At 40.0% G+C, this 53,916-nt stretch carries 69 protein-coding genes, 1 tRNA gene, 1 other RNA gene and 11 pseudogenes; 8 read left to right on the forward strand and 74 right to left on the reverse strand.

Going from position 1 to position 53,916, the window contains the following annotated elements; all coding sequences use genetic code 11:
• Window positions 1-60: 60 nt before the first annotated feature.
• From HT711_RS05830 to tadA, 19 genes and pseudogenes are all read right to left on the reverse strand, one after another.
• Entirely contained in the window at window positions 61-1,683 is a 1,623-nt protein-coding gene (locus HT711_RS05830; protein WP_173234844.1) for an N-acetylmuramoyl-L-alanine amidase family protein, read from the reverse strand.
• Between the two features lie 142 nt (window positions 1,684-1,825).
• On the reverse strand, window positions 1,826-3,151 hold the full coding sequence (locus HT711_RS05835; RefSeq protein WP_173218804.1) for an N-acetylmuramoyl-L-alanine amidase family protein: 1,326 nt from the start codon (window positions 3,149-3,151) through the stop codon (window positions 1,826-1,828).
• 145 nt (window positions 3,152-3,296) lie between these two features.
• Window positions 3,297-3,596: pseudogene (locus HT711_RS11250) on the reverse strand (N-acetylmuramoyl-L-alanine amidase family protein); the annotation flags it as partial.
• A 1,135-nt stretch (window positions 3,597-4,731) separates the two neighbouring features.
• Window positions 4,732-5,196: pseudogene (locus HT711_RS05845) on the reverse strand (hypothetical protein); the annotation flags it as partial.
• A 7-nt stretch (window positions 5,197-5,203) separates the two neighbouring features.
• A pseudogene (locus tag HT711_RS05850) lies at window positions 5,204-5,551 on the reverse strand (hypothetical protein); the annotation flags it as partial.
• A 6-nt stretch (window positions 5,552-5,557) separates the two neighbouring features.
• Window positions 5,558-6,436: an Rpn family recombination-promoting nuclease/putative transposase gene (locus HT711_RS05855; protein WP_173234837.1), complete on the reverse strand. Its 879-nt coding sequence runs from the start codon at window positions 6,434-6,436 to the stop codon at window positions 5,558-5,560.
• Window positions 6,437-6,616: 180 nt separating this feature from the next.
• A pseudogene (locus HT711_RS05860) lies at window positions 6,617-6,884 on the reverse strand (IS110 family transposase); the annotation flags it as partial.
• 21 nt (window positions 6,885-6,905) lie between these two features.
• Window positions 6,906-7,904: an Abi family protein gene (locus HT711_RS05865; RefSeq protein WP_173234835.1), complete on the reverse strand. Its 999-nt coding sequence runs from the start codon at window positions 7,902-7,904 to the stop codon at window positions 6,906-6,908.
• Window positions 7,905-8,080: 176 nt separating this feature from the next.
• Window positions 8,081-8,386 (reverse strand): annotated as a pseudogene (locus tag HT711_RS05870) (hypothetical protein); the annotation flags it as partial.
• Window positions 8,387-8,405: 19 nt separating this feature from the next.
• A pseudogene (locus tag HT711_RS05875) lies at window positions 8,406-8,807 on the reverse strand (hypothetical protein); the annotation flags it as partial.
• Window positions 8,808-8,820: 13 nt separating this feature from the next.
• A complete protein-coding gene (locus tag HT711_RS05880; RefSeq protein WP_345890514.1) occupies window positions 8,821-9,783 on the reverse strand; it encodes an Rpn family recombination-promoting nuclease/putative transposase in 963 nt (320 codons plus the stop codon).
• A gap of 90 nt (window positions 9,784-9,873) precedes the next feature.
• Window positions 9,874-10,842, reverse strand: a complete 969-nt coding sequence (locus HT711_RS05885) for a ribose-phosphate diphosphokinase (RefSeq protein ID WP_033680978.1) — start codon at window positions 10,840-10,842, stop codon at window positions 9,874-9,876.
• Window positions 10,843-10,987: 145 nt separating this feature from the next.
• Entirely contained in the window at window positions 10,988-11,803 is an 816-nt protein-coding gene (locus tag HT711_RS05890) for a PrsW family glutamic-type intramembrane protease (protein ID WP_173234827.1), read from the reverse strand.
• A gap of 24 nt (window positions 11,804-11,827) precedes the next feature.
• A complete protein-coding gene (locus HT711_RS05895) occupies window positions 11,828-12,325 on the reverse strand; it encodes a carbonic anhydrase (protein WP_004237611.1) in 498 nt (165 codons plus the stop codon).
• Window positions 12,326-12,397: 72 nt separating this feature from the next.
• A complete protein-coding gene (gene radA, locus HT711_RS05900) occupies window positions 12,398-13,762 on the reverse strand; it encodes a DNA repair protein RadA (RefSeq protein ID WP_316043882.1) in 1,365 nt (454 codons plus the stop codon).
• Window positions 13,763-13,772: 10 nt separating this feature from the next.
• A complete protein-coding gene (locus HT711_RS05905) occupies window positions 13,773-14,330 on the reverse strand; it encodes a histidine phosphatase family protein (RefSeq protein ID WP_173218819.1) in 558 nt (185 codons plus the stop codon).
• Window positions 14,290-14,733 carry a dUTP diphosphatase gene (locus HT711_RS05910; RefSeq protein WP_000701983.1) on the reverse strand — a complete coding sequence of 148 codons (444 nt, stop codon included), beginning with the start codon at window positions 14,731-14,733 and terminating at the stop codon, window positions 14,290-14,292. The genes HT711_RS05905 and HT711_RS05910 overlap by 41 nt, the downstream gene beginning before the upstream one ends.
• Before the next feature lie 56 nt (window positions 14,734-14,789).
• Window positions 14,790-14,885: signal recognition particle sRNA small type (ffs, locus tag HT711_RS05915), an RNA gene on the reverse strand.
• 34 nt (window positions 14,886-14,919) lie between these two features.
• A complete protein-coding gene (tadA, locus tag HT711_RS05920; RefSeq protein WP_173218821.1) occupies window positions 14,920-15,387 on the reverse strand; it encodes a tRNA adenosine(34) deaminase TadA in 468 nt (155 codons plus the stop codon).
• Window positions 15,388-15,768: 381 nt separating this feature from the next.
• Here tadA and HT711_RS05925 point away from each other — a divergent pair, with 381 nt between their 5' ends.
• Window positions 15,769-15,957, forward strand: a complete 189-nt coding sequence (locus HT711_RS05925; RefSeq protein ID WP_173212750.1) for a hypothetical protein — start codon at window positions 15,769-15,771, stop codon at window positions 15,955-15,957.
• A 178-nt stretch (window positions 15,958-16,135) separates the two neighbouring features.
• Here the strand turns inward: HT711_RS05925 and HT711_RS05930 are convergent, their stop codons facing one another.
• The 52 genes and pseudogenes from HT711_RS05930 to HT711_RS06180 all read right to left on the reverse strand — a co-directional run bounded on the left by HT711_RS05930 (window position 16,136) and on the right by HT711_RS06180 (window position 47,217).
• The gene (locus HT711_RS05930; RefSeq protein ID WP_173249832.1) at window positions 16,136-17,092 is read right to left on the reverse strand and encodes an N-acetylmuramoyl-L-alanine amidase family protein; all 957 of its coding nucleotides are present in this window, start codon (window positions 17,090-17,092) and stop codon (window positions 16,136-16,138) included.
• A complete protein-coding gene (locus HT711_RS05935; protein WP_173249833.1) occupies window positions 17,092-17,427 on the reverse strand; it encodes a phage holin in 336 nt (111 codons plus the stop codon). The genes HT711_RS05930 and HT711_RS05935 overlap by 1 nt, the downstream gene beginning before the upstream one ends.
• 13 nt (window positions 17,428-17,440) lie before the next feature.
• Window positions 17,441-18,310 (reverse strand): collagen-like protein, encoded by an 870-nt coding sequence (locus HT711_RS05940; protein ID WP_173249834.1) that lies wholly within the window; start codon window positions 18,308-18,310, stop codon window positions 17,441-17,443.
• Between the two features lie 5 nt (window positions 18,311-18,315).
• Window positions 18,316-18,648, reverse strand: a complete 333-nt coding sequence (locus tag HT711_RS05945; RefSeq protein ID WP_173249835.1) for a hypothetical protein — start codon at window positions 18,646-18,648, stop codon at window positions 18,316-18,318.
• Window positions 18,649-18,654: 6 nt separating this feature from the next.
• A complete protein-coding gene (locus HT711_RS05950; protein ID WP_050390741.1) occupies window positions 18,655-19,131 on the reverse strand; it encodes a hypothetical protein in 477 nt (158 codons plus the stop codon).
• 13 nt (window positions 19,132-19,144) lie between these two features.
• Entirely contained in the window at window positions 19,145-19,582 is a 438-nt protein-coding gene (locus HT711_RS05955) for a hypothetical protein (protein ID WP_173249836.1), read from the reverse strand.
• Window positions 19,583-19,592: 10 nt separating this feature from the next.
• A complete protein-coding gene (locus HT711_RS05960; RefSeq protein WP_173249837.1) occupies window positions 19,593-19,745 on the reverse strand; it encodes a hypothetical protein in 153 nt (50 codons plus the stop codon).
• Window positions 19,738-20,226: a hypothetical protein gene (locus tag HT711_RS05965; RefSeq protein ID WP_345890515.1), complete on the reverse strand. Its 489-nt coding sequence runs from the start codon at window positions 20,224-20,226 to the stop codon at window positions 19,738-19,740. Before HT711_RS05965 ends, HT711_RS05960 begins: the two co-directional genes overlap by 8 nt.
• Window positions 20,227-20,325: 99 nt before the next feature.
• Window positions 20,326-20,532 (reverse strand): hypothetical protein, encoded by a 207-nt coding sequence (locus tag HT711_RS05970; protein WP_173249838.1) that lies wholly within the window; start codon window positions 20,530-20,532, stop codon window positions 20,326-20,328.
• Window positions 20,525-21,409: pseudogene (locus tag HT711_RS11255) on the reverse strand (tail fiber domain-containing protein); the annotation flags it as partial. The gene HT711_RS05970 and the pseudogene HT711_RS11255, both read right to left, overlap by 8 nt.
• A 189-nt stretch (window positions 21,410-21,598) precedes the next feature.
• Window positions 21,599-21,976: pseudogene (locus tag HT711_RS11260) on the reverse strand (gp58-like family protein); the annotation flags it as partial.
• A 3-nt stretch (window positions 21,977-21,979) separates the two neighbouring features.
• Window positions 21,980-22,381: a hypothetical protein gene (locus HT711_RS05980; RefSeq protein WP_173249840.1), complete on the reverse strand. Its 402-nt coding sequence runs from the start codon at window positions 22,379-22,381 to the stop codon at window positions 21,980-21,982.
• An 8-nt stretch (window positions 22,382-22,389) separates the two neighbouring features.
• Window positions 22,390-23,187, reverse strand: a complete 798-nt coding sequence (locus tag HT711_RS11420) for a collagen-like protein (protein WP_275690474.1) — start codon at window positions 23,185-23,187, stop codon at window positions 22,390-22,392.
• The gene (locus HT711_RS05990) at window positions 23,184-25,022 is read right to left on the reverse strand and encodes a phage tail spike protein (protein WP_173249841.1); all 1,839 of its coding nucleotides are present in this window, start codon (window positions 25,020-25,022) and stop codon (window positions 23,184-23,186) included. The genes HT711_RS11420 and HT711_RS05990 overlap by 4 nt, the downstream gene beginning before the upstream one ends.
• Window positions 25,022-25,744 carry a phage tail protein gene (locus HT711_RS05995; RefSeq protein WP_112445596.1) on the reverse strand — a complete coding sequence of 241 codons (723 nt, stop codon included), beginning with the start codon at window positions 25,742-25,744 and terminating at the stop codon, window positions 25,022-25,024. The genes HT711_RS05990 and HT711_RS05995 overlap by 1 nt, the downstream gene beginning before the upstream one ends.
• Complete coding sequence (locus tag HT711_RS06000; protein ID WP_173249842.1) at window positions 25,741-28,566, reverse strand: phage tail tape measure protein; 2,826 nt, start codon at window positions 28,564-28,566, stop codon at window positions 25,741-25,743. Before HT711_RS06000 ends, HT711_RS05995 begins: the two co-directional genes overlap by 4 nt.
• 277 nt (window positions 28,567-28,843) lie before the next feature.
• Entirely contained in the window at window positions 28,844-29,263 is a 420-nt protein-coding gene (locus HT711_RS06005; RefSeq protein WP_173249843.1) for a hypothetical protein, read from the reverse strand.
• A 10-nt stretch (window positions 29,264-29,273) separates the two neighbouring features.
• Entirely contained in the window at window positions 29,274-29,855 is a 582-nt protein-coding gene (locus HT711_RS06010) for a major tail protein (RefSeq protein ID WP_173249844.1), read from the reverse strand.
• Window positions 29,856-29,866: 11 nt separating this feature from the next.
• Entirely contained in the window at window positions 29,867-30,190 is a 324-nt protein-coding gene (locus HT711_RS06015; protein WP_173249845.1) for a hypothetical protein, read from the reverse strand.
• Window positions 30,187-30,546, reverse strand: coding sequence for an HK97 gp10 family phage protein (locus HT711_RS06020; protein WP_173249846.1), 360 nt, complete (start codon window positions 30,544-30,546; stop codon window positions 30,187-30,189). The genes HT711_RS06015 and HT711_RS06020 overlap by 4 nt, the downstream gene beginning before the upstream one ends.
• Window positions 30,543-30,845 carry a phage head closure protein gene (locus HT711_RS06025; protein ID WP_172934933.1) on the reverse strand — a complete coding sequence of 101 codons (303 nt, stop codon included), beginning with the start codon at window positions 30,843-30,845 and terminating at the stop codon, window positions 30,543-30,545. Before HT711_RS06025 ends, HT711_RS06020 begins: the two co-directional genes overlap by 4 nt.
• Before the next feature lie 3 nt (window positions 30,846-30,848).
• The gene (locus HT711_RS06030) at window positions 30,849-31,100 is read right to left on the reverse strand and encodes a hypothetical protein (RefSeq protein ID WP_173249847.1); all 252 of its coding nucleotides are present in this window, start codon (window positions 31,098-31,100) and stop codon (window positions 30,849-30,851) included.
• A 2-nt stretch (window positions 31,101-31,102) separates the two neighbouring features.
• Window positions 31,103-31,372: a hypothetical protein gene (locus HT711_RS06035; RefSeq protein WP_173249848.1), complete on the reverse strand. Its 270-nt coding sequence runs from the start codon at window positions 31,370-31,372 to the stop codon at window positions 31,103-31,105.
• 11 nt (window positions 31,373-31,383) lie between these two features.
• The gene (locus tag HT711_RS06040) at window positions 31,384-32,550 is read right to left on the reverse strand and encodes a phage major capsid protein (protein WP_173249849.1); all 1,167 of its coding nucleotides are present in this window, start codon (window positions 32,548-32,550) and stop codon (window positions 31,384-31,386) included.
• Window positions 32,547-33,122, reverse strand: coding sequence for an HK97 family phage prohead protease (locus HT711_RS06045; protein WP_173249850.1), 576 nt, complete (start codon window positions 33,120-33,122; stop codon window positions 32,547-32,549). Before HT711_RS06045 ends, HT711_RS06040 begins: the two co-directional genes overlap by 4 nt.
• Window positions 33,106-34,308 (reverse strand): phage portal protein, encoded by a 1,203-nt coding sequence (locus HT711_RS06050; RefSeq protein ID WP_173249851.1) that lies wholly within the window; start codon window positions 34,306-34,308, stop codon window positions 33,106-33,108. The genes HT711_RS06045 and HT711_RS06050 overlap by 17 nt, the downstream gene beginning before the upstream one ends.
• A 21-nt stretch (window positions 34,309-34,329) precedes the next feature.
• Window positions 34,330-36,060 carry a terminase large subunit gene (locus tag HT711_RS06055; protein WP_173249852.1) on the reverse strand — a complete coding sequence of 577 codons (1,731 nt, stop codon included), beginning with the start codon at window positions 36,058-36,060 and terminating at the stop codon, window positions 34,330-34,332.
• A complete protein-coding gene (locus HT711_RS06060; protein ID WP_049543896.1) occupies window positions 36,053-36,445 on the reverse strand; it encodes a P27 family phage terminase small subunit in 393 nt (130 codons plus the stop codon). The genes HT711_RS06055 and HT711_RS06060 overlap by 8 nt, the downstream gene beginning before the upstream one ends.
• A gap of 140 nt (window positions 36,446-36,585) precedes the next feature.
• The gene (locus HT711_RS06065) at window positions 36,586-36,912 is read right to left on the reverse strand and encodes an HNH endonuclease (protein WP_173249853.1); all 327 of its coding nucleotides are present in this window, start codon (window positions 36,910-36,912) and stop codon (window positions 36,586-36,588) included.
• 458 nt (window positions 36,913-37,370) lie between these two features.
• A complete protein-coding gene (locus HT711_RS06070; RefSeq protein WP_173249854.1) occupies window positions 37,371-37,913 on the reverse strand; it encodes a site-specific integrase in 543 nt (180 codons plus the stop codon).
• A 188-nt stretch (window positions 37,914-38,101) separates the two neighbouring features.
• Window positions 38,102-38,503 carry a transcriptional regulator gene (locus HT711_RS06075; RefSeq protein ID WP_173249855.1) on the reverse strand — a complete coding sequence of 134 codons (402 nt, stop codon included), beginning with the start codon at window positions 38,501-38,503 and terminating at the stop codon, window positions 38,102-38,104.
• A 211-nt stretch (window positions 38,504-38,714) separates the two neighbouring features.
• Window positions 38,715-39,113, reverse strand: coding sequence for a helix-turn-helix transcriptional regulator (locus HT711_RS06080; protein WP_173249856.1), 399 nt, complete (start codon window positions 39,111-39,113; stop codon window positions 38,715-38,717).
• Window positions 39,106-39,329, reverse strand: a pseudogene (locus HT711_RS06085) (DUF3310 domain-containing protein). The gene HT711_RS06080 and the pseudogene HT711_RS06085 overlap by 8 nt, the downstream one beginning before the upstream one ends.
• Entirely contained in the window at window positions 39,326-39,811 is a 486-nt protein-coding gene (locus HT711_RS06090) for a MazG-like family protein (RefSeq protein WP_173249857.1), read from the reverse strand. Before HT711_RS06090 ends, HT711_RS06085 begins: the two are co-directional and overlap by 4 nt.
• Before the next feature lie 8 nt (window positions 39,812-39,819).
• Entirely contained in the window at window positions 39,820-40,275 is a 456-nt protein-coding gene (locus tag HT711_RS06095) for a hypothetical protein (protein ID WP_173249858.1), read from the reverse strand.
• A complete protein-coding gene (locus HT711_RS06100; RefSeq protein ID WP_173249859.1) occupies window positions 40,275-40,535 on the reverse strand; it encodes a DUF1372 family protein in 261 nt (86 codons plus the stop codon). Before HT711_RS06100 ends, HT711_RS06095 begins: the two co-directional genes overlap by 1 nt.
• On the reverse strand, window positions 40,532-40,918 hold the full coding sequence (locus tag HT711_RS06105) for a hypothetical protein (RefSeq protein ID WP_173249860.1): 387 nt from the start codon (window positions 40,916-40,918) through the stop codon (window positions 40,532-40,534). Before HT711_RS06105 ends, HT711_RS06100 begins: the two co-directional genes overlap by 4 nt.
• The gene (locus tag HT711_RS06110) at window positions 40,918-41,391 is read right to left on the reverse strand and encodes a DUF1642 domain-containing protein (protein ID WP_173249861.1); all 474 of its coding nucleotides are present in this window, start codon (window positions 41,389-41,391) and stop codon (window positions 40,918-40,920) included. The genes HT711_RS06105 and HT711_RS06110 overlap by 1 nt, the downstream gene beginning before the upstream one ends.
• A 1-nt stretch (window position 41,392) precedes the next feature.
• Window positions 41,393-41,710 carry a hypothetical protein gene (locus tag HT711_RS06115; protein ID WP_173249862.1) on the reverse strand — a complete coding sequence of 106 codons (318 nt, stop codon included), beginning with the start codon at window positions 41,708-41,710 and terminating at the stop codon, window positions 41,393-41,395.
• Window positions 41,682-42,014: a hypothetical protein gene (locus HT711_RS06120; RefSeq protein WP_173249863.1), complete on the reverse strand. Its 333-nt coding sequence runs from the start codon at window positions 42,012-42,014 to the stop codon at window positions 41,682-41,684. The genes HT711_RS06115 and HT711_RS06120 overlap by 29 nt, the downstream gene beginning before the upstream one ends.
• Window positions 42,004-42,168 carry a hypothetical protein gene (locus HT711_RS06125; RefSeq protein WP_173249864.1) on the reverse strand — a complete coding sequence of 55 codons (165 nt, stop codon included), beginning with the start codon at window positions 42,166-42,168 and terminating at the stop codon, window positions 42,004-42,006. The genes HT711_RS06120 and HT711_RS06125 overlap by 11 nt, the downstream gene beginning before the upstream one ends.
• A 15-nt stretch (window positions 42,169-42,183) precedes the next feature.
• Window positions 42,184-42,579, reverse strand: a complete 396-nt coding sequence (ssb, locus tag HT711_RS06130) for a single-stranded DNA-binding protein (protein WP_173249865.1) — start codon at window positions 42,577-42,579, stop codon at window positions 42,184-42,186.
• A gap of 86 nt (window positions 42,580-42,665) precedes the next feature.
• On the reverse strand, window positions 42,666-42,893 hold the full coding sequence (locus HT711_RS06135; RefSeq protein ID WP_050231352.1) for a hypothetical protein: 228 nt from the start codon (window positions 42,891-42,893) through the stop codon (window positions 42,666-42,668).
• Window positions 42,893-43,087 (reverse strand): hypothetical protein, encoded by a 195-nt coding sequence (locus HT711_RS06140; protein WP_173249866.1) that lies wholly within the window; start codon window positions 43,085-43,087, stop codon window positions 42,893-42,895. The genes HT711_RS06135 and HT711_RS06140 overlap by 1 nt, the downstream gene beginning before the upstream one ends.
• A 14-nt stretch (window positions 43,088-43,101) precedes the next feature.
• Window positions 43,102-43,872, reverse strand: coding sequence for an ATP-binding protein (locus HT711_RS06145; protein ID WP_173249867.1), 771 nt, complete (start codon window positions 43,870-43,872; stop codon window positions 43,102-43,104).
• 139 nt (window positions 43,873-44,011) lie between these two features.
• On the reverse strand, window positions 44,012-44,821 hold the full coding sequence (locus tag HT711_RS06150) for a phage replisome organizer N-terminal domain-containing protein (protein WP_173249868.1): 810 nt from the start codon (window positions 44,819-44,821) through the stop codon (window positions 44,012-44,014).
• Window positions 44,814-45,152 carry a hypothetical protein gene (locus tag HT711_RS06155; protein ID WP_173249869.1) on the reverse strand — a complete coding sequence of 113 codons (339 nt, stop codon included), beginning with the start codon at window positions 45,150-45,152 and terminating at the stop codon, window positions 44,814-44,816. The genes HT711_RS06150 and HT711_RS06155 overlap by 8 nt, the downstream gene beginning before the upstream one ends.
• 12 nt (window positions 45,153-45,164) lie before the next feature.
• A complete protein-coding gene (locus HT711_RS06160) occupies window positions 45,165-45,488 on the reverse strand; it encodes a hypothetical protein (protein WP_173249870.1) in 324 nt (107 codons plus the stop codon).
• A gap of 87 nt (window positions 45,489-45,575) precedes the next feature.
• Window positions 45,576-45,833, reverse strand: a complete 258-nt coding sequence (locus tag HT711_RS06165) for a hypothetical protein (RefSeq protein ID WP_000370958.1) — start codon at window positions 45,831-45,833, stop codon at window positions 45,576-45,578.
• Between the two features lie 13 nt (window positions 45,834-45,846).
• Complete coding sequence (locus HT711_RS06170; protein ID WP_112445535.1) at window positions 45,847-46,563, reverse strand: ORF6C domain-containing protein; 717 nt, start codon at window positions 46,561-46,563, stop codon at window positions 45,847-45,849.
• A gap of 142 nt (window positions 46,564-46,705) precedes the next feature.
• Window positions 46,706-46,909 carry a helix-turn-helix transcriptional regulator gene (locus HT711_RS06175; RefSeq protein ID WP_112445533.1) on the reverse strand — a complete coding sequence of 68 codons (204 nt, stop codon included), beginning with the start codon at window positions 46,907-46,909 and terminating at the stop codon, window positions 46,706-46,708.
• Between the two features lie 47 nt (window positions 46,910-46,956).
• Entirely contained in the window at window positions 46,957-47,217 is a 261-nt protein-coding gene (locus tag HT711_RS06180; RefSeq protein WP_112445531.1) for a hypothetical protein, read from the reverse strand.
• 290 nt (window positions 47,218-47,507) lie between these two features.
• Between HT711_RS06180 and HT711_RS06185 the strand changes: the two genes are divergently transcribed.
• The 5 genes from HT711_RS06185 to HT711_RS06205 all read left to right on the forward strand — a co-directional run bounded on the left by HT711_RS06185 (window position 47,508) and on the right by HT711_RS06205 (window position 50,976).
• A complete protein-coding gene (locus HT711_RS06185) occupies window positions 47,508-47,873 on the forward strand; it encodes a helix-turn-helix transcriptional regulator (RefSeq protein ID WP_000484469.1) in 366 nt (121 codons plus the stop codon).
• A gap of 12 nt (window positions 47,874-47,885) precedes the next feature.
• On the forward strand, window positions 47,886-48,269 hold the full coding sequence (locus HT711_RS06190; protein WP_112445529.1) for an ImmA/IrrE family metallo-endopeptidase: 384 nt from the start codon (window positions 47,886-47,888) through the stop codon (window positions 48,267-48,269).
• Between the two features lie 35 nt (window positions 48,270-48,304).
• Entirely contained in the window at window positions 48,305-49,231 is a 927-nt protein-coding gene (locus HT711_RS06195) for an HIRAN domain-containing protein (RefSeq protein ID WP_112445609.1), read from the forward strand.
• Between the two features lie 14 nt (window positions 49,232-49,245).
• On the forward strand, window positions 49,246-49,653 hold the full coding sequence (locus tag HT711_RS06200; protein ID WP_112445527.1) for a DUF4429 domain-containing protein: 408 nt from the start codon (window positions 49,246-49,248) through the stop codon (window positions 49,651-49,653).
• Window positions 49,654-49,827: 174 nt separating this feature from the next.
• Window positions 49,828-50,976: a site-specific integrase gene (locus tag HT711_RS06205; protein WP_173249871.1), complete on the forward strand. Its 1,149-nt coding sequence runs from the start codon at window positions 49,828-49,830 to the stop codon at window positions 50,974-50,976.
• A gap of 263 nt (window positions 50,977-51,239) precedes the next feature.
• Here HT711_RS06205 and HT711_RS06210 read toward each other — a convergent pair whose 3' ends face one another.
• Complete coding sequence (locus tag HT711_RS06210) at window positions 51,240-52,526, reverse strand: adenylosuccinate synthase (RefSeq protein ID WP_001832534.1); 1,287 nt, start codon at window positions 52,524-52,526, stop codon at window positions 51,240-51,242.
• A gap of 230 nt (window positions 52,527-52,756) precedes the next feature.
• On the reverse strand, window positions 52,757-52,993 hold the full coding sequence (comW, locus tag HT711_RS06215; protein WP_000940044.1) for a sigma(X)-activator ComW: 237 nt from the start codon (window positions 52,991-52,993) through the stop codon (window positions 52,757-52,759).
• 229 nt (window positions 52,994-53,222) lie between these two features.
• Between comW and HT711_RS06220 the strand changes: the two are divergent.
• Together HT711_RS06220 and HT711_RS06225 are read left to right on the forward strand one after the other, a co-directional pair.
• Window positions 53,223-53,455 (forward strand): annotated as a pseudogene (locus HT711_RS06220) (transposase); the annotation flags it as partial.
• A gap of 130 nt (window positions 53,456-53,585) precedes the next feature.
• Window positions 53,586-53,742, forward strand: a pseudogene (locus HT711_RS06225) (ISL3 family transposase); the annotation flags it as partial.
• Window positions 53,743-53,819: 77 nt separating this feature from the next.
• On the opposite strand, the gene HT711_RS06230 reads toward HT711_RS06225, so the two are convergent.
• Window positions 53,820-53,893: transfer RNA gene (locus HT711_RS06230), tRNA-Asn, on the reverse strand.
• Window positions 53,894-53,916: the final 23 nt, after the last annotated feature.

The following is a 53,916-nucleotide window of genomic DNA, read 5'->3' on the forward strand; positions in this document are numbered from 1 at the left end:
TTAGTTTGGGAATTTACCAAAAAATAAGAGGAATTCCCCCTTATTTCTTTATTATATCCATTACACCCACTCACCATTGGCATTTACTGTGTAACCATCGATAGTTGTGTTCACAGCCAAAGCTCCTGATGAATATGAGTAATACCATTTACCACTAACTTGGTACCAACCTGTCTTCATAGCACCTGAGCCAGCAAGATAATACCATGTACCACCTTGCTTGAGCCAACCTGTTTGCATAGCACCTGAATCATTGAGGTAATACCAGTTACCATCTAAAAGCTTCCAACCAGTCTGCATAGCACCTGAACCGTCAAGATAATACCATGTACCATTGTCTTTTATCCATCTAGTACCCATTTTACCTAAACTGTCAAAATGGTACCAACTACCATTTATAAATTTCCAGCCTGTCTGCATAGCACCTGAGCCGTTAAGATAGTACCAATTACCATCAACTTGTTTCCAACCAGTTTTCATCACACCAGTTTCATCCAAGTAATACCATGACCCATCTTTGACCCAACCAGTCTTCATTCCATCTTCTTTAGAGAAATAATACCAATCCAGTCCAATTTTCTTCCATCCAACATGACGATTTCCCTCATCATCAATGAAGAATTTTTTACCATCAATTAAAACAATACCTGGTTTAAGGACACCTTCCTCATCTAAGAAATAATGTTTTCCGTCTACTGTAATATCCCCTGTTAGACGAACACCTTCTTTTAGATAGTAAGTTTTATCATCAATTTTGATAAAGCCAGTTTTCTTATCACCATTTTCAACAAAATAGTAAACCTTATCAGCAACTTTTACAAAGCCTAGCTTTTTAACACCATCTTTTTCATCTAAATAGTATTGCTTATCACCTGAAGTCAATAGACCTTTTTTCATAGCTCCATCAGCTTCAAAGTAGTAAGTCTTACTATCAATTTTTTGCCAGCCAGTAACTTTTTTGCCGTCCTTAATATAGTAGACCTTCCCATTCTCCGTTTTGAATTGACCTGCAGAATTAGACTGGTTCTGATTATTATTTTGGTTAGTATTAGTCGTTGAATTTGAGCGATAGATATGGTAAAGTGTATCACCTTTTAATTCACCAGTAACATAAGTATAGTTGGCAATATCCAGACGACTGGTATCAGAAGCTGCAGAGCCTGTACGTGGATCTTTAATATCAACTGGAACATCACTACCAGGTTTATATTCTACAAAACGAACTTTTTTTACTGGAGAATTAGAATTTGTTGTTGAGCCATTATTATTGTTTGCACCAGTACCATTTTGGTTATTATTCCCATTAGCATTACTAGTGCTACCATTGTTTTGGTTGTTATCTCTATGGTATGGATTGGTCTGAGTACCAGAATTCGTAGTACCTGTCGTAGCAGTAGGCGCATACATATGATACATAATACCATCTTCTTCTCTACTAGAAGTATAGATATAATTTGCAATTTCAGGGTGATTCTCAATAGATGCAGCTGTCACAGCAGCACCTGTAAGTGCAGCTTTGATATCTACAGGTCCACCATTTTTAAATGTTGCATAGTGGACTTCTTTAACCGTAGAAGTTGTTGTAGCCGTTGTTGCCCCTGTTTCGGCAGCTTGTGCTGGTTGAACTGAAGCCATAGCTAGCACTGAAGTAGCTAGTAAGATACCTGTTAGTGTTTTCTTCATGAGAAGAACCTCCTTTATTAAATGGTTAAATTTATATAGATTATATCTCTTTCCTATAATAAATGCAATAAAAAACATAAAAAGTGTAGAAATATTTAACAATAACAGAAAGAGAGCAGTTTGAACCACTCTCTTTGTTATTTTATACCCATTCACCGTTGGCATTTACATAGTAACCATCGACTGTAGTATTTACTGCAAGGGCACCTGAACTATAAGCATAGTACCACTTACCGCCTACTTGGAACCAACCAGTTACCATAGCACCTGAGCCTTTGAGGTAGTACCATGAATCACCTACTTTAGCCCAGCCTGTTTGCATAGCACCTGAACCGTTTAGATAGTACCAAGTGCTACCATCTTGCAACCAACCTGTTTGCATTTCGCCTGAACCGTTTAGATAGTACCAAGTGCTACCATCTTTAACCCACCATTTTTGCATGATGCCTTCAGCGTTAAAGTAATACCACTTACCGCCATCTTGTAACCAGCCAACTTGACGTTTGCCTTCTTTATTTACATAAATCCAGTTACTATCAACTTTATTCCAGCCAGCTTTTGTATTAGATTCATCTGTTAAGAAATATGTTTTACCATCAACGGTAATTTCCCCAAACTTACGTTCACCTTCTTCAGTGACATAGTAATACTTATCGCCAGCACCCTTGATAAGACCTGTCTTACGCTCACCTTCTGTAGTAATGTAATACCATTTTCCAGCACTATCTTTTACAATACCTGACTTGGTTGTACCGTCTTCAGCAAAGAAGTACCATTTATCACCTACCTTATGCGCTCCAATTGTCACAACACCATCTTTGACAAAATAAGTTTTTCCATTTTCAGAGATAATCTCTGTCTTACGAGCTCCATCTGACACAAAATAATAGGTTTTTTCTCCTACTTTAATGAAACCAGTTTTCTTAACACCTTGTCCGTCTAGATAGTAACGTTCAGATGTGTTTTCAAGAACTCCGTGAGCCATAACACCTTCACTATCAAAATAGTAAGTTTTTCCATCAACATTAGCCCAACCTTTTACAGGATTTCCTTTATAGTAAAGATAACGATTACCAGCAGACACACGCCATTTTACATCTTTATCAGAAGTTTTATAGCCTTGAGTATTTAACTCACTGACAGACGCATCGGGATCGTTTACATAATCATCAATCTTTGTCCCTTTCTCAACGAATAAGTAGTATTTTCTTCCCCCTTCAACATAGGCACGTTGAAATTCAAATCCTTCAATTGTCGAATGTTTAGAGATCGGCTGATTCCCATCTTCAAAAAATACTGTCTTACGTTCTTGTGAACGACCATTAATCACTGTGATCCACTCAGTTCTATAAACAACTTCTTCCGCACTTACTGGACGAGCTGTAATTGCAGAGTAACTGGTTAAAACTGCTGCACTTGCCATTGTCAAGCTAGCTACTGCTAGGGCTAAAGCTTTTTTATTTTTCATATGAGCATTCTCCATGTTTAAAATTTTAGGTAATAAACCTAGTTTTATTGTATCTTATTTTTTAAAAAAATTCTAAAAAAAACTGAACTTTTTATGGAAAAAATAAAAAGCAGAAGAAATCTCCTGCTTTTTTGATTAAACTAGATTATTTAACCCATTCACCGTTTCCGTTTACAGTGTATCCACCTACAGTAGTATTAACTGCAAGGGCACCAGAACCGTCAACGTAGTACCATTTACCAGCAACTTCAAACCATTGGCTAGCTTTCATAGCACCTGATGCTTCAAGGAAGTACCATTTGCCACCGTGTTGCAACCAACCAGTTTCCATAGCACCTGAACCATTTAGGTAGTACCAAGTGTTACCATCTTTAACCCACCATTTTTGCATTACGCCTTCAGCGTTAAAGAAGTACCATTTACCGTCGATTTGTTTCCAACCAGTAACTTGTTTGTTGTTGTCATAGTAGTGCCAGCCGTTTTCACCTTGAACCCACTCAGTACGAACAACATTGTAGCTGTCAGTTTTTTCAATTTCAACTGATGCATTTACATACATATCATTATTTTCGTTACGTCCAACTGCATCTGCTGTAAATAGTGAAGATTTTGTTAGGCGCTCAGGTAAAAAGTAACCTTTTGGTACTGTCAAAATACGGTAAACCGCTACTCCACCCTCGTGTAATTCAAACTCAGCATCACCTGCTTCATTTGTCTTAGCACTTACAAGAGCTGGGGCATCTTTAACAGGTTTTCCACCTTGAGCATTCAAGAAATCTTCAGTAGTTTTGTAAACTAATAGCTCAAATTCAACACCTGCAACTGGTGCACCTTGTTTATCTTTAACGTTGATACGTCCATGTGTTCCATTTGTGAATGGTACAACCTTTTGAACTTTACCATCTTTAAGATTAAATTGGCTATCATATGGATTAGATACTTTATCCTTGAATTGATTGTTAGGATTAATTACCAAATAAGTATAAGTAGAACCATCTGCATATTGAACAGATACTACTTTATCTCCATTTGCTAGAACTTGTTCAGCACGGTTAGTTTCAGTTGCTTTTTCCACTTGTGAAGGATCGTAAGTTTTTTCAACTTTTCTAACTGATGCTGCTTCTTCAGGTGTCAATTGTCTGTCAGCTGAAACAGCTTGTACAGCACCAAATGCTGCAAGAGCGACTGCGCTTGTCAATAAAACTTTTTTCATCGTTTTATCTCCTTTATTTTTCTTTAAAATATTTTTTCGTAAGACTATCTTACTACCATACAGTATATAAATATTTGCAGGATTTGTCAAGGGTTTTCATCAACTTTTTACCTATTTTTTTCAAAAAAGGGGAAAAAACGTCTTTGTGAGATGAAATACTCTTCAAATACCGTATCTCACAAGTGAAAATCTCACAAATTTCTTAAACCCTGAGTCAAACCTCACATATCTAATCCATATCGATAGTTGGATAGAACTCACTTCCATGATATTATCCTATAACCCCTTCCAAATGTCAAGCAAAAATGACAAGTATTTTAGAAATAACTCGCCATTTCATTAACTTTCTACTATTTAAAATGTGACCTCATAGCAAGGACTCAAACTCAGCGACAGTCATGCCTAATTGCTCGCTAGCAACCTCGGAAGTCAGAAGACCTTGACGGACTAGATTTACTAAACCTACTTTTAATCCCTCTTCAATGCCTTCTTCGCGCCCTTTTTCAATACCCTCTGCACGGCCACGTTCAAGTCCACGCTCTAAACCTTGTTCAATACCTTCTGCTCGACCACGCTCAAGACCACGTTCCAATCCCTGTTCAAGACCTTCCGCTCTAGCTGTTTCCAAGGCATAGTCATGAGCGAGTAAGGCTTGTTCTTCACGCCTGCGTTGTTCACTAAACATTCTCCTGTCCTCCTCGGACCAGCTCTTGTAGTCCAGCAGTTGGTCTGCCTGGCTGATGGCTCGCTCGGGTTCTTGGGTAAAGGGTTTATTCCCGAAAAACTCCAACCACGGCTTGCGAACCTCGTCTTTGCTGGTTTCTCTGTATTTTTAGGTCTTATTTATGATGGTCTTTCAATAATTCTTCAAACTCAGAGACAGTCATGCCCAATTGCTGACTGGCAACCTCTGCTGTTAAAAGATGCTGGCGAACAAGATTTGCTAACATAACAAAACCACCTTCCACCCTAGCAGTTTCCAAGGCATAGTCCTGTGCTAACAAGGCCTGTTCTTCTCGCATACGTAGTTGGCTAAACATCTTCCTGTCCTCCTCGGACCAGCTCTTGTAGTCCAGCAGTTGGTCTGCTTGGCTGATGGCTCGCTCGGGGTGCTGGGTAAAGGGTTTATTCCCGAAAAACTCCAACCACGACTTGCGAACCTTATCTTTGCTGGTTTCTCTGTATTTTAGGTCTTATTTATGATGGTCTTTCAATAGTGACTCAAACTCAGCAACTGACATACCTAATTGCTCACTCGCAACCTCAGGTGTTAGAAGACCTTGGCGGGCCATATCCAGAAAGGCAAAAAGTTTCCCTTCTTCCCTAGCTGTTTCCAAGGCATAGTCCTGTGCCAACAATGCCTGTTCTTCTCGCATACGTAGTTGACTAAACATTTTCCTGTCCTCCTCGGCCCAGCTCTTGTAGTCCAGCAGTTGGTCTGCTTGGCTGATGGCTCGCTCGGGTTGTTGGGTAAAGGGTTTGTTGCCGAAAAACTCCAACCACGGTTTGCGAACCTCGTCTTTACTGGTTTCTCTGTATTTTTTTAATTCCAAGAATGCCATCTTGACTAGATGGTTTTCTTGTCCATTGTTTGTGATGGTTAAGACCTCACCTGTCGTGTCCTCTCGCATACTGAAACTGTGGAAAGCCAAATCATCTGAGAAGTAATTGCTATCCACAATGGCAATGGCATAGACTGGTGCGATATGTTTGTAGCTCTGGTGGGTATCACCTTCACGTTGGCGAATTTTTTCAAGATTTTGATTGACCTGACTGCACAGATAAGCCCACAGACGATTGATGAAAAAATTCTGATGATGAACTTGAATCTCAATGATAACCTGTGTCCCATTGTCCAACTCAGCCAAAACATCTATACTTGTATAGAAGTCCTGCGCCGAGTACGGAATGGAAGGCAAGACATGAATATTGCTCCCCTCCAAAATGGTTACATTTTTTGCTGGCAAGTCCAGCATATCGCGGATAAATTGACAAGTGATTTCTGGATTGCTAAAGATTTTTTTAGCAACCAAGTCATTAGTTGGGCTGATGCCCGGATGACGTAATGTCATACTTTCTCTCCTTTCATTATAGCACATTTTTAAATCTAGGTTTACTAGATTTGATGCTTCTATCTATTTATTCGGAAAAGAGACGAAAAAAAATAAAAGTTATTAAAACTATTGTTTATCCTTAATTTTATCTGTACTAAAAGAGGGTTTGACACCTAATTTTTAAAATTAAAACACCCTGAATCCAGATACGGTTTGAATCAGCTTAACTTGTTCTTGATATTCTTGTTCGAGTTTCCGAATCATGGTTTCTAAGTCTTCTTTGCAGATGGCAAGAACATCATAGTGCTCCTTGATGATTCTGATTTTCTCACCTTGTTCAGGTGTTACATCGTCCGCTATAGCAATTCCAAAATCTCGCATCTTATCCTTCATTCATCTTGGTAATCAACTTCTTAATGTTTGGTTTCTCATCTGGATTGTCAAAGATTCTCTGAATAATAACTTGAGTAAAAAATCATTCCTTAGTTCAACCGATCCACAATATATCTTTCCAATTGCTTGGCAAACCAATCTTACTAGATAATATGATATTTGACTTTTCCATCAACTGTGCCTCTAAAGTCGTCAAAAAATCGTTCCAATCTTGAACAAAAGAATGTGAATGATGTTGTATAAGATTTTTCATAGCTAAAAGATAAGCAAATAAATCGTTATTATGCGTCTTTTTCTTTTTAGTCTCTGCATTCTTGTTTATTTGACGCAAATCAGCTGAAAAGAAACTTGGACTTGCTATTGTAAAATTTTGACCATATAGTCTTAAATGATGTGCTGTCCTATTTCTCATATGCCATGTAGCTGAAACCCAGCCAAATAATTTACTCTGGATTTCTTCTCCATGAATTTTAGAATTTACCATACCAGTTGATAAAAATGTAGTATCTATCCAATACTCCCGGTACTCTTTTTTCAGTGCACTTATAAAACGAGTTGTTTCCCCAAAAGTCATCTCTTGAAAAAGCACCCAAATTGGGAACTTAGAACCTTTATTTTTGATATGATGCTGTATTGACAGACTTTGATTCTCTGATAAATGTTTTTCTATAATTGAAATAAATTCGTTATATAATTCAGAGTTTTCATAAATAGTTTCATCCAAGTAACACTCACCTTTTTGATATTTTCCATTATATTGCTGACAAAGCGATTCAATAAAAGTTGATTTTATAAACTGCTCTAATCTACCAGAAAATATAAACAGAAACTGTGACAACCAGTCATTAAATTCATACAATAAAATCGCTGCTTGAAATTTTCCTTTATGAAGATTATCTGGAACCTGTTTAATAAAAGCAGAAAACGAATAGTAACTATGGCAACGTAAAAAATTTTTGGAATCTAGTTCCTCTTCAGGTGACATATCTAGCTTATCTGAAAGATAACTTACCAAATCTTCAAGAGGTAAAAATGCTTTCATTTCTCTCTTTAAATCTCTTGACAAAGAAATACTATTATCAGTTGTGTACATCATTAACCTTCTAAATTTATAAAAAAATGACTCCAGTTGCTATGAAACAGGGAGCAAAAGGAGTGCTTGTATCTACATACTATACTATTCTATAAAAAAAGTCAAGTAAACTTGATATTTTTTCAATTTGTGTCTAATTGTTCACTCGTAAATTCGGAAGGCAAAGCATGTTGTCATACTAAATCAATAAAGGCAAAGATTTATCCTTCAACTTTCCCGCGCTCCAGTCCTTGTTCGATACCTTCGGCTCTAGCAGTTTCCAAGGCATAGTCCTGTGCTAACAAGGCCTGTTCTTCTCGCATACGTAGTTGGCTAAACATCTTCCTGTCCTCCTCGGACCAGCTCTGATAGTCCAGCAGTTGGTCTGCCTGGCTGATGGCTCGCTCGGGTTGTTGGGTAAAGGGCTTGTTCCCGAAAAACTCTAACCACGGTTTGCGAATGCTATCTTTGCTGGTTTCTCTGTACTTTCTTAATTCCAAGAACGTCATTACTGTGATGGTATTACAAAAGTGCTTCAAACTCCGCTACTGACATACCCAATTGTTCACTCGCGAATTCGGAAGTTAAAACATGTTGGCGTACTAAATCTAGAAAGGTAAAGATTTTCCCACGCTCTAAACCTTGTTCAATATCTTCTGCACGACCACGTTCTAAGCCCTTTTCCTCAGCTTGTTCCAAGGCATAGTCCTGTGCTAACAAGGCTTGTTCTTCGCGCATACGTAGTTGACTAAACATTTTCCTGTCCTCCTCGGACCAGCTCTTGTAGTCCAGCAGTTGGTCTGCTTGGCTGATGGCTCGCTCGGGTTGCTGAGTAAAGGGTTTATTCCCAAAAAACTCCAACCATGGCTTGCGAACCTCGTCTTTGCTGGTTTCTCTGTATTTTCTTAATTCCAAGAACGCCATTATTGTGACGTTCTTACAATAGTGCCTCAAACTCCGCTACTGACATACCCAATTGTTCACTCGCGAATTCGGAAGTTAAAACATGTTGGCGTACTAAATCTAGAAAGGTAAAGATTTTCCCACGCTCCAGTCCCTGTTCAATACCACGCTCTAAACCTTGTTCAATACCACGCTCCAACCCCTGTTCAATACCTTCCGCCCTAGCTGTTTCCAAGGCATAGTCATGAGCGAGTAAGGCTTGTTCTTCACGCCTGCGTTGTTCACTAAACATTCTCCTGTCCTCCTCGGACCAGCTCTTATAGTCTAGCAGTTGGTCTGCCTGGCTGATAGCTCGCTCGGGTTGCTGGGTAAAGGGCTTGTTCCCGAAAAACTCCAACCACGGTTTGCGAATGCTATCTTTGCTGGTTTCTCTGTATTTTCTTAATTCCAAGAACGCCATCTTGACTAGATGATGTTCCTGTCCATTGTTTGTGATGGTTAAGACCTCACCTGTCGTGTCCTCTCGCATACTAAAACTGTGAAAAGCCAAATCATCTGAGAAGTAATTGCTGTCCACAATCGCGATAGCGTAAACAGGTGCGATGTGTTTGTAACTTTGATGAGTATTGCCTTCTTGTTGGCGAATTTTTTCAAGATTTTGATTGACCTGACTGCAAAGGTAAGCCCACAGGCGATTGATGAAAAAATTCTGATGATGCACTTGAATCTCAATGATAACTTGAGTACCATTGTCCAACTCCGCCAAAACATCTATACTAGTGTAAAAATCCTGCGCTGAGTAGGGCATGGAAGGCAAGATGTGAATGTTGCTTCCCTCCAAAATGGTCACATTTTTGGCTGGCAAGTCCAGCATATCGCGAATAAATTGACAAGTGATCTCTGGATTGCTAAAAATCTTCTTAGCAACCAAGTCATTAGTTGGGCTAATGCCCGGATGACGTAATGTCATATTCTTTCTCCTTTCATTATAGCACATTTTTAGATCTAGGTTTACTAGATTCTCTGGCTCTATCTATTTATTCGGAAAAAAGACGAAAAAACCTGAGAATTATCTCAGGCTTGGTCATTAAATTTTTTTCTCAATACCAAAAAGTGGAGAAAGTGGTCGTTTTTCATGAATACGTACGATAGCATCCCCCAAGAGATGAGCGATTGAAATCTGCTCAATCTTATCAATCAAACGCTCTTCTGGCAGATAAATGGTATCCAAAACAACCAATTTCTTAATAGCTGATTTTTGGATATTGTCCATAGCAGGACCAGAAAGAACTGGGTGCGTACAGCTTGCATAGACTTCAACAGCACCAGCTTCTGCAAGAGCATCTGCCGCATGACAAATCGTTCCAGCAGTATCAATCATATCATCAATCAAGATACAAGTCTTGCCTTCTACCTTACCGATGATGTTCATGACTTCACTGGTATTCATCTTATCAACACTACGACGTTTGTCAATGATAGCGATAGATGTTTTCAAAAATTCTGCCAACTTACGAGCACGAGTCACCCCTCCATGGTCTGGGCTGACAACCACATAGTCAGAACCAACCATGCCACGACGCTCAAAATAATCCGCAATCAGAGGAGCACCCATCAAGTGATCCACAGGAATATCAAAGAATCCTTGAATCTGCGCAGCATGCAAGTCGATGGTCAATAAACGATCCACCCCAGCTACTTCAAGCATATTTGCGACAAGTTTTGAAGTGATTGGCTCACGCGCTCTCGCCTTTCTATCCTGACGTGCATACCCATAGTAAGGCATGACAACATTGACAGATTCTGCACTCGCACGCTTCAAAGCATCTACCATAATCAAAATTTCAAGCAGATTGTCATTTACAGGCGAGCTAGTTGATTGTAGGATAAAGACGTGTTTCCCACGGATTGATTCTTCGATGTTGACCTGAATCTCTCCATCTGAAAATTGGCGGACACTTGATTTCCCCAACTCTATCCCAATCTCCTGCGCCACACGTTCTGCCAATTCTTTATTAGAAGAAAGGGCAAACAGCTTTAAATCAGAAAAAGACATGATTTCCTCCGGTATATATGTATCACTTGTGCTTTTCACAAGATTTTTCCATCTACCATTGTAGCGCTTTTTACACTATTTTTCAATCAAAAATAAAAGAAGGGCACCATATTTGTACCCTTGCATCATTCTTGTGAAAAATATTCTAGTTCATCAACTCATTATGCTTCTCAACAAAGCGATAAGCCTGATAAAAACCGTAAAGAGCAATAGCTGTAACTACTGGAATCGCTAAGGGTAACTCTGTCTCCAATTCAACAAAAGGAGAGTTAAACAAGAAATGAATTCCCAAGGCTAAACCTAGGAAAATAAGCCCTTGTTTCTTGCCAACCTTCTGTCCTTTATAGGCTCTGTAAAGCAAGTAAACACCCACTATAGCTAGACCTGAAAAAGTCCAGTGAGAGGCAATTCCTGAGATGATACGCTCTAAAATTCTCGAAATAGTAAAGTCAAATCCCTCTGGCAAATCCGTACGAATGTAGCCAATATCCTCAATCATTTGGAATCCCAAACCAGAAGCAATGCCTAGTAAAAACAAAGATTTTAATTTTCGCACAGGAACCAAAACTAAAACAAAGACAAGTGGCAATAATTTCAACGGCTCTTCTACCAAAGGAGCCACAATCGCACTTTCAAAGGCATTTAAAAATGTACTATCTGGGAAAAGAACGCCAAGCAAATCATGGATATAGGTATTCGCAAAGCTAGATAGCCAGCCTGAAAGGAACATCCCGCCCAATAAAGACAAGATCAAGGCGTTATTTGGCAATTCCCATTTTTTCCCAATACGGAAAAGGAAATAAAGAGCCGGAATCATGTAAAAGAGAGCTAGAAAGATAGAAACTCCCATTAGTCCATATTCCGCAGCTGACATCGAACCGTCCGTATAGTAGATAGTTTCATACTGCAAACCAATACATAGCAATAAAATAAAAATAAATAAAATACTGTTTTTCTTCATACACTTTCTTTCTAAATGAATTTTTTACAATTCTACAACTGTCATACTTCCTGTATCCACATCGTAAATGGCACCAGAGATAATGACATCGTCTGGTATTAGGGGTGACTCGATAAGCAATTGCATATCCTCTCGTACACTCTCCTCTATATCTTGGAAGGGCAAGAAGTCCTGGTCTGACACATCGACACCTAGTTCCTCTTTCAGATACTCCTGAAAAGGTCCATTTTCAAAGGTCTGAGCACCACAGTCTGTATGGTGCAATACCACAATCTCTCTTGTCCCCATTTGTTGCTGGGAAATAACTAGCGAACGAATCATGTCCTCAGTCACTCGACCACCTGCATTCCGCAAGATATGAGCATCCCCAAGTGCCAAGCCCAAAGCTTGCGCAACGTGCAGACGAGAGTCCATACAGGTCACAATAGCCACTCTTGTTTTGGGTTTAAGTGGCAGATTTAACTGCCCATGTAGGGCAACATAAGCCTGATTGGCTTGCATAAACTGTTCAAAATACGACACGATTCCCTCCTCGAAAATTTGATAGTCAAATATTTCTCCTATCTTATCATTTTTAAGAGGATTTGTCACGAATTATGTAAAGACCTTTTTCAAAACTTCCTGAATCGTTGTCACCCCAATAACCTGAATTTCCTTAGGCGGAGTGATTCCTGTCAAGGAATTCTTAGGTACATAAATCTTAGTAAAGCCCAGTTTAGCAGCTTCATTGATGCGTTGCTCGATACGATTCACGCGCCGAATCTCTCCAGTCAAACCTAATTCTCCTACAAAACATTCCTGAGGATTAGTTGGCTTGTCCTTATAGCTCGAAGCAATGGCAACTGCAACAGCTAAGTCAATGGCAGGTTCATCCAATTTGACACCGCCAGCAGATTTGAGATAGGCGTCCTGATTTTGCAAGAGAAGCCCTGCCCGCTTTTCCAAAACAGCCATAATCAGACTCGCACGATTAAAATCAAGTCCTGTGGTCGTACGCTTGGCATTTCCAAACATGGTCGGTGTTACCAAAGCCTGAACCTCCGCCAAAATCGGACGCGTCCCTTCCATGGTCACAACTATTGATGAACCAGTTGCTCCATCCAAACGCTCTTCTAGGAAAACTTGACTCGGATTGAGTACCTCAACCAAGCCACCCGACTGCATCTCAAAGATGCCAATCTCATTAGTGGAACCAAAACGGTTTTTGACCGCTCTTAAAATACGGAAGGTATGGTGTCGTTCCCCTTCAAAGTAAAGCACCGTATCCACCATATGCTCCAACATACGCGGACCAGCCAGAGTGCCCTCCTTGGTCACATGCCCTACGATAAATATGGCAATGTTATTGGTTTTGGCCAGCTGCATAAGTTCAGCCGTCACCTCACGCACTTGAGAAACAGATCCCTGCACCCCTGAAATCTCAGGAGACATGATAGTCTGGATAGAGTCGATGATGAGAAAGTCTGGCTGGATTCTCTCTACCTCTGCGCGGACACTCTGCATATTGGTCTCTGCATAGAGATAAAACTCGCTATCAATATTTCCCAAGCGTTCCGCTCGCAACTTGATTTGCTGGGCAGACTCCTCCCCACTGACATAGAGAACAGTCCCCACTTGAGACAGCTGGGTTGAGACTTGTAAAAGAAGGGTTGATTTCCCAATCCCAGGATCCCCACCGATAAGAACGAGACTTCCCGGTACCACTCCTCCTCCAAGTACACGATTGAATTCCTCCATCTCCGTCTTGGTTCGATTGACATTGATAGAAGTCACCTCAGCCAGTTTCATGGGCTTGGTTTTCTCACCTGTCAAGGACACACGCGCATTCTTTACCTCGGCAACCTCAACCTCTTCTACAAAAGAAGACCAAGACCCACAGTTGGGGCAACGTCCCAGATATTTAGGGGAATTATACCCACAATTTTGACATACAAATGTCGCTTTTTTCTTTGCGATAATAAACCTCTTTCTATATCTCTAACTCACACTCAATCACTTGGCAAAAATCAATTTTCTCATTTGGCACAAACTGGCGCATGAGCATGTTGTGAGTTACCACTATCACGGTCTGGTAATCTCGATACTTAGCCATGCATTCTAGAAAACGAGACTTCATCTCCGTAGTTGTCTCATATTGAATAGGACTATTAGGAAGTAACTCCCCCTTATTTTCTAGAAACATAGTACGAGCTTTTTCAAAATTATCTGTGCCACTTTCATAGACCTGCCATTCATGCAATAATGGATCCACTCTCAAAGGAAGTCCAGTAACACAAGCCACATAAGAAGCCGTTTCTAAAGCTCTTGTGACTGCAGAAGATATGATTATTTCAGCTGAAGGGAGTAAAGGATTGGTGCTCAATTTCTGGGCTTGCTGCCGTCCCTTCTCAGACAAGGGCGCCAAATCTATCCCAAATCCCGTATAAGAACGCTCCTCTAACTCACGATAATCTGGCTCCCCGTGACGTACAAAGATAATCTTCATTCTAGTGCCCTGTTGAACCAAATCCACCAGTTCGAACGCCATCAGCCGCATCTCCATCTGCGATTAAGAAAGGCGCAAAGACAGCCTGGACCACACGTTCCCCAACTTCAAGAATCACTTCTTGATCTGTGATATTCTTCATCTGAGCAAAAATATGCCCTTCATTCCCAGGATTTCCATAATAATCCCCATCAATGACCCCAACTGAATTAATTAAAACCAAGCCCTTTTTACGAGGATTTGAAGAGCGATCATAAAGGTAAAGAACCTCAGTCGGCTGCATATAAGCCTTAACTCCTGTCGGAACCAATACAATCTCTCCTGGAGCGATAACTGTGCGCACAGCAACCTTTAAGTCGTAACCAGCCGCATGCGCTGTCTCACGCTTGGGCAATAAATTTTCATCTGTAAAACTAGAAACCAATTCAAAACCACGAATTTTCATCATCTTCTCTTTTCTATTATCATTTATTCTAGATTATTCTATCTTATTTATTCGGAAAAAGCACGAAAAAAAGAGCACACAATTCAAATCGCTTAGGGCTGCTGGATTCCTCCCCTGACCCGCTTCACGCAGAACTGTTGCTCCACTGTTTATTATATCACATTCCTATTCATTTTAAAAGCAAAATTATTTTTTCCGTCTATTTCTAAAAAAGTCCTGCATAATAGCTGCGCATTCATCTTCCAAAATTCCCGTTTCAACATCCACACGATGGTTGAGACGCTCATCTGTCAAGATATCGTACAAACTCCCAGCAGCGCCAAATTTCTGGTTTTTAGCTCCATAGACCACGTTTGGAATACGGGCGAGTCCAATCGCCCCACTACACATGACACAAGGCTCAATGGTCACAAAAAGCGTGCAATCAAGCAAGCGCCAGCTCTCCTCACTCAGATTCGCATTCTCTATGGCCATAATTTCCGCATGCATAACCGCTCGTTGCAATTTCTCACGCGCATTATGCCCACGGCCAATGATTTCCCCATCTTTGATAATCACACAACCAATTGGAATTTCATCGTGTTCAAGAGCAATCTCAGCCTCTCTCAAAGCCTCTCTCATAAAGACTTCTTTTTCTTCAACTGTATAATTCATCAATTTCCCTTTTCTTACTTATCGATTTTATTATTATATCATGAATCCCAAGACAAAAAAAGCCACCGAATGCGGTGACTTTAAAGGAAACTAGTAGAAAGGAACATGAAATGTTTAAGTTCAAAAAGAAACCACTCAAAGCAAAAACAAATAAGCTAGTAGTCAAAATAAACTTATTTATAATCAGCTTTGAATGGCACATCGAATTTGGATAGTGAGAAATCACTATCCACCCCTTCGGGGGGGTGTACTTAAATTATAACAGGAAAAATAATGAAAGTAAATCTAAAAATTAGAAAAACTACCAAGCGTGAAAAAGTTGAATTTATTATTGGACTTCTTCTACTCCTATTTGCAGTTTGGTATTTTACGAGGTAATATATGTCAGTAGATATTAAAGCTATCCGCTGGCTTTTAGACAACGCCACAGCCTATGCTATTAGCAAAAACTGTGGCATGTCTATTCAGGCTGTGGACAAATATAAAAACGGTGTGTCAGATATTATGAATATGCGTCTAAAACACGCTATCAGCATGATAACATACGCCCAGGAACTTAAAAAGCAGTGATTTCGGTCACTGTTTTTATTTTTGACAAAACACCTCTCTATTCTTCATGTAAACGCTTTTTTGGACGATAGGATTGTGATTTTGGTTTCTAATCGTTCAAAATGCGTCTTTTTGCAAAATAAAAAACCGCAAGCTTGAGCCTGCGGTGAAAGAACAATTTAGAAAGTTTCCTTTCTATTTATTTAACTGTAATCAAGCCATCTGGCTCTACTGTGAATTCTGGCTTGTCTGCCATTGTTCCGTCTGGTTTGAGGTAGTACCAGCCTGTTCCGTCTGCGGACTGGACGAAGGCGTTTGATACCATAGCGCCTTCTTTAGCGTCTAAGTAGTACCAAGTATCCTTGTACTTGACCCATCCTGTCTTCATAGCGCCCTCTACGTCGAAATAATACCACTTCTCAGCGATTTTCTTCCAGCCTGTCGCCATTTCGCCTGAGTTATCAAACCAGTACCAGTTGCCGTCTGTGTGCTTCTTCCAGCGGTTCGCAAGCATGTAGCCTGAGCCGTCGAAGTAATACCAAGTGCCGTTGACCTTCTCAAACTTATCTTTTGGATAAGAGCCGTCTGAGTGTACATACCAATAGCCTATATCGTTCTTCTTCCAACCTGTTTCAATTGTCAAGCCACTTTCAATATCCTGCTTGAACTGTTCACGGCTAATGCCCCATTTGGCAAGATATGGATACGGGTCAACGTGATCTGAATGGTTGTCGGGCTGGTTATTAGTACAGTATTCATGCGTTTTGATACCTGCCAAGTCATCTGTATCAAGCGTTTTCGGCAATCCTGCTTCATCTGCCAGATTTCGTAAGAGTTCGATATAGAGACGGTAGTCTGTCATGAACTCTTCTTTAGTTGAATGGCTTTCAATCAATTCAACCGCTGCATAGGTCTCAGCATTCCAACCACCACCAACGTCCCAAGATCCGTTATTTACAGGGCCTACCTGCATAACACGACCATTACCGACTACGTGAGAAAAGAAGCCAAGTTCAGGGTTCTTTCTATAGTGGTAGTCCGCCTCATTCTGAGCGGTTGAGTTGCGGTTGCCTGTTGAGTGAGCATGTACTTGTCTATAAGGTTGCACTCCGACTTGTGGCAAGCCTGTACGTAGTCTGCTTGTATCGATATCCATTACTCTTGTCCTTTCCAAGCGTCATTCATCTGCTTAACGGCTGACTCTACAAAGGTATCCAAGCCCTTGTCGGTCATGCTGATGTTATATTTGAGCAGCTCTGCACGGATTTTAGCGCGAGCCTGTGCCAGTTTTTCATCGCCCTTGTAGCCAGTTTCAGTAGCTACCTGCTCCACGGCATGAACTGCGTTCTTGGCTAGGATTTCAGCGATGATCACCGCTTTCTCTCCGCCTTTACGCAAAAGATAGTCTTTCACTGCCTTTACAATACCGCCTATTGCTACTGCTAAAAAGCCTGTCGCAAAAGCGATGATAAATTCATTAAATTGTGTCATATGTTTTTCCTTTCTATCTTGGTTCATACACATCATAGATAGTATTGGGGTCTTTCGTTCTGATAGCTTCATATTGAGCCTTTGTACCAACCCAATATTTCAAGGCTTGCCCACCGTTTTGGTTGATGATGTTTTGGCCGGGCGCACCATCTGCTCCTCTAGGCCCTTGAATGCCCTGCAGTCCTTGTTGCCCTCTTTCGCCTTGGACACCCTGCGGACCACGTTCTCCCGTCGCTCCTCGTTCGCCATCGTTGATATTATCCAAATGAGTGAAAGCAGAGGCTTTTAAACCTCTGTAATTCACTTCAATGCGGACTTCGAACCAGCCACCAGAGCGCTGAGTAGCGTTCCACTGACCAAATTTACCATTTGCATCCGGCGTTTGATTTCTCAAAACACCCCAGCTATTATTCCCAAAACCTCTGTAGTAGTAATCAAGAGTATAGCCACTCGTGACTGCTTCGCCATCGTAGAATACATCCGCAAACAGATTCAATTGGCTAGTAGAGCCATTCTTATAAGAACCCTCAATACGAACACTGGCATTTAAGCTATGCCCATTTTCCCCTTTTAAGCTTTCTCTCTGGCTGGAGGTCAGATTATCAAATGACGGGCGATTTTCCAAGGCGGAAATCCTAGCCTTGATGGGGATATCATTGTACAACTCCCATTTTTGAGCGTAAGTAGACAAGTCTTGGTGGGAGGTCAAGTAGCCTTTCTCTTCCAGCTCCGCTTTTGTAACGAGGGTTTCTGGATTGACTCTCGGTCTACTCTCAAGGGAGCCCAGTCTTTCCTGGACTTCCCTATCCTTTAACTCTGAATCTTCTTTGATTGCCTTGACATCCCTACCAATAGCTGTTGCTAGATTTTCAAGGTTACTCATAGCACTCACGCTTTCGCTGCGTTGTAAGTCGCTACCAAGTCAACATTGGCAATCTGGTCTACACGTCCGCTGACTTCAGTTACTTTGCCAAGAAGTGCGCTATTTTCATCTTGTCCCATACTTGTGATTTTTTCTGCGATTTCTTTCAGCGTATCAAGGTTCTCAGGCGTTCCTTCGCCTAAAATTTCAGCCTTAACTTCCGTTTTAGCTTGAGTAACTGCTTGTGAGATAGCTTGCGTCATTGCTGAAGTTTCTACTTTAGTGCTGACGCTTTGCTTCACTTCCTTGATATCTTCTCCGACTGCTTGTGCGAATGCCGTTAATTTTGTAGTATCCATTTTGTATTACACCTTTCCTAAATTGTAATAAAAGAGCAGGTCTGGCAATTCCTGACCTACTGGGCTCTCGCCTACAGTTCTACCTGCAAGCTGTTTCTCAACTTCTTTTGCAATATCCAGCTCCTTTAAAGCATGGACTTCTTCTGTGACCAATTCTTTATCTGAGGCGACTATCTTGATATGGACAGATTTATCACTGGGGAAAACATAGCCTCCAGCCGTGATTTCCAAGCGATAACTCCCAATGGGCAAGATAGCGTCCAGATGGAAACTCACACCTTGACTGGTAACAGCTACCTGCTTCTTCCACTGATAGCCCTCCTTGGTCAGACTGATCAGAGCCTCCTCCCCTTCCAGAGAGGAAATCACTTGGTAGTCTTCGTCTAAGAGGGCAAAACCAAAGGTAGAAGCCAAGTCCCCTTGCTTAATCAGGTGCCCACCGTCAATCTGTGCGAGATTGGTCATATTGAGATTACAGACCATTCTGCACCTCTTTCTAATCATCTACTAAGATGTCTTCCTTAATCTCCAATTTTTCAAAATCGTTGAATAAGCGGTCTATGTAGCCATTACCTCCTAAAACCTTGTAGCTTTTGTGCAGACTTTCCACTAGTGAAAATTCGTCTTTTGAAGTGAACCCTCTACGAATAGCCCGTCGCATATCACGGTCAAGGCGCAACTTCATGGTATTTAGATGCGCCTCGTCGTGCACTTTTAGCTTTTCCTGTACTTCATCGATTTTGGAATTGCTATCTTTAGCAGTAGTCTGGACATCTTTGATCTGTTTCTTGACTTCGCTCAACTCTGAAATGATTTGGTCTGTCTGTTCCTTTGATTTCTTCGGCAATTTGTAGCTGAGCCAAGCTATAATAATCGGTGAAGCTGCTGATAGCACGTTCATGAAGAAATGTTCTGTTTGTTGTAAGACGTCCATAAGCACCTCGCTAGTTTGCCAGATGGCTCAAACCACGTCGCTTCAATTCCTTGCGCACACGGTCTTTCCAGCGTTTATGTACCCACGAAAAATCAACTGCTTTACGTTCCAGTAGGTTGATGTACATGTCGATTTTTGCTTGGTCTAGTGTAATCTTACTCATTGTTGCTACCTCCATTGTTTTCACTAGTGCTCGCTTCGCTTGTCGGTGTAGGAATTTCATGTTCTGTCTCGCTTTCTGTTGGTTGTTCTACTGCTGGTGCAGGTTGGATAGGCGCTTCTGCTACTGGTTGTTCAGTAGTTGGTTGCGCTGGTGCTGGTTCATCAGCTTGGTTTTCTGTGTCCGTAGCCTGAGGGGCTGCCCCGTCTGCCTCCTCTTTCTCCCCCTGGTCAGTCTCTCCTTGAGTTTCCAGCTCTTCCAATCGTGCTAAGATATCCTCAATATCCTGAGCATTCTGGAGATTGACCTTCTGCATGCCATCCATGAGCTGGTTGGCTCTCTCCAGCGCTTCCGTTGTCTTAGCCAATTGTTCTTGGTTCTTGACAATGGCACTAGTAGGGTCAAGTTCCGTTCTAATAAAATCTAAAACGGCTTGAACCAAAACATCTTCATTATCATGCGTGCGATTGCCTGGCAATTCCACACGCTCATAGCTGTAGCGCCCAGGTTCTTCTTTCTCAATCGTTACGATTGTGACATTCTTCTCCCCCCTTTAAAATCGGGCTTCCTGTTAATTTGTAAGTCATTTGTTAGTTCCTTTCATTTTTGCTTGCGTTTCGTCAAATAGTTCTTTTAGTGCTGGTTCATATTCCAGCACGGCTTTAAAGCCCTGTAATTCAGCTAAAGTCAGCGTATAACGTGCCTCTAAATGAGCACTACCCAATTCGCCTTCTGCCAAACGGTTAACGAGTAACTCAGCGACTAGCTTGTCGATTGTGTTATTATCCATGTGTGTTCTCCATTTCTTTAATTTTCTGGTCTAGTTCTTGGACAGCCTTCAGCAAGTAGGGGACGAATTTTGAATAGTTGATAGACAGATAAGATGTTACTTCATCTGTTTCAACTGCATGAGGGACTACCTCTTGTGCTTCCTGCGCAATCAAACCAATTTCTTCATGTTTCTGGCTCTCGATGAAATCAAATGCGACCATGTTCAGTTGGTTGATTTTATCCAAGGCTTTTACAGCTGTGTCCGTGATGTTCTCTTTCAAACGTCTATCTGAACTCGAAGTAATACCAGCATAGCCTCTCCATTTTGCTGTAGTGATTTGATTCCACCAGACGACGGCATTCTCTCCGCCAGCTGGATTTGACCCAGCACCATAAATATCTGCATTTCCTGTCCAGATACCTTTATTAGCATTAATCTTGCTGTAGAAATTAACGGTTGTAGAGCCAGAAAAGTCAACTTTACCATAGAAGCTAACTGTATTCTTACAATACATCTGTCCATCTGTGTCTACATGCCAAGAGTTCGGTCCTGCTTGGTTCCAGTTATCGCCCCAATTAGCCCAGAAAGCTGTCTTAGTACCATAACCAGCACCATTACCCATACCAACTGAGAATTGGTTTACTCCAGAAATCCAGCGACCGCCTCCATTATCAAACTGCCCTAAAGTGAAACCTCCAATTTCACCTTGGTAGGCTTGTAAGAAGGTTGAGCTAGATACAACAGATTCAATCTTGGTTGTGAAGATTTCCTTAGATGTCAGCTTGTCAATCAAGGCATCTCTAGCGGTCAGGTTCCGAATCAGGGCATCGTCTACGCTGATTTTATCGCCTGTGATGGCACCTGCTTGGATATGGTCAGCAGTGACAGAACCAGCAGCCATTTTTCTAGCTGTTACAGCACCATCTACCAACATATCCGACTGTACTCTAACCCGTGGAGCGATGATATCAACCCCTCTCGGACTTGCGGAAATGGTAGAGGCTAACTGCTCGCCCGTCAAGGTAGTTGAGCCGATGGTCACACCTTCAGGCGTCACTTGAACCCTCGCACTGTTAGCAGCGTCTCGCACTTCCTGCCTGATTTCTCTAGCCGTCTGAGCGATGGCGCTCTTGACATTCGTATCAAAGAACTGAGTCAGCGCCCCTTGATTGTTCTGCTGGATTTTGCCCCACAGGGTGCTGTTTGGGTCTCTCAATTCCAGTTCAATAGAACGCATATCCTTGAAGAGACCTGACAAGGTGCGTTGTGTGACAGTAGGCTCCACAAAGCTAGTCGGAAAATCTCCTTGCTCCAGTTGGATATCCGTCAGCACCGTGTCACCCACACAGCCCATATGATGGAGTTTCAGCAGTTCATCTCGTGTCCGTGGCTGAAAGACCTTATAATACCGCCCATTATTCTCAAGAGCAGGCGAACGAACGTTTTGAATGGTTATGTCCATGTGTTACCTCATTCTGTCATATAAAACAATATCTTTATAATCATTTTTAAACCAATTTCGTGTCAAATCAGATAAAGCTTGACGCTTGCTTGATTCATCTACTCCTGCATCTTCATTTTGACCTAGTAAAAACATAAAAGATGGACTAGGTGTTGATAAATTATAAGCATATACCTTAACAAACTTTTCTTCTATTCTCAAATAGTAGTACCCTGATTTTAATCCTTCATATCGGTACAAGAATCGAGTACGGCAATCTAAAGCAGCTGACTGATAGTTAATATTTGATATAGTCAATGACAAAGCATTTACAATTCGAAATCTGTATTTTTTCCAGATTAGCTTATCTCCTATATATCTTTCAACAACTTCCTTACCACCCACATAAATTCCTTCTCTAGCCATACTACCTCCTATGTTTTATAGATATCGTAGATAGTATTACTATCCTTGTTAGAAATCGCGTCATATTGAGACCGTGTGCCAGCCCAATACTTCATAGGTTGTCCACCGTTTTGATTGACGATGTTTTGGCCAGGTGCTCCATCAGCACCTCTGGGACCTGCTGGACCCGTTGCTCCTTTAGCTCCTGCTGGACCTCGCAAGCTATTTCGTTGTGTCTCTGTCAAGGTGTCAAATGTAGGACGATTCTCAAGAGCTGTAACCCTGCGCTTCAATTCATTATCGTTGTACGGTGTTGGGAAATCTCTGGTACCAATCCCTTGAACAGATACATTAGTCCCATTAACAGCTGTTACCTTCCAAAAACCTTGATTGACACTTGATACACTGTTCCAGTAATCTTCAATGATATCCCCAACCTTGATACCGTCAGGGTTCATAATGTTATTTGTTGTTATCGTGGCATTAACACCTACACCACCTCCAGGAATGTCTCCTTTAGCGATTCGATAAATTGGGATTTCAGCTTTTTTAGCGTATTCCGCCAAAGCACGCTCTGCTGCCGAACCTTCAAACCGTACAACACCGTCTGCTCCTTGCGGTCCTGTCTCGCCACGTTCTCCACGGTCACCTTTGGGACCAGTTAAATACTGCAGGGCTGAGAATCGGTCACGGCCATTTCCGACCTTGACCTTACCAGTGTCGCTCTCAATTCCCAACTCGCCATCAAGTAAGACCAGAGTGCTACTTGCCCAGTCACTCGCTGACATACGCTTGTGTTGTACCCTTACTGGGATTGTCTCTGTCATGTTCTACCTCCATCAAAAATAAAAATTGGGTTCTCACTCCAATTTCCCTCATATCTAGCATTTTGTCCGTCCGCAACCGTCCTGTAGACTGGCGCTAGTTCAATCCGTCTTGTCTGATTGTCAATCGTCACAGACTGCTCTACGTTCTGATACCAGTCGCCTGAAAAGGTCAGACGATAGGCACCGTAGTAGACTGCCAAGACCTGCTCCTCTTTCTGAACAAGGTCTTTATCAATCGCTGGCATGACCGTATTAGCAGGCGCAAGATGAACGTGTCCACCATAAAACGGATTCTTATTGACTACAACAGTCACATCAGTTTTACCGTAAGGCGTGCAGGTTGCTGACCAGCTGATAACGTATTTCTTACCAAGTTCAAAGCCCTCGCCATTGTGACCTACTTCCACGAAATCCGTTCCATAACTGATTTTCTTGGCCGTGCCACCATTGAGGCGGTTCTTATTGTACTGGGTATTTCCGTCCCCACCAATCAGACTAGCATTGACCCTTGCAGTCTCGCTGACCTGTTCCAGTTTCTTACTTAATTCAGCGATTGAGTCAGCGCCACTCATCAACTCTTCACGGATTAGCTTCACTAACTCAGGACGCTCTTTTTCCATTTCTTCATGGATCTTGGCGCCCATTTCTTCGGCTTTAGCCTTGTACTGCTCAATAGCATCCGTGATGGCTTTCTCACGCTTGGCAAATTCAGCGTCAAACGCACGGTCAGCGTTGGCTATCGCACGCTCCAGCATGATGTCAAATTGTGTCTCTTGCTTGTCCAAGATTGCGTTTGCTACTGCTGATAATCCACCACCATTCCCTCCTGATTTCACTTTATCATCAAAGGTAATGGTTAGATAGGCTCCCTGTCCATTGTTTGCTAAACAGTCATACTCATAGGCAATTGCTTTCTTATAAACGTCCACATTATGCTTATAGCTTTTCAGATTAACCGTATCGCCCATGTGAACAGTTTGCCCATCAAGTTCATAGGCTTCAATTTTAATGGCATCTGTAGCCTTATCTATGTGTTCATTAGTAAATTTAGCGCTAGCCCACTTTGTCAACTCCTCAACGGTCTGAATGTTATTATTTGTATAACTTCTTTCGTTGATGTAAGGGTAGGCACCAATTAAGGGACTATCAACCGTTATGGCAATCGTTGTATCTTCCTTGGCACCCTCTGCCTTAAATGTAGACTTGGCGTGAATCCGAGTAACAACATTTTGTGAGTTTTTGGTTCGTTGATAGGATTTAAGGTTTTTGTGAGTAGAGATGATAACACCTCTGTCCTCTCCTCGATTTCGCTTAATTGAGATAGCAAAATTTTCCCGAACCATCTCTCCTTCCCATGTTCCCACAATTGAGTGAGCACCATCCATTAACACGCTGTAGAGTGTTTCTACTTCTTTCGTGTTGATGGTCCGCCTGTCCGTGATATCACTGGTAAATGAAAAATCATTAATAGGAGACTTAGCAACTTGTACCAATTGAGAAAGAGCCTGCCAACAACTCTGCTTATTAACAGACAGCGGATTGATAGACCGCTGCATGATGTCATCAGTGATGTGGTAAGCAGTGATTTCTAAATGATCATCATTCTCTACTGGCTTCTTGATACGGAACAACTGAGGCCCAATCACAGGAGCTGGTGCCTTTATCAACATATCTTCACGGAAAAGCTGATAAATCTCAGAGTCGGTGATAGGGTAGCGAACAGTAAGGGTAAAATCCCCGTTCATTTGCTCTTTGATGATAGCTGAAGTCGCTTCATGCAGTGGAATGCCATTCCATTTAACATTACGAGTATCGCTTTCAAGTAAATATAGCATTATGCCCACCCCCATACAGTTTCAATCGTCATGGAACTGATACCAGCACCTAAGACAATCCCAACATCTTGTTTTTTGATGGGGTCAATCGTGATAAAATCCCCTGTCCACTTAATTCTGGAACCTGTTCCGTCCAAGAAACTAGGATTGTTAGGGTTATTTACCATGATAGCTCTTCCAGACAGTCTTTCTAATCGGATGACCTGTCTGTCCACTGTGAAACTAACCTCAGTCGTACTCTGGCCAGTTATAGTAATTGTCGGAAAAGCCAAAGCAGAGCCTTTAGTTCTTAAAGTGCCACTTCTTGAAAAGGTCTGATTGTCCGTGGCTTTAAAAAACTTTGTAGGGTGACACTCAAATGTAACTTTAAGTGCATAATACCCTGCACGGCTTCTAATAGTCTCAGAAATCTTTACCTTGTAACACCACATCTTAGTAGTCTTGACACGTTCACTTTCAAGCCAAAAATTCTCTCTTGCAAAGAGAGCCAGAAAACGGTTCAAGTCCTCTTCTTTTGGTTTGACTAAGTGAAGCGTATAGGATTTCTCAACCATCCCTCTATGATGATTGGTTTGTAGGATTGCTCCGCTAATCCCATCATGCTCCCATAGTTTTGTCTTGCTATTGGCAATCACGATGGCTGGCGCTTCTTCTACAATCACATCAAAAGGAAAGGAGGAGGTTGCTACACCATCAATCACCAATTCATTATGTTTGATCATATAAGCCCTCCTCTAAGCTGTGTTTTTCGTTGCAGTTCATCCGCAATCTTTTGAGCGACAACGTCAGCAATACGGTTGATATCCATCTCTTCACTGATGTTATTTCCGCTAATGCTGACATTGATAACAGGAGACAGACCTCCCATAGTTTGAGCAATTCCACGACCGATAGCTCCCAAGGTTCTTTCGTTCAGTGGTAAGACAGCCTCGTTCCCAGCCTCTCCACCAACCATCAAACTATTTCCGTTTGAACCGAAAACAGTCGGCTTGGTCAAGATACCACCCTTGGCATACCACTCTACGCCAATACTCGGCAACCCGTTACTCAACCAGTCAACTGGGTTAAGAGAGCCTGAAATACTAAAGTGTGGTAGAGGGATATGAGGCCATCTAAATTCAAAGTTAAAGAATCCCTTAATAGCTTCAATTGCACTACCAACTAAATCCTTAGCCCCGTTAATAGCATTGCCAATTGTATCTTTAATACCGTTCCAAATGCTACTTGCGGTTGATTGAATACTATTCCAGATATTGCTAATCGTATCTCTTATACCGTTAAAGACACTTGAGACCGAACTTGAAATACCATCAAATATTCCTGAGAGAGTGGACTTGATGCCGTTCCAAACATTTGAAGCAACCGTTGAGATGGTGTTCCAGATGTTAGACAATAGCTGCGCTATGCCATTAAAGATAGTCCCAATGACACTTGCAATCCCATTCCAGATTGTTTCTCCAACACTCTTGATGGTTTCCCAAGCGCCCGACCAGTCACCAGTAATGATCTGCATCACTGCCTTGATAATACCCAAAACAACGTTGATGGCTGTTTCAACTACCGTTTTAATCACTTCCCAAACTGTAGACGTGATAGTCTGAATGGTGTTCCATCCTCCTTCTATAAGTGGACCTAGAACAGTCATAGCAGCGCTAATGATAGCGGAAATGCCAGTCCAGACTGCGTCTGTAATGGAACGAATCAGCTCTTGGTTTTCAGTCCACCAAGTTACAACCGTTCCAAAAATACTCATGATGAAATTTGAAATTTCACCTACAACAGTATTAATGACAGATGAAATAGCCTCCCACACAACTGTGACGGCGTTACGAAATCCTTCATTCGTTTCCCATAAGTATTTTAAAATGACAACGACCGCTGCCACTGCGGCCGCTATTGCAGCTGCTGTAGCAATGATTGGTAAGGCGGCGGCAATCATGCCTCCTATTGAAAGTCCAAGAGCTGTTGCGGCGGCCTGCATGGTCAAGAATATCGGTGCTAAAACTCCTACTGCGGTAACTACAGCTCCTATGATTACTATAAATTCTTTAATCGGACCAGGTAAAGTACCAAACCAATCTGCCACACCTTTTATGATGTCTCCTAAAGTTTGAAAAACAGGAATCAACATTTCCAAAAGAGGCTGACCTAATGCAGCCAAGGCATTAGTTCCAGATTGTTTTAGGTTTCCCATGACGTTTTCTAAGCCGTCAGATTCTCTTGCAGCTTGACCAAGTGCCCCAGAAAGTTCATTCCCGTCTTCAACCATTTGAAGCAAAGTTAATTGCTTTTGTGCTTCACTCAAATCCTTGAATGACTTGCCATATAGTTTGTTTGCTGCCGCATTACGAGTTGTTTCTGTTGCAGATATCCCCAAAGCCGCATCGTTGGCAAAATTTCCTTTAAGAAATGATTGAAGGCTCTCAGTAACACTTTCAATAGATTTGTCGTAAAAAGCAGCACCATCTGCCGCTGCCTTAGTTGCCCTAGTAGATAAATCTAAGGCTTGAGCTGTATCTAAACCAGATGTTTTTGCAAAGGAGGCCATTTGGGTGAAACTTCCTTGTAATCGTTCTGGTACAATAGACATTTCTTTCCCAATATTATTAAGAGCCTCTCTAGCTTGACCTTCCATATCCCCAAAAACTGTACTAAATTGGGCATTACTTGCTTGCATTGAAGCAGCAGCTTCAATAGCTTCTTTCCCAACGTCAACAAGTTTTTCTGAAATATCACCCAACTTCTCACTAAACTGTTGGAGTAGTTCAGCTCTTGCAGCTTTAGCTATCTCACCCAAGCTTTCTTGTGCGCTATCCGCTACAGACTTAGTCCCCTTCATCTCATCGTTGAGATTGTTAAAAGCAGTCTTGGCATTATTCAGCTCTGATTCCATCTTGTTAGCTTCGGCTGAGTTTTCACCATATTCTTTTTTAGTGATTTCTAACTGCTTTTCAAGGTTTTCAATTTGACGAGAGACAATTTCAGACTGTGCACCAATCTTCTTTTCAGCCAATGCCAACTTATCAGCTTCACTAGCGTTGGCACCCATCTGACTTTCTTGTAGCTTAAACGAACTAACTACTTTTTCAGATTCGCTGGCAAGTAGTTTTTGCTCATTCTGCAATTCTTTCAGTTGAGTTTGGTTATTCTTGGTTGCATTCCCGTTTCCTTCAAGGGCCTGATTGACGCTAGCTAGTTTTCCCTCATATCCTTTCAGGACGTTTTGAGTTACTTCTACTTCACGCTGGAAAGCACGATACTGATCTGCGCCAATATCTCCTTTTTTGAACTGCTCCTCAACTTGAGATTGAGCTTGTCTTAAAGTTTCTAGTTTTTCCCGAGTGGTTCCGACTTGCTTCTGTAAAACTTCTTGCTTTTGGGTTAGTAAGGTAACATTCCCAGTATCAAATTTAAGAGCATTATCAATTTGTCTCAGCTCTTTTGTTGCGTTAGCAGACTCTTGATTGACACCTTTTAACGCTTTTTGTAAGGGCTGGGTATCGCCATCGATTTCAATTTTTATCCCTTTGATATTTCCTGCCATATTTCCTCCTTTCCTTAAAAAATAAGGAGCGCAGAGAGGATTTCTATGACCAGAACACTAGCCAACTCAAGGAACTTGTCCTCACAATCGCTCTCTCAGCACTCGCTTTTTCTCTAAAATGCATCAAAATCAGCTTGGGTAGCCTTCCGACTACCCGTTTTATTTTCGCTACGCAAATTGACATAATCTGTCTGATAATCTAAAGCCATCCCAATAGAAATGTGCTTGAGATCATCGATAGATAAGCCAGTTTCCTTGCAACAAAATAGATAGGATTCTACCGTGAAGGCTTCTTCGCTTGCTGTTTCTGATGTGTCTGTTTCTTTTTTGTTTGCAGTACCGTATTCAACATTTCCATCATTAGCGGACAAACTTCGTCAAGAGGAAATTCTTCCATCTCCATAAAGAAATCATCAAACGGTTTAATTTTAGGATTGCCAGATTTAGCAAATACCCAAAATAGACGATAGAAAAAGGTAATATCAAAATCTTCTAAAAGAGATAAATCGACACTTTCCGCTACCAAATCATTACCTTTTTCCAATTGGCTCAATTGAGCTACCAATTGCTTATTTTTCAAAAGTCCTAAAAGGTCCTTGAAAAAATCCTGCCCAAACTCATTCTTGTAAGCGATTGGAGTATAGGCATTTGTTGCAAGCTCATAGCGCTTATTGCTGATTTTAATACTTCGACGCATTCTTTACTCCTTATCCTAGAGATGTTGGCTCATAAACGCTAGTAAACCAAGCTTCATACACTTCTTTCTTGTCTGCAGACGTAATCGAACGTTTCACTACGCTATCAAGTGGACGTGGTGAACCCTTAAAGCTAAGTTCACGTTCATTGACAGTTGTTCCACTCTTGGTAGCAGAGCCGTTTGATGGACGACTAGCAGAGCAGTAGTAGAGAACGTAACGAGTCTTATTTTGATCTCCTGAAAATTCAAACATAATTGCAAACGGTTTAGTTGAAGCATCGCCTTTTTCAGTCAATACTCCTGTTTGATCATCCTTGATTTCTCCTAGGATTTTTGTCGCAAACTCTTCTGTGATATGCGGTACTTTCAATTTCCCTTCATACCCTTCATTTGAGTTCATGAAGTGGTAGTCCACATCGTCTGCTGGGATTGCTTTCGATTCTCCTTTTGGTTCTAGCTCCAAATTCATAGCTCCAGGGAAACGGAAAATTTGCCCGTAGCTAATGACTTTTGTCTCACTATTGATACTTTCGATTGGTGCGATATGCACGTTTTTCAATCCATAGGTTACTGTATTTTCTGTTTTTGTCATCTTCTTCTCCTTTAGTACAAATAAACAGTATAAGGCTTGACAGATAGCCTTTCTGTTGGGATATAGCTTTCTTCTGATACCTCAAAAACAAGTTGATATTTAGACAACAACTCTTCCAAGGATTCTTCCAAATCTTCGTCTTTACGTTCAAAGATAAGCTCTACAGTCACAAATTTAATCTGGTATTTCTGTTCGTCGTCTGCTCTCTTGATATCTGGATGTGATTCAAAGTAGATAAGGTAAGGTGTTTGAGGAACGTGTCCAGTTTCAAATGCACGATAGGCTATAGGTAGATTCGCTTGACTTAGAATATCGACAAGGTCAGATAATTTCATTTTTGGATAGCCTCCTTTACTTTCCGTTCAAAGGAATTGATTAGCTTTTCTTCTACAGGTTTGATGTGAGGGATAGCACGACTGCGTCCTCCATTTCTTAAGACATGGTCATTTTCAAGCAGGTGTGTCAATTGGTAGCTTGTAGCATTATGGATTACGTATGAGCCTTTGGCGTTTTTCTTGAGGCGCCATCCTCTTCCATACTTTCCTTTATTCTTTGGGCTTGTCGCTTTCAAAGTCGCAACGGCTTCATCACCTAACTCTTGTGCAATAACGTCAATCTCATCTTCTAACTCACTAGAATATTCGCTCAGCGCTTTAGCGATTTCTGCTGATAAGTCACCTGTTAAACTCATGGCAATTCCTCCATCAAGGTCAGCTCCAGAATTTCTAAACCAATCGGAAATGTCTTAAGAATACGATACCGTTTCCCATTAAATTCCGCTTCTTCCTCGTTGTTATACTCAAAGCTATGAATATCAAGGATAAGGCTTGGTCTAAGTCCAACCTGACTAGCCTGATAAAATTCAGAACGAGTTATGGAACGCTTACGACACAAAATAGTCAACCGCTTTTCTTCAAATAGAGGTTGGTGTAATTTATCTAGTCCTGTTTTAATCTTAGAAATTAGTGTAATTTCATTGTTCCACGCCATGACTTACCTCAATTTCAAATTATGCAATCGCCATAAAAGGTGGCGTGGCATATCCACCCCACCCTCATAGCGAAAGACTGCAAAATCAACTACAAACATTTGGTCTTCTGGGCTGTCTAAGTCAAGTAGAACTCCTAAGTTATCTTCTAGTTCTGTTTTGACAGCTTCGATGATTTTCTCCAAGGGCTTATCGCGTAGTTTTGTTGCTATACCCAATTTTAGCTTAAGCAATTCTAATAATTGAGCATTGTCCATAACTACTCCTCGTCTCCCTCTTCAGGTTTCTCATCTACTACCTTTGTTTCTTCCTTTTCTACTTCTGTAGTTAATGTGTCATCTTTCGACATATCCTTATCTTCTACATTCATCAAAAAGATAGATCCTGCACTATTCGACCCATCTAACAACTCTTGAATGAAGGTCTTGGTGCTCTTATATCCTGTTCGGGGATAAATATCCCCAATTTGATATTCATATTGTTGAGGGTCTCTCAAATCCTTAAAAGGACGGATTACTTGATAAGTCATCAGCTACCTCCTTACCCTACAGCGTCAGTGTAAGTTACATAGAAGCCTGCTGCTTCATCAACTTTCTTAACATCGAAACGGTTTGCAGTTCCTAGATATTGACCGTAGATTTTATCATCTTGCCATTTGACAGTTGTCTGAGCACGGTCAAAGAGTGTCGCAAATTCTCCGACATCACCGATGAAGGCTTTCATTTCACCTTTAGCATCTCCAATAATATCATCAGGATAAACATCGATTACACGACCAGCGAACTTGTAGCCAGTTGGAGATGTGATGTCTGTTTGAAGCATGTAGCGACCGTCCTTGTCCTTGATTTTATCAAGAGCAGCAAACATCGATTGGGTACATACAATAGTTGCATCGTAGTACGGTTTCAATTCCACATTGAGAATATCTTTCAAGCCATCCAAACCAGCTGCGCTTTTAGCTGTAGCTGTCTTGAGAACTTTAGCGATTTCTTTATTCTTAGTGATACGTTCTTGGTTCTTAGCTTGTTTAGCAACCAATCCCATGACATCGTAGTCAGCATCATCAATCAATTCTTGAGATACTGGCAAATGACCACGACGTGTCTTGATTTCATAGTTAACTTTTGTGAAGGTTGGTTTAGCCAATTCAGGGTTTTCTTCCAACTCTTCAACTGTGTTCATTGTTTGATCAGTCAATTTTACAACTGCCCATTTACCGCTTGCGTTCTTGACATTAACGATGTTAACCAATGAAGTCAAATCTGTCTTGTCTTGTTTCGCTTCTTTAGGCGTCATCAATTCAACAGGAATAATTGCTTCCCCTTCAGCAGATTTGAGACCATCAGCACGCACTTCTTTTGTTCGAAGGTAATGGTTAAATGCTTCACGTTGTTCCAATGTTTTTCCTCCTCGTTTTTCCGTTTTACCTGGAGTTGGCGCTTTTCGATTTTGCTCCTCGATTTGTTTTTCCAACTCGTCAATTTCTTTTTCCAACTGCGCTTTTTCAGCTTCTTTGTCTTCAATTTCCTTTTGAAGACCGTCTACAGTCTTTTCAACTGCTGAAACTTCTTCCTCGGTTTCAGCACGATCCAACTTCTCTAGTTCGACAACTGAGCGTTTGTTTAATTCTTCGATAGTTTCTTCCAACTCAACTACCTTAGTTGCTTTTGCTCGAATACGAGCGCCAAACATTATTGCCTTATTCATAGCTTAAATTTCTCCTTAATTTCTTTCTTGCGCTTGTCTAGCGCTTCACGATTAGCACAGCTCTGACTTTCGAAGTCTTTTTGTCGTGCAGCAATTTCCGTTTGTGGATAGGCTGGGAAAGTACATGGGCTCACTTCAAAGATTTTTAGTTCTAAGACAGTGTCCAGATACGAACCATCTTCACGTTCCTCTGTTTCGATTTTTATCGGGATAAAGCCAAAGCTACATCCAATAACATCTCCACGCTTGACACGGGCATAGGCTCCAACAGCTTGAGGATCATCCTTGTTAATGATGATATCCCCAAAAAGACCGACATCATCAACACCCAGTGTCAGAGTTCCGTTACCTGTTCGACCGAGAACAAGACTATCATCATGGTTAAATAAAGCTCTGATATCAGCGTCTGTGGTAGCTTTTTCAACTCCAGCACGCTTAATAACTTCACAGTAGCCTGGCCACAATTCCGTCTCCTCGTCAAACTTGATGAAGTAGCCACTCAAAATCAAATCACCAGAGTCTTCTTCCCTAGTTTGAAATTGAGTGGCACGATAACTATTCCGTTTCTGCATTCTCTTCCTCACCTCCTTTCAGTTTGTTTTGATCTCCTAGTTTCTCTTGGGGAAGAAAGTTTTCAAGAACAATCAACTCTTCCATTTCAGGATCAGGAGCCATTCCGAGCCAATCTCTCCACTCATTCCGACGCATTGCAGCACTGTTTGCCATTTGTTGAGCAACAGCAGACAACTCCGTAATGTTGTAAGAGAAGAGTGAACGAGGATTTAATTTAAAGTAACGATTGCTGGATACCAGCAAGTCCCTTGTTAGAGTTTGGGTTATGGTAGTAGCGATACTCATGACAGTCGTATTTACAAAATTGTTGTACTCTGTCTTATTGAACTCTCCCACTCCCAAAATAAAAGCAGGTACTCCTAATAGCCCTGCAACGGTTCTTTTATCTAATTCCACAGACTCGTTTAAAGCGATATCCGTTAGACTAAGCGGTTTTACCTGCTGGATGTCCAGTAATGCCTCTGGAACAATCCATGGAGCGCCAACCCTGCTAGTACTCAAATACTTCTCAGCGATACGCTCACGCCCTTGCTCCGAATCTAGTTCAGCACTGGACGAGTCTACTTTAACGATAAGACTAGGAATGTTCTTACCGTTCATGAAGCTTTTTTTAGTCTTAGTAGCCATGTTCAAACTTTGAACCACATCTGTCAACGTCACCCTAAAACCAGTACCAATGTATGGAATATCTGGATCTGGATTGATGACAAAGTGGACTACTTCGTCAGGGGAATACTCTTCACCCCTAAATGAGATTACATAGGAATCCTTATCTGTTTGGAACGAAACCTCTCTCATCGGAAATGGTCTTAAATTAGAAATATAATCCGTAACAAGATCATATTCCACATGTAGGACAGAGTTCCCATCGCCATATAAGAGCAAATCACGCACAATCTTGAAAATCCATGACTTCCTTGTCATGTGTTCACAGGGATTGATGTCAATCTTTCTAGCAAGCCCATCACGGATTCTGATATCACCTTTATCTGTATTCTCCATCAGGTGGATGGTCATATTAGAGACCAAATCAGCAATCTTATTAACCGCTGTCACCACATCTGGATTTCTGGCCAAAGGTACATACGAATCCATCAGGTTTGACAACCCTAAATCTGAATGACTCAGCATGTTGATTGGCTTACTTGGTTTGTTTCGTTTCCAAAACTTTTCAAAAATACCCATGTTTCCTCACCTCCTTTCTCTCTAATCAAAGAATCTCATCACATCGCCACCCTTGCCAAGATTAGCAAGAGCCTGTATACAAGCAAAGACGCTGGCATCAAACAAGTCAATCCTTGCAGTACCACCGTCTCCGTCTAATTTTTCATATTGCACAGCGTCATCCACCTTTTCAATTGCTCTAACATTGCTCACACAGTATTCATAAGCGTCAGAATGAAGATAGTAAAATTCCTTGTTCTTGACTTTGAACTCAATCCGTCTAAACCCCTCAGATTTCAGATAGAATAACTGAGGCTGGTCAATCATCTTGAACTTAGCCTTTTTCATCTTAGCCAAAAACTCACGACCAAACTTCCTATCCATCCCCACAGCTTGGATTTTAAATCCACGCTCACGCATGCTGATGAACCATTTGACGATATCATCATAGAGAACCGTTGGAGTGTTGCTCATCGTCAACCAACCATCGGACTGCCAGCCAAAAAGTGGAATCCCATCATCGTTAGCCTTCTTCTGAGCATTAATCCGAGGAAAGAAAGCATGTGTGATACAGATATCAACATCTTTCTCACCATCATTATAGACACCATAGAGAGCAGCAGCTGTTAAGTCATGTAATCTTGACAAGTCCGCACCACCATACCAACGAATCGGCAAGCGTGCCAGCTCTTCTAAACTCCAATCGTAGCAACTATCCGACGCAATGAACTCATCAGGGTTGAAATAAGCGTTCATAGAGTTAGTGAAGATATTCAGGGTCTTATTGAAAAACTCGTTTCGAGTCTGAGGATCATTCATAGCCTGCTCTGCTTCTTCCTTGAGAGCCTTGAGCGATACCGTCACACCCCACGATGGGTTGGCTTTCTTAAGCACATTCTCGTCCAGGTAATCGCCCACGTCTCCATCAGTCGTCTGGTCAGCTTTGCAGATGAATATGAACAAGGAATCATCCTTAACCAATTGCTTGAGAACCTTTTGACAATATTTCAGACGGTTAGCAAGAAATCCTGTAGGAATATCCCCAGCCGTAGAGATAACAAAAAGCATACTGTTTCGGTATGCTGACATTGTTTTCTTCATAAGACCATATTTCTTACTGTTCCTCATCGTGTGAGCTTCATCCATGACAACAACGTTTCCATTCAAAGCGTCCAGACGGCTCTCATCATTTGCCAGAGCTTGAATAAAGAAAGAACCTTCATCACCAAAGTTAGCACTGATTGAGTGTTCCTGGTTGTTGTCCTTGATACGGATGTTCTTGTCATTCCATCGCTCAACATTGAACTTCAAAAATCCAAAGGCTTCCATAGCTTGCTTGACCGAGTTGGCCACGATGTAGCATTTTGAACCGCTGTCTGTGTCTAATATCTGATAAGCAAGTGCGATTGCAGCAGTAAATGAGGTTTTCCCATTCTTCCGAGCAAGCATGATAAGCGCTTCTTTGAACCTGCGCTCATTTGTACCCTTGTAGTAAAATCCAAATAGGTTCACAACTACAAAATGTTGCCACGGTTGCAAGAGTAATGGCTTGTTACGGATAGACACCGCAAACATATCATCGCCTTGCTGATGGACTATCGTGTTTTCGATGAAGTGAACAACGAAATCAACGATATCCTCATCCATTTCAAACTCAGGATTTTCAAGATCACGCAAGAAACGTTCAGCTGCAAGAATGTTCTCCTCGCAATGTTCCTCTCTGTGAGATATGACGTGCTGAGCATACTCTTTCGCTTTGCCAAGATTACCCATTGCCAGTCACTCGCTTCTTCTTGATTTCGTTCTTGAACTTCAGGACCTCAGTAAGAACTGACTCACCCTCTTGTTCTACTACCTCACCGAGCGACTTAGGATTCATCATCAACTGATTAGAGTAGCTGAGAATGTCTTTCCTCAAAATTTCCATTGCTGTCAATATTGGAACTTTGCGCTCATTCTCGGCACCAGCCTTATTGACGTAAGTGTCTGTTACTGGATAACCCAAGTCAGCATAATCTTGAGCAAGTTTCTGATACTGGTATAACATACCTGCGAAAATGTCGATGATCATTTCGAACTCTTTCCGATAAGTGCCCAAGTCTTTCATCTGCTTGACCACTTTTGACTTAATCGACTTTGCTGTAATTGGTTTAGCCAAAAACTACCTCCTTTCGTCAAAATCGCTTAGTTTTTACCCCTTTTTTGTTTGAAGCCTCCCGACTTGGAAAAAGTTCCCTTCACCGGTTCCCAGAAACTTCGAAAAAAATTTTTTGAAGTGGGGGGGATCAAAAATTTTTTTCATTTTTCATTTTTGTTTTTGAAAAAATTTAAAAATTCTTTTTTTCTTTTCTTCTGCCAATAAATTCCATTTCCGATTATCTTGTCGTTGTTGCGGTCATGGAACGTATTATGTTTGCGGTTGGTCAGCGGCAAACAATTCCAAGTTACATACTCCAGCTCTGGGTACTCAGATACTGGGTAAATATGATGAACCATTTCAGCTGGAACTGACTGGCCATATCTTAGACTTTCTTGGCAAAGGTAATCGTGTTGTCTCATAACCTTGTCACGAAACTTGTACCACTTCCTTGTCTTCAAACTTTGTCTGACTGGTTTGTTGTGCATGATATATACTCCTTTGTAAAACAAAAGGGACAGACCTTTGACCTATCCCCTCCTCATACAAGAAATCTATGCTACCATAATAAACCTTTTTTTGTGAGACTTCAAGATGTCTTTTGTCTCATCTTTTATTTATCAAATCATAGACTAATACAAAAAGAAAAACGAACGGTAAAAAAATAAATCGCAGTCCTTCAGCAAGGATGTCTAATACATCTCTTTTTGTATGATCAAAAAAAATGACTAAAATAATTAGGGTAAAAAAATAAACAACTAGATATCCTAGAAATAATCTCAATGTTCCATCCTTCAACTATACCAATTTTATCCCTCACTTTCACATATCTTATATTTTGTTAAACTCGCTCTAAATCTCAAACCCTTACTAATCATAGGTTTTAAAGAGTTTCATTTTTTCAGTTTATGCTTAACTCATTATGTGAAAGTAATATCTAAAAAAATTAAATGACAAAGTTCCGTAAAGCATCATCAAGCTCTGCTTGTTCTATCCCTATGTATCTCAAGGTTATTGCAGGTGATGAGTGATTGAACATTTTCTGTAATGTCCCTACGTCCTTTGTCTTGTTGTAATATTTATAGCCGAATGTCTTGCGCATTGTATGTGTGCCGACATTATCAATGCCAAGCTCTTCAGCAGCCTCGTGAATAATTTGATAGGCTCTCTCACGAGTGATTGCTTTATTTTTCCCTTGCCTACTCTTGAATAGAAAATGATGGAATGGTTTATCTTCGACATATCTTCTCATTTCTTTCTTGAGTTCTTTTGTCATCCGCCTTGTTATCTGCTTGCCAGTCTTCCGTTCTCTCAGCTTGATGTGCCAGCCTTGAACATCTTTAACTTTTAAAGTGAGGATATCTCCAACTCTCAATCCAGTATTCAGACCTGTGATGAATAGCATATAATACATCTCATTCCATTCTCTGAGATAATCTTTCATAGCTTGTATATCATCGTTCTCTTTTATCGGTGATACAAATTCCATAACTGCCTCCTTTCTACAAAACAAAAAGCCAGCTGGTTGCTGACTCATGATGTTCCTCTGTTAAACAACTTTTCTGGAAAAAATAGGATGACTCCAACATGTGATTTGTGTTTTTGTTTCAGAAGTTCATGCTATCATAATAGACCTTTTTTTGTGAGACTTCAAGATGTCTTTTGTCTCAATCTTATTTACAACTCACCTTTCAAAATAGCGTACTGCTCTAGGATAATCCTTCTACGTCGATAGATTGTAGCTTTGCTCATGAATTTCTGTTCTGCTATTTCTTCCCATCTCAGTTGAGGATATCTCCAACGTAAATTAAAGATTTCTTTGTCTTCATCAACTAGATTGCTTAAGAGTTTGTTAATAATCCCTTTAAATCCTTCAAGAAATTTTAAAGTCGGATCATCTGCGATTCTGATTGCTATAGTTTCGGTAGGTTTGCTTATTCCTACAGTAGGTCCGCTTTGAGTATCTGGGTTTCTGGTTTCTAATTCTAGCCTTCTTAAGTCTATTGTGCGTTGAATGTTTTGAAATTTGAAAAGTTCTCTGTCTAACGTTTTGAGTTCTTCGTCGCTCAATTTTTTCAATTTCCACCTCCAAGTTTTTAAAAAATGTAAACAAGTTATCAAACATTTGAGAGAAAGCCTTTCGAATATTAGAAAATGCCTGGTTAATCATTTTAGCTATAGCTTCAATTTCTTCAGTACTTAATTTCCGTAGTTGTTTTTCTAATTCTCTTTGCTTTTCTTGTATCTGCCGTTTAGCTATCTTCTTCTTAATTCTTTTGTTCATTGAGTCTTATTTCCTTTCTTGGATCTCAATCCCAAAAAACGTACAGATATCTTCTAATGCGTATTTAGAAATACTACTGCCTGTTTCCCACTTGGCTATCGTATCTCTGTGATACCCTAATTTAATGGCTAAATCACTTTGAGTCAATCCCAACTCGCATCGCTTTCTTTTTAGCATTTCGGCAAGAGGAGTTGTCTTTTTTCTCAAAAACATACGAGGGTCAAGATTCAATTTTTCGCAAATAACAAACATATCTCCATCTTGCGGTTGTGCTTTTCCACTCTCCCAATGACAAATCGCTTCTGGGGTAACTCCAAAGATTTTAGCAGCCTCAACTTTCTTTAGACCTCTGGCTTTTCGCCACAATCTCAATTGTTCTGGAAAAGTCTTAGCGTATTCACTCATGCTCCATTTCTTCGATAAGCCAGTCGAGATTTTTTCTGGCTTTTTTAGGTCTTCAAGACCGTTTTTCTCTTTGTAGCGAAGTAAATACTCTACCGCACTGCACCAGCGATGCGCTTCCATTTCTGCTTTGCCTTTGATAAAATTCCTCGTAACATCCTTCACTTCGAGACCATAAGTCCCGATGTAGTGGTTTGGTTTATTTATGTTGTCTGTCATGCTAAATCCTCCTCTTTGACAAACGAGCCATCAATCCAACGACCCTTGCGGTCTTTGATTTCTTGGTAAGCCAGTTCAAAGCATTCTTCGAAGCTATAACCAAGTGCTTTGCTGATTGATTTTAACCAGTAGATTGTACGTGACAGATATAATTCAAGAATGCCATTGTCACCAAAATCTTGACATAACTGAAATTCGCTTATATTTTGATTTAAAAAACCAAAACATGTCATTATATCTCTATCATATCCTGATGTTTTAAAAATCTTATGCACATCTACCTTAATCAGCAAGGCCAGACCAACAATCACGACCGCACAATCCCCAATGCTGTCCTTGGTCAGTTTCTCATTCTTCTTGAGATAGCCTGCACAGAGTTCACCAAACTCTTCGCTTAGTTTCAAAGACTGCTTATCCAGTCGTCCACCGTTCTCTAAATCACGGTCAATAAACCATTGTTTTACTTTTTCTAGTGTGTTCATGATAATTCCTATCTTTTCGTTAATCTTGGTAAAATTTCATTCACGATGAATATATAATTAGGTGCAAGAGTTATTTTTAAAACAATTGCAACAACTAGTGTTATCAAGCTTGCGCTCGATGAAATGCAACTAACTTTTATTGGTAGTTTAAGTTCCTTTCTTTTCCGTTCAATGCGTTCTAATTTAATTTCTTCTTCGGTTTTACCTTTACATTCGTACGTGTAGACAAAACCACCATCATAAGTGAAATATATGATAGTTAAAACTGCTAAAACCACTGATGAGACAACCAGTATTGCAATCGAAATAGTTTGAAAAAGACTGAAGATATCATAAAACATCTTTTCTTTAACGATTGCTTCGTAAACCTGCGGTGCATTCCCTTTAAATGTTGTAAGCAAAGAACTTACTTCGTCAACTGTCATATTTAGCATTTTTGCTAAAGCTTGTAAAATATCGTCCATTATAATAAAACCTCATCTCCTATCTTCACCTTGTCATACACGTCCTTCGTAACCACGAACACGCCATAGTCACGAATCGTAAGCGTGTATAGCTTCCCGTGTCGTCCTTTTTCGACGACCTTGCCAAAAATCTCAGCGCCTGCGTTATCAGCATTATAGATAACAATCGGCTTCTTCTCTTCCAAATCTCGAATCCTGTCCATCTGCCAAATATTTAATCCAGCAGATAGCAGAATCCAGATTGCGATAAAACGTTTCATTCTGTAATCTCCTTATAAAGTAAAGTCATATCAAAACCACTCTCGATAAATCTGTATGTGAGTTCTTTGTTAACTCCATTTCCTAAGTGATTATAAACCACATCTACATTAATATTTGAACCTAAATATTTTTCTAAACGTGTGCGATTATCTACATAAAAGTCGATATTTCGCTTTTGTTGTTGATAAGGTCTAGCTTTGGATATATCCCTAGTACACCACATTAGTACCTTTGAAATGACATCATTCTTTGTCAAACAATCTCTTAAAGAAAAGTATGTGTTTGTTTTTGGGATGAGAATAAGTTCTAATTGTCTGTTTATAAATGAGTCGGGAAAATAACTCATAAGCTTTTTCAATTCTTCAAAGACTTCATTATTCATCACTCAACCTCTTTAACTTCCACGCCAGGGCAATCGAACACCCAGCCGAAACCAGCTTCTTCTAGTTGTTTGCGAGTAAAATTTGTAGCTAGTCCGCCCATAGAGAAGAATAGTTTCTTATCCATAGCATTATAATATAGCGGTTGTTTTGTTGCTTTCGTCACTACTGTATACCGCTTCTCTTTCTCGACCTCGTAGCCGAAAATCCAAGCAAGTGCGAAGAGTTCGGAATTATCCCAATACCATTCTGCAACTATGTCAGACATGCTTGCGTCTATTGAGTAGGACAGTGTATGACCCAGTTTTTTCTGTTTTTCGATAAAATCCGCCACAAACTCCGGAACTTTGACCGGTTTGGGTTCGTCTAGTTGTTTCAAGTCTCTTAGAACGGTTTTTAGAATAGTTTTTCCGCTAACAATACCTACAACACATTCAACCGCTTCGTACTTCTTAATCAATGACTTAATATTCATCTTAGTTTCCTCCGTAAATCAAATAAACTGCAATAACTACCTGAGCCATGCTTGGCGAATAGCCAACCCAATCATCAAACTCCTTAGATTTTGGCAACCAATCCTTAGTAGCTCCCAAATCATAGTCTGTAGGCTTTTCATCAGCGAAGATGCATTCCATCGCTCCCATAAATGTCATACCATCTTCTGCCATTTCCCAAAAATAGTCCACCCGGTCTTTCACTGCTTGTGGTAAATCTTGCTTGGGAGGTTTGACCTTCCCGTCTTCTACCGTCCAGTTGTATACTGCATTAACTTTTTGCTTTAAATCTTCCATCATCTTCCAACTCCTCATTATATTTTTCTACCAATTCATGCAACCACGACCAAGGTTCAGTTTCTTCAACGATTGGGTCAACCTCTCTTTCTTGCAACCAAGCTGAGAAGTTAACCACATTATCAATGTAGATTGTGTCGTAATCGCCCCAATCCCAAACCGTTAAATAAATTTCTGTTTCAGTTCCATTTTCATCTTCAACCGTTATTGAACCATTTTCAACCCACGCTGTACCAAAACACAATTCGCAAGTGCCAGTCTGTTCTTCCTGAAAATCTGAATGGTATTCTATCACTTTATATTTCATCTTCTAAAAATCTTTCAATAGCTTCTCTATAGGAGACTTTCACCAGACCGTCTAAGTCGTTCAGGGCTTCGATATAGTCTGGACGACCTTGCCCATACTGCTTTTTCAAAAACTCAACAAAGAGATGAATTTCCTGATAGGTTACTCCAATCATATTTATCACCTCCTGCTAAAACGGAAAATCATCTTCCTCAAGAGTATATCCTGGCATTTGTTCCTCAATATTCGAACGGTTAGCTGTATCATCACGCTTTTCAAGTCGCTCAAAACCATCTGCGACCACCTCGGTCAGATAGACCCTGCGCCCCTCCTGATTCTCATAGTTCCTTGTCTGGATGCGCCCCGTCACACCGACCAGATTGCCTTTCTTGCACCATTCTGCGAATAGCTCCGCCTGCTTGCGCCACATCATGCAGTTGATGAAGTCCGCCTCTCGCTCGCCGTTGGCTCCCTTGAAATTCCGATTAACTGCCAGAGTAAAGGTAGCAACCGCCACATTCGACGGCGTATATTTCAATTCAGGGTCTTTCGTCAAGCGACCCACTAACGTAACATTATTGATCATCTTTCTTTTCCTTTCCAGTCACACATTCCACGACTGAGTAACCGATAAATAAGCACAGAAAAGTTATTACAAATTCTTTAATAAGTTCAATCATTTTCTTCTCCTCCTGAAAAAGTCGCTAAATAGTAACAATCCTTAGCACCGTAGTCAAACCGTGTCGTCCGCTGACCAATGTGCTTCTGAAACCTTGGATGAGTGATAGCCGAGAAAGCCCATTGATGGTCTTCCATCTGCTCAATGAGATCATCTACATTGTCAAACGTCCCAAGGTAAAACTTGCAGTGCCCGTTGTAGACGAAGTAAAGCTCTAACATCACTCCACCTCAACGGGATAAAAATTCCCAAAGGAACCCCTCAATGCCTTACCAACCTGTACGGCTGCCGCCCGAGAAACAAACCGCATGGCTTTCTTCTCCTCAGAACATGAAATGTCCAAGCCAGTCACTCCAATAACTGCGGACATCAGAAAGGGCTTATCCTCTCGTGTCCCATGCTTTAAAATAAACATCAGCCACCTCCGTTCTAAAAATATTGCTTCCGCTTGTTTGTCAAGTCGTTGAAAACCATCAAATGGTCTTTATCCACCCCCTTCATCAGTCTGGACATAAAGGGTCTGCCATATCTTTTCTGAATATCAGCAGAAGTCAAATTGGTGGTAATGATTGTATTTGAACGCTTATTCAAGATATTGTAGAGAATAGTAAATGACCATTCGCTATCCTTCTCCATGCCCAAATCATCCAAAACCAAGAACTTAGCGCTAGCAATCTTATTGACCAGAAACTCTTCCTGACTAAAATCAGCTTTAATCTTCATCAGTAAGTCCGTCACATTGATAAATATAGCAATCTCTTTCGTGTACTCAGATAGAGCCTTAACCATAGCAAAAGCCAAATGGCTCTTACCTGTTCCAGCTTCTCCTTGTAACACGATGTTGTTCCTAGCACCCTCAGACCACTCACGACAAATCCTCTTTGCAAAAGCTAGCTTTTCCGCTTCTTTTTCAGTGGGTGTCTCAAAGTTGTCCAAAGTCGCATTTTTCAAAACTTCATCATAAAGAGAGAACTTTTCAAGATAGTATTTCCTCTCTCGCTCATTCTCAGCATTAGCCAGTTCATTCACTCTTTCCTGATTTTCTTCATGAATCCGCTCAGATTCACACATGCGACATACAACACTCTCAGTCCTCAATATCTTTATCAAGGGAATGTTATGCTTTTCGCAAAACTCTTCTTGCTGTTCTGTATTCCTGTGATAAGATAAGGCAACTTCCTCAAACACATTGTCTACCATGACAGACGACCTCCACATTCATGCCAGCTAGCCATTTCAGACAAGCATGCAACCACTTGATGAATTGGTTGGTCTGCTAAAAGAGTTTTCTTCTCGTAGCTTAACGGATAATAGTCAATCTCGAATTGTTCAATTAGTTCTAGTATCCCCATTCGTCCTTGGCCTCCTGTTCTTCTTTCTTATCCTTATTCTTTTTCTCTGATTGACGAACCTGCTCAACAGTCGTAATATTGTTCATCTGCCAATTTCTTAAAATCCCACCTATATATTTGATGTTCGGCTTTCCTGAGTTAATAGCAGTCTTCAGTGCTTCTTTCACCAAATCCACATCATTCTCATTTAGGAGATGGTTGATTTCTTCAATCTCAAATCCAGATAAGAGCCTACGAAATTCAGATTGAAAAAGTTCTAAGATATTTTCTTGACCACCACTACTATTAGTAGTAGTTATTCTTTTCTTATTCTTATCTTTATCTAATCTATTCTTATTCTTATCTTTATCTTCTTCTAGTGCGTTACCGTCCGTTACTGTAACGTTACCTGTAACGTTACCAAGAGCAAGATTTTTCTGTTTTTTACGGTATTTGGCTACACGGTTGCGTGTCTGTTCCTTGATTTTCTCCATTCCGTCAACGTTTTGATGTTTTTCCCAATTTGGCAAGCTAATGATACCATCGATAATCTCAATCATCCCAAACTGTTCAAAAACTCCAATAGCCATTCTTACTGTATTCAATGGTCTACGAAAAATAGTAGCTAACATTTCATCTGTATAGTGAACCTTATCAGTCATCATCAACAAACCATTACTGTTATGTTTTCCAGCAAGTGTCAAAATCTTGAACCATATCACTAAGATGGCATCAGGATCAGGCAAGGCATCAATCAGGCAAATCTTTTCATCGTCAAAAATATCCGTTGTGATTTTTATCCACTTGATTTCAGACATACCGAGCCCCCCACTTCCTGCGATTCGCACGGTACTTCATCCGCATATCCTCATAAATGTACCTGCCTTCTAACTCTAGTTTTTCAAGCTTGAGCAGACGATTTTGAGAGATCACATCATGATAGTCTTTTGTTAGTTTTTCAAAGTCCTTAACAATTTTTTCATAGTCCTTGGTTAATTTTTCATAGTCAGTTATGTATTCTTTGACTAATAATAGATTTTTATGATCATATTCCCAAATAGTAACAGCATGTCTTATATCTGATCCCCTTTCTATCGCTTCTTTGATATACATAATCTGGTCATCCAGCCATTGAATCAATCTTTCCATTTCCTGACCTCCTCATTTCAAAAATCTGATTGCAGACTGTTTAGGTTCTGGCAAAGCTAATGGCTCAGGGCGTAAGCCTACAGGCGGTTCGTTGTCGTACGTAAAGCCTTTGAACTCTCTGCGAATATTCTTGCGAATTTCTTGCCATTTTTCCTCTCTACCACGTTCGTATGCATGGTTGTACCCTTGGATAATCATAGACGCAAATTCTTGCTCTTCTCGTCTTTCTTCTTCCTTGCGTTTTTCCTGCAATTTGATATGACGGCAAAGCCCTGCAAATCCAAGCAGCAAGGCTCCAACCCCCATCAGCTGGTCTAAAATCGGTGGTTCAAACATTTTTTAATCTCCTTATCCTCTTTTTATGCTATAATATAGTCAAATAATTTTGCTAAGACCTTGTCCAGAAGCCTTTTAGTAAAGTTATTATATTTGATTAGAGAGCCATTCTTTGATGGCTCTTTTTGACCATTTCTTACCAGGTAATTCCTTTGGAAATCCCTTTAAGTAACGATAATTATCTGAAAATGTGGCATACTTAATTCCTAGAAAATCACAGGTAGTGTTCACATCCATCAACTCTGGATAGTGATCACTATCTTTTTCTATTTCGACCAGCCTTGTGATTGTGTCCTTGATAATGGATTTAATCCATTCAGATAGTGAAAGTAGAACATTGTCCATCTTCTTCCCCTTCCTACACTTCGTCAAATGAGTTCAATTTCATGATTTTCATCTTGGTATTGGTGCTTGGCTCCCACGTCATCCAGTAAGCTAGAGCAGCGTCCGCATGCTTCTTGGGTAGCAGGTCATATCGACTAATATTGAAGTGGTCTTTAAAGTCAATCTCAGCTTGTCTAAAGACTGACTGAGCGAATATTTTATCAGCATAAGCTGGACTGTCAATTCCACCAAGACAGGCGACTACTCGAGCCTTGCGCTTTTTCAGGAGCGACTGAGCGTAGCTTGGATGAATCGGTTGCTCACTCTTCAAATAGTCAATATCTTCCAGCATAGTAGCCTGCTGTTCACGCAATTTCTTCTGTCCAGTAAATAGAGCAATGAAGGCATCCTCGTCCAAGTCCTCACGGATAAATCCGCCCTGCTTACGAATAGCTGGCAAGACCTCTGATGTCACCCAGCGCTTGAACTCCTTGGCCTGAGGCAACTTGCTGGATAAGATAAGAGAGTAGAGACCAGATTCATTGATGATGATGGGGTTTTGATTTCTACCCATGGCGTCACGAATCGTTACCCCATCAGTCTTATCGTCATCATCTACATGGTCAAAAATTGCTTTTCTTGAATTTGCATATCCCAAGATATCTGCAATATCCTTCCCAACGAACCAAGGCTCATCATCAATTGTCAAAGTACGGACTTCCTGCCCGTGAAAATTAAAAATTTCGTTCATAATGTTCCTCTTCTTACTTTTCCTAGTGTTAAAATAGTTTCCCAAACATCTAGCCCCTCAAGACTATCGATCATCAGCTGATTAAGTTGGTGATTTTTCTTCTGCCAATTCAGTATTATTTTCTCTTGCATGTATGCACCTCTCAGTGATTTCTCCAAGGGTTCTCAATCCCTAAAACATCTGCAACTTTTTCCTTAACAAACTCACTACCTTTTCCATATTTCAGTAGCTCTGAAATAACTGATGATGCTACAGATACTTGTTTTGCCAATTCGGCTTGAGTCATATCCAACTCAATCAAACGAGTTTTGATTTTAGCCTTGATGATTTTTAGTTCTTTGCTCATATTCTTCCTTTCTAAATTTGATATAATGTAAATAAAACTCGCCAGAGCTATTTAAGTAAAGTATTTTGAAACGACTGTTTGACAGATACTATATGAGGCGCTTCACGGTTATCTATATAATCAACCTGAATAAGTGTCTCTGGAACTTCATCTTTCTTTGTTTCCCAAAAGATATTGATACCTCGAAGACCAATATCTTCTGCTTGAAAATCAATCCCATTCAAAATAACCCGTGGAATACTAGAGTCGCTATCTATCTTAATTTCTAAATTTTGAATTGGTAGTGATTTTTTTGATGGTTTACTCATCTCCCTCTCCTTTCTTTTAAAAAAATTATCTAAAAAGTTAGCGAATTTTCTTGACATTTTTAAATAAATGATTTAAAATCAAACCATAGAGAAAAGACCTACTAAAAGTAAGGTTCTACCTAGAAAAAACGGACGCCAATCAGTTTCATTAGGCTTTATTTTTTAGTTGTCTTATTCGCTAACTCTTTAGCTTACGAATATAATTTTAAATTATTTATTTAATTTTGTCAACAACTTTAATCAAATAATTTAATTATTTTTTCGTAATGCTTAGAAAGGTTGATAAATCAATGTTTCCAACATACGAAAAAATCAAAGAACTTGCAAAAAAACAGGGACTTTCTATAAATGCTTTGGAAGAAAAGCTTGGATATAGCAGAAACACACTATATTCCCTAAAAAAACAAAAAGCTAGTACAGAAAGAATGCAAGAAATCGCTGATTACTTTAATGTATCCTTAGACTACCTGCTCGGACGTACAGATAATCCAGCTATCGCTGGTAATTCAAAAGAGTACACATGGCAAGGGAAGACACTGAATGTTGAAGAAATGGCATCTAATGTCATGATGTTTGGTGGCCGAGAATTAACAGATGAAAAGAAGAAAATCATCCAGTCTATCATTGAAGGTTATCTCAAAGAAGCTGGTGATTAGAGGTGCTGCTTAGTGACCGAAAAAGAAATTATAAGTCATTTTCAGGTTCGCATTGTCGATTTTGACGGTGAGCTAATACCTGATGAACTTGGATTTTACGAAAAAGAAACCAACACAGCTTTCTTGTCTAACAAACTCAGCAAAAAAGAAAGGGTTAAGGTCCTACTGCATGAGCTAGGACACAAGGACCATACGCGCTCAGAGTACCAGAACGCTCGCTTACGCTGTGAAAACGAAGCTGATAGGAATATGATCCATCATCTCGTAAAAGACGCACTAGAAAGCTTAGACGACCCCACAGAATTTGATTACCTCAAATTCATGTCCTACTATGATCTAAAAACTATGACTAATGAAGTCATGGTTAAGGAGGAATATCTAGCATTGGTTAATTAAATGATATTGTGGGTATTTGGCTAGAGGAGGAAATTGTGCAAAAGACTGTTGAGAAAATACTGTTTAGAGTTGCTGGTGTAACCAAATATAAAAAAGCGGTTAAAGAAGCCTGTAATCTAATTGCTGAAGATAACGGAATCCCAGAATATGCAAAGTACTATAGCAATTTATCAACTAAGGAACTTAGAGAAGAACTTGAAGAATATGGCATGAAAGTTTTCAAATATCAAGATTTAGACTTTTTCAATATTGAGCTTGTTCCAGAAGTAGATAATAAGTATGATCCTAATGCTATAAAAGTTTTGATATTTAATAATCATGTAGGATATGTTCCTGCGACTGTTGCTAAAACAATACGAAAATATTTTGATAACAAAAAATATAACTTTGTAATAGAGGGAGAGATAAAAGGTGGACCATACAAAGAGTGGGATGATTTAAACGATAAGGTTATTACTAATAACGACTTAGATATTGGTTTTGAAATATATCTATCAGTTATTGATTCTACGCTAGAAGAAAGTAATGAAGTCTCACCGACGACTCCAATCGAAAATGTGGTGCATAAAAAGACTGAAAAAGAAAGCTCTGAATTGGCATTAGATGTTCATGAAATAGATTTGCGAGAAAAAGAAGAGCAAAGAAATATTGAGCCTGTGCTAACATCCGATGCATTAGAATTGAAAAAAGAATCAGATTTAGTACAATTATCAAAACCAACTATCCCTATTGAAGGAAACGCATTAAATATTGCTGATTCTACTCAATTTACTACTTCAGTTGAAACAACACCCAAAAAAGAAAGTCCTACAATTAAATCCATTATATTATCTATTGTCGGTCTACTCTTCTTACTTGCTTCCCTATCTCTACTGTTTGAAGGAAAAATTGGGCCATTCTTTATTGGGCTAATAATATCTTATATCTTAATAAGACCAATAATTAAATATATAAAAAAATAAACGGAGGAAATATTATGGCGTTATTTGGTAAAAAACAAAATGAAGTTTTAGAAATCGAACTTTTTACAGAGGAACCTAATGAACGAGTTTTTGAGTTTAAAAAATCAAAAACTGTTGTAAGAATCGATGATTATTTTATCAGGATTGCAAGAAAGTCAAATGTATCTAATGTTCTTCTTCATGGTCTTGATGGCGAAAAGTCAATTCTCCTCTCTGAGATTACAGCATACCAATTGAAAGAACCTGGCTCAACTGTTGGCTATCTTCAACTTGTTTACCCTGGTTCTTCTGATACAAAAGGTGGTGTGTTTGATGCCGTAAAAGATGAAAACACCGTAACCTTTACCAAAGATGAAAAAGCATCTATTTTGGAATTGAAGAAAGCCATAGAGAAAGCTTTAAAAGATAAAGTCAAGAAATAACAAAAAAGCCCCACAATCGCCCTCGCCAAAGTTTGATTGTGAAGCTTATCCTGTATAAAAATCAGCCATTAAAAAGGCCTCTTTTCTATACCCTATTTTACACCATGAAAGGGGTGATGTCAATATTCTCAATGTTTAGACCTTGTCCAGAAGCTGATAAACAAGGAGAATACAATGAAATATAATAAAACAAAATACCCAAATATCTATTACTATGAAACTGCCAAAGGCAAGCGATATTATATCAGACGCTCTTTCTATTTTCATGGTAAAAAGAAAGAGATTACTAAAAGTGGTCTCACAACTCTCCCCCAAGCTCGTGCAGCCTTGACAGAGATTGAGCAACAAATCCAAGATCAGGAATTAGGTATCAATACGAATCTAACGCTTGATCAGTATTGGGATATCTATTCCGAAAAGAGATTGTCAACAGGGCGCTGGAATGACACTTCCTACTACCTCAATGATAATCTCTATAAGAATCATATCAAACCCAAATTTGGTTCTATCCTGCTTAAAAATTTGGATAGAAATGAGTATGAACTATTTATCTCTGAAAAGTTGCAGAACCATACAAGATACACTGTTCAAACCCTCAATTCCAGCTTCATGGCATTGCTGAATGATGCCGTCAAAAATGGGAATCTGCTCTCAAATCGCTTGAAAGGTGTCTTCATTGGCCAGAGTGATATTCCTGCTGCAAACAAGAAAGTGACTCTCAAAGAGTTTAAGACTTGGATAGCAAAAGCGGAAGAAATCATGTCAAAACAATTCTACGCTCTGACCTATCTTACCATTTTTGGATTGAGAAGAGGGGAAGTCTTTGGATTGCGTCCAATGGACATCACTCAGAACGACAGCGGACGGGCTATACTGCATCTTAGAGATAGTCGAAGCAATCAGACCTTGAAAGGGAAAGGAGGGCTTAAAACGAAAGATTCAGAGCGCTACGTTTGCCTTGATGATATCGGAACGGACCTTATCTATTATCTGATAGCTGAAGCTTCTAAGATTAAGCGAAAGTTAGGAATTATCAAGGAACAACAAAAAGATTATATCACCCTGAACGAAAAAGGTGGTCTCATCAATCCAAACCAATTAAATAGAAACTTCAATCTAGTGAATGAAGCGACAGGATTGCATGTAACACCTCACATGATGCGCCACTTCTTCACGACTCAAAGCATTATTGCAGGGGTTCCTCTTGAACAATTAAGCCAGGCGCTGGGCCATACAAAAGTCTATATGACCGATCGTTACAATCAAGTAGAGGACGAACTTGCTGAAGCGACAACAGACCTATTTCTTAGTCATATTCGCTAAAAAAATCCCCACCAAAATCTCAAAAAGTCCCCGCCAATTCCCCGACCAAAATCCGAAAAATACCGAAAAATATCGAAAAATGATTTTTAGAATAGTCCCCAAAAGCCTGAAATAGAGCCAAAAAACTCCACCCGATTGGGTGGAGTTAAGGGAGATTATTATGAAAAAGAAAAGTTTAGGATATTTGTTACAACAAGTTAGGAGGTCTTCTTGTAACTGTCTATAGTATACCCGACCTATCTTAAACAAATCTTAAAAATCTCTTAGGACCAAACACTTTCTAAAATATTTGTTTGTTCACGACCAGGACCCACTGAGAAAGTAGAAATACGAACACCAACCAATTCACTCACACGACGAACGTAGTTACGCGCATTCTCAGGAAGATCTTCCAAATTACGAACTCCGGTAATATCTTCTGACCAACCTGGCAACTCTTCATAGATAGGCTTGCAACGTTTCAATTGCTCAAGACTAGCTGGATAGTAGTCAATACGTTGACCATCAAGATCATAGGCCACACAGATTTTCACAGTATCTAAACCACTCAAAACATCGATAGAGTTCAATGAAAGGTTAGTGATACCAGAAACACGACGGCTATGACGCATCACAACTGAGTCAAACCAACCCACTCGACGTGGACGACCAGTTGTTGTACCATATTCATGGCCGACTTCACGGATACGTTCTCCCACTTCATCAAACAATTCAGTTGGGAAAGGACCGTCTCCTACACGACTGGTATAGGCTTTACATACACCTACAACCTTGTCAATCTTGCTTGGCCCAACACCTGAACCAATGGTCACACCACCAGCCACAGGGTTTGAAGAAGTAACAAATGGATACGTACCTTGGTCGATATCTAGCATAACACCTTGTGCACCTTCAAAAAGCACACGTTTCCCGTTATCAAGCGCATCATTCAAAATGACAGATGTATCTGTCACATACTTCTTGATTTGTTGACCATATTCGTAATACTCTTCAAAAATATCATCGAAAGCAATCGCCTTACTGTCATACAATTTTTCAAAAAGACGATTTTTTTCAGCAAGATTACGTTCTAAACGCTCACGGAAAATATCTTTATCCAAAAGATCAGCGATACGAATCCCAACACGAGCAGCCTTGTCCATATAAGCTGGACCAATTCCCTTGATTGTAGTCCCAATCTTATTGTCGCCCTTAGCTTCTTCTTGCAAACGGTCTAACTCGATATGATAAGGCAAAATAACATGCGCACGATCAGAAATACGCAAGTTATCAGTTGTCACACCTTCCTCATGAAGATAGCTCAACTCTTTTACAAGAGATTTAGGATTTACAACCATACCATTCCCAATAACAGAGATTTTTTCAGGGAAGAAAATCCCAGATGGAATCAAGTGCAATTTAAACTTCTTACCATCAATCACAATCGTGTGACCTGCATTATCACCACCTTGGTAACGTGCAATCACTTCTGCATTCGCTGAAAGGAAGTCTGTAATCTTCCCTTTACCTTCATCACCCCATTGGGTACCTACAACAACAACTGAAGTCATAATCTTGTCTGAGCCCTCAGGCTCTTCCTTTCTCACATACATGGCAGGAATCTCACCCGCAATTATATCTTACAATTTATTATAAGAAAAAATCGCCTTTTTATCAAGAAGAAACAATAGAAAGATTTGCTATTTCCAACTATTAAAAAATGTTTTAGAAAAATTACCAGCTATTTATTGTTATATTGCCATGAAAAAGTAAGTTTGTTCGGAAATTAACTCAGACTATCTCAACAAGAAATAAAACCTTGTTTCATTATCATCTTTTCAAGATACAAACGATAAGCAACACGATAATGGTAAACGATAAAATCCCTACGACACCCAATGCCATATCTAACTAAATAATAAATCAAAAATTTAAAATGAAAATGTTCCCATTCCCAACTATTATCAAAGAAAGTAGCATACTCTTCTTCGATACTGTCATAGAAATCAGTCATCTGATCATAAATATTTTGTAGCATAAGCATACACTCCTTTACTTTTTATGAACTTATTCTAACAAAAAATTTTAATTAATCATTAATAATTCCTGAATTGTTAAAATACCAACCTCAACAAGAGAAAAAATAGGAAAAGTTGACAGAATAGAAACAAATTTACTACCTAAATTAGACTATTATAGACCTTATTAACTGCGTTAAATACTAAAAGAGACTGAGGTAAAAATCTTAAAATAAGAAAAACGCATAGTATCAAATTTTTCAAACTATCTTTAAAACATTTCTCAAAGATAACAAGAAAATTGTCAATGTCCTTAAACTAGCCTATTCTAACGCCAAACTAGAAGTCACTAATAATCCCATCAAACTTATCAAGCGCAACGACTTTGGTTTTCGGAACTTTAAAAACTTCAAAAAACGAATTATCATCGCTCTAAACATCAAAAAAAAGAAAGGACGAAATTTGCCCTTTCTCGAGATTAGCTTTTCTGGCTCTATAATATTTGTAGTGGGTAAATCCCCTATGGATATTATGGAGCCTATTTTATTGTAGAAAAAAAGTCCCATATCATCTATAATGAAAAGCGACCAAACCATCATTAGAAAGATTCATATGGAACAATTACATTTTATCACAAAACTACTAGACATTAAAGACCCTAATTTCTAAATTATGGATATTATCAATAGGGGTACACACTAAGATTCCTTTTAAGTGCTATCAGTGGTCGAAAATAATGGTAGCTGAGACTTCTATCGTCAAGAAAAATATCACTTGTCATTAGAGGCAAGACAGATTATTAATTACATAACAAAAAAAGAGGTCGAAACCTCCTTTAATTAACTACTCCGCCAGTAGGACTCGAACCTACGACATCATGATTAACAGTCATGCGCTACTACCAACTGAGCTATGGCGGAATAAAGCTAAGCGACTTCCATAT

Origin of the sequence: Streptococcus sp. 1032, from assembly GCF_013277015.1 — a bacterium.
In the GTDB taxonomy this organism is placed as follows: Bacteria; Bacillota; Bacilli; order Lactobacillales; family Streptococcaceae; genus Streptococcus.

Bases quoted from the DNA above. Each gene is read 5' to 3' on its own strand.
- HT711_RS05990 (WP_173249841.1), bottom strand. From the start codon at position 25,022: ATGCTATATTTACTTGAAAGCGATACTCGTAATGTTAAATGGAATGGC.
- HT711_RS06070 (WP_173249854.1), bottom strand. From the start codon at position 37,913: ATGGAATTTGTATCACCGATAAAAGAGAACGATGATATACAAGCTATG.
- HT711_RS06205 (WP_173249871.1), top strand. From the start codon at position 49,828: ATGAAATATAATAAAACAAAATACCCAAATATCTATTACTATGAAACT.
- HT711_RS11420 (WP_275690474.1), bottom strand. From the start codon at position 23,187: ATGACAGAGACAATCCCAGTAAGGGTACAACACAAGCGTATGTCAGCG.
- HT711_RS06110 (WP_173249861.1), bottom strand. From the start codon at position 41,391: ATGAATATTAAGTCATTGATTAAGAAGTACGAAGCGGTTGAATGTGTT.
- HT711_RS06050 (WP_173249851.1), bottom strand. From the start codon at position 34,308: ATGGGTATTTTTGAAAAGTTTTGGAAACGAAACAAACCAAGTAAGCCA.
- HT711_RS06045 (WP_173249850.1), bottom strand. From the start codon at position 33,122: ATGCAGAAACGGAATAGTTATCGTGCCACTCAATTTCAAACTAGGGAA.
- HT711_RS05865 (WP_173234835.1), bottom strand. From the start codon at position 7,904: ATGTACACAACTGATAATAGTATTTCTTTGTCAAGAGATTTAAAGAGA.
- HT711_RS06080 (WP_173249856.1), bottom strand. From the start codon at position 39,113: ATGAGTGAATACGCTAAGACTTTTCCAGAACAATTGAGATTGTGGCGA.
- HT711_RS06100 (WP_173249859.1), bottom strand. From the start codon at position 40,535: ATGAAACGTTTTATCGCAATCTGGATTCTGCTATCTGCTGGATTAAAT.
- HT711_RS06015 (WP_173249845.1), bottom strand. From the start codon at position 30,190: ATGAAATTATCTGACCTTGTCGATATTCTAAGTCAAGCGAATCTACCT.
- HT711_RS05970 (WP_173249838.1), bottom strand. From the start codon at position 20,532: ATGGATAATAACACAATCGACAAGCTAGTCGCTGAGTTACTCGTTAAC.
- HT711_RS05995 (WP_112445596.1), bottom strand. From the start codon at position 25,744: ATGATCAAACATAATGAATTGGTGATTGATGGTGTAGCAACCTCCTCC.
- HT711_RS05935 (WP_173249833.1), bottom strand. From the start codon at position 17,427: ATGACACAATTTAATGAATTTATCATCGCTTTTGCGACAGGCTTTTTA.
- HT711_RS06125 (WP_173249864.1), bottom strand. From the start codon at position 42,168: ATGATTGGAGTAACCTATCAGGAAATTCATCTCTTTGTTGAGTTTTTG.
- HT711_RS06150 (WP_173249868.1), bottom strand. From the start codon at position 44,821: ATGTCTGAAATCAAGTGGATAAAAATCACAACGGATATTTTTGACGAT.
- HT711_RS06160 (WP_173249870.1), bottom strand. From the start codon at position 45,488: ATGTTTGAACCACCGATTTTAGACCAGCTGATGGGGGTTGGAGCCTTG.
- HT711_RS06165 (WP_000370958.1), bottom strand. From the start codon at position 45,833: ATGGACAATGTTCTACTTTCACTATCTGAATGGATTAAATCCATTATC.
- HT711_RS05835 (WP_173218804.1), bottom strand. From the start codon at position 3,151: ATGAAAAATAAAAAAGCTTTAGCCCTAGCAGTAGCTAGCTTGACAATG.
- HT711_RS06135 (WP_050231352.1), bottom strand. From the start codon at position 42,893: ATGTTAGAGCTTTACTTCGTCTACAACGGGCACTGCAAGTTTTACCTT.
- HT711_RS06035 (WP_173249848.1), bottom strand. From the start codon at position 31,372: ATGACTTATCAAGTAATCCGTCCTTTTAAGGATTTGAGAGACCCTCAA.
- HT711_RS06030 (WP_173249847.1), bottom strand. From the start codon at position 31,100: ATGGACAATGCTCAATTATTAGAATTGCTTAAGCTAAAATTGGGTATA.
- tadA (WP_173218821.1), bottom strand. From the start codon at position 15,387: ATGAATTATACAGTTGAAGAAAAAGAAGTCTTTATGAGAGAGGCTTTG.
- HT711_RS06175 (WP_112445533.1), bottom strand. From the start codon at position 46,909: ATGAGCAAAGAACTAAAAATCATCAAGGCTAAAATCAAAACTCGTTTG.
- HT711_RS05855 (WP_173234837.1), bottom strand. From the start codon at position 6,436: ATGACATTACGTCATCCGGGCATCAGCCCAACTAATGACTTGGTTGCT.
- HT711_RS05980 (WP_173249840.1), bottom strand. From the start codon at position 22,381: ATGGCTAGAGAAGGAATTTATGTGGGTGGTAAGGAAGTTGTTGAAAGA.
- HT711_RS06000 (WP_173249842.1), bottom strand. From the start codon at position 28,566: ATGGCAGGAAATATCAAAGGGATAAAAATTGAAATCGATGGCGATACC.
- HT711_RS05880 (WP_345890514.1), bottom strand. From the start codon at position 9,783: ATGTGCTATAATGAAAGGAGAAAGAATATGACATTACGTCATCCGGGC.
- HT711_RS06145 (WP_173249867.1), bottom strand. From the start codon at position 43,872: ATGGTAGACAATGTGTTTGAGGAAGTTGCCTTATCTTATCACAGGAAT.
- HT711_RS05890 (WP_173234827.1), bottom strand. From the start codon at position 11,803: ATGAAGAAAAACAGTATTTTATTTATTTTTATTTTATTGCTATGTATT.
- HT711_RS05950 (WP_050390741.1), bottom strand. From the start codon at position 19,131: ATGGTCTGTAATCTCAATATGACCAATCTCGCACAGATTGACGGTGGG.
- HT711_RS06120 (WP_173249863.1), bottom strand. From the start codon at position 42,014: ATGAAATATAAAGTGATAGAATACCATTCAGATTTTCAGGAAGAACAG.
- HT711_RS06020 (WP_173249846.1), bottom strand. From the start codon at position 30,546: ATGAGTTTAACAGGTGACTTATCAGCAGAAATCGCTAAAGCGCTGAGC.
- HT711_RS06040 (WP_173249849.1), bottom strand. From the start codon at position 32,550: ATGAATAAGGCAATAATGTTTGGCGCTCGTATTCGAGCAAAAGCAACT.
- HT711_RS06005 (WP_173249843.1), bottom strand. From the start codon at position 29,263: ATGCGTCGAAGTATTAAAATCAGCAATAAGCGCTATGAGCTTGCAACA.
- HT711_RS06210 (WP_001832534.1), bottom strand. From the start codon at position 52,526: ATGACTTCAGTTGTTGTTGTAGGTACCCAATGGGGTGATGAAGGTAAA.
- HT711_RS05940 (WP_173249834.1), bottom strand. From the start codon at position 18,310: ATGAGTAACCTTGAAAATCTAGCAACAGCTATTGGTAGGGATGTCAAG.
- HT711_RS06105 (WP_173249860.1), bottom strand. From the start codon at position 40,918: ATGAATAATGAAGTCTTTGAAGAATTGAAAAAGCTTATGAGTTATTTT.
- HT711_RS05910 (WP_000701983.1), bottom strand. From the start codon at position 14,733: ATGAAAATTCGTGGTTTTGAATTGGTTTCTAGTTTTACAGATGAAAAT.
- HT711_RS05945 (WP_173249835.1), bottom strand. From the start codon at position 18,648: ATGGATACTACAAAATTAACGGCATTCGCACAAGCAGTCGGAGAAGAT.
- HT711_RS05960 (WP_173249837.1), bottom strand. From the start codon at position 19,745: ATGAGTAAGATTACACTAGACCAAGCAAAAATCGACATGTACATCAAC.
- HT711_RS05930 (WP_173249832.1), bottom strand. From the start codon at position 17,092: ATGGATATCGATACAAGCAGACTACGTACAGGCTTGCCACAAGTCGGA.
- HT711_RS06180 (WP_112445531.1), bottom strand. From the start codon at position 47,217: ATGAGTAAACCATCAAAAAAATCACTACCAATTCAAAATTTAGAAATT.
- HT711_RS05905 (WP_173218819.1), bottom strand. From the start codon at position 14,330: ATGGCGTTCGAACTGGTGGATTTGGTTCAACAGGGCACTAGAATGAAG.
- HT711_RS06065 (WP_173249853.1), bottom strand. From the start codon at position 36,912: ATGCACAACAAACCAGTCAGACAAAGTTTGAAGACAAGGAAGTGGTAC.
- HT711_RS05925 (WP_173212750.1), top strand. From the start codon at position 15,769: ATGTCAGTAGATATTAAAGCTATCCGCTGGCTTTTAGACAACGCCACA.
- HT711_RS05955 (WP_173249836.1), bottom strand. From the start codon at position 19,582: ATGGACGTCTTACAACAAACAGAACATTTCTTCATGAACGTGCTATCA.
- comW (WP_000940044.1), bottom strand. From the start codon at position 52,993: ATGCTACAAAATATTTATGATCAGATGACTGATTTCTATGACAGTATC.
- HT711_RS06090 (WP_173249857.1), bottom strand. From the start codon at position 39,811: ATGAACACACTAGAAAAAGTAAAACAATGGTTTATTGACCGTGATTTA.
- HT711_RS05885 (WP_033680978.1), bottom strand. From the start codon at position 10,842: ATGTCTTTTTCTGATTTAAAGCTGTTTGCCCTTTCTTCTAATAAAGAA.
- HT711_RS06200 (WP_112445527.1), top strand. From the start codon at position 49,246: ATGGCGTTATTTGGTAAAAAACAAAATGAAGTTTTAGAAATCGAACTT.
- HT711_RS06170 (WP_112445535.1), bottom strand. From the start codon at position 46,563: ATGAACGAAATTTTTAATTTTCACGGGCAGGAAGTCCGTACTTTGACA.
- HT711_RS06095 (WP_173249858.1), bottom strand. From the start codon at position 40,275: ATGGACGATATTTTACAAGCTTTAGCAAAAATGCTAAATATGACAGTT.
- HT711_RS06115 (WP_173249862.1), bottom strand. From the start codon at position 41,710: ATGATGGAAGATTTAAAGCAAAAAGTTAATGCAGTATACAACTGGACG.
- HT711_RS05830 (WP_173234844.1), bottom strand. From the start codon at position 1,683: ATGAAGAAAACACTAACAGGTATCTTACTAGCTACTTCAGTGCTAGCT.
- HT711_RS06140 (WP_173249866.1), bottom strand. From the start codon at position 43,087: ATGTTTATTTTAAAGCATGGGACACGAGAGGATAAGCCCTTTCTGATG.
- HT711_RS06155 (WP_173249869.1), bottom strand. From the start codon at position 45,152: ATGGAAAGATTGATTCAATGGCTGGATGACCAGATTATGTATATCAAA.
- HT711_RS06025 (WP_172934933.1), bottom strand. From the start codon at position 30,845: ATGGCGTGGAACAATGAAATTACACTAATTTCTAAGATTAAAACAGGA.
- HT711_RS06185 (WP_000484469.1), top strand. From the start codon at position 47,508: ATGTTTCCAACATACGAAAAAATCAAAGAACTTGCAAAAAAACAGGGA.
- HT711_RS06010 (WP_173249844.1), bottom strand. From the start codon at position 29,855: ATGACAAAAACAGAAAATACAGTAACCTATGGATTGAAAAACGTGCAT.
- ssb (WP_173249865.1), bottom strand. From the start codon at position 42,579: ATGATCAATAATGTTACGTTAGTGGGTCGCTTGACGAAAGACCCTGAA.
- HT711_RS06055 (WP_173249852.1), bottom strand. From the start codon at position 36,060: ATGGGTAATCTTGGCAAAGCGAAAGAGTATGCTCAGCACGTCATATCT.